Here is a 57,671-nt window from a genome sequence, read left to right on the forward strand (position 1 = left end):
CAAACCAGCTCAAAAAACCAGAAACATCTGGCACAAAAACCCAGCCAGCACCAAACAAAACATCCAGCACCAACCAGAAAACAAAAACATAAAAAACTAGCACACTATTGAGATATCAAACAACACATCTGCATCCGAAGAACTGCCCCGAGGACCGAACTCCGAAGAGACCATGGACTTTCTAGTCTAGCGTCCATATCACCGCTTGCCAACACTCACGTGTTTTGCGCGCAACTATCACCCAAGAGGTTCATCTTTGGATTTCGTCGCACCAGCGGCAACAGATAAATACTTTATGCGATTAGCTATCCAAGGTCAAACTCTGCTGCAGTGTTGCTGGTCACAGCCACTTTTTGGCTATATAGTGCGACTTTTTAGTACACCACAGTAAACCCGCAACAATGCAGCAAAGCCTTACATCCCGAAAACCTACGCCGTTACTTCCGTACCCGAAGCCTCACCTACCGCTGCGTTCCCCGATATGGTGACAACAGCGAGATTCTTGCGCCCCTTGCGCAACAAAACATAGCGATCAGCTAACACATCAGAAGGCTGCAATACCCGTTCTTCGTCCTCAACGACCACATTGTTGATGTAAACCCCGCCAGAAGCAATGGTTCGCCGTGCAGCACCGCGCCCCTTTTCCAAACCAAGAGCCACCAAGACATCCACAACCGGCATACCTAATTCGCCACAAGCCGCCGGTAACTCCGCAATCGCATCGGCCAAGGTTTGCCCATCCAGCTCCCGTGGCTCCGCTTTACCAAACAGTACCTGCGAAGCCTGCTGCACCCGCTGCGCCGCCTGCTCCCCATGAACCCACGTCGTTACGGCTGTCGCCAAAGCTCGCTGCGCCTGACGTGCATGCGGCCGCTCAATGACTTCCTGCTCTAGCTCCTCAATTTCTTCCCGAGAAAGGAATGTAAAGACCTTGAGCATAGAGATAACGTCTTCATCGGCTGTGTTCAGCCAGAACTGGTAGAACTTGTACGGGCTGAGCATCTGGGGATTAAGCCAGACTGCTCCCCCTTCCGTCTTTCCAAATTTCGTTCCATCAGATTTGGTAATCAACGGATTAGTCAAAACACTGACCGAAGCACCCTCAACCTTATGGATCAGATCCATTCCGCCAACAAGATTTCCCCACTGATCATTACCGCCGGTCTCCAAACGACAGTTATACCGACGAAACAGCTCGAGATAATCATTAGCCTGAATAATCTGATAAGAAAACTCGGTAAACGAGATGCCATCTTCGGAGGCGAGTCGCCGCGCCACAATATCCTTCGAAAGCATCGTGCCCATCCGGAAGTGACGACCCAGATCTCGCAGAAGATCAATCGCCGACAGCTCACCCGTCCAGTCCAAATTATTGACGGTACGTGCCGCATTCTCACCCGAAAAATCCAACAATCCCTCAAGCTGCTCGCGAAGCGCCTGCGTCCACTTCGCGACTTGCTCTTTGGGATTCAGGCTACGCTCTCCACTTTCACGCGGATCTCCGATAAGCCCTGTTGCTCCGCCGACTAACACCAAAGGGTGATGCCCTGCCATCTGTAAATGCCGCATAACTTTCACCGCGACCAAATGCCCATGATGGAGGGAAGGACCCGTCGGATCAAAACCGCAATAGAACGTCACTGGACCCGAATCAAGCATCTGACGTAACTGCTCAATATCCGAGTGTTGCGCGATTAGCCCACGCCACCGCAACTCTTCCAGAACATCAACCACGGTAGATCCTTTCAATATCCAACATTCCGTTGAGTAGAACGTTTCACTATGACGTTAACATCAGCCATACAATCGCCGGCATGCCGGCCACTAGATGAAATATAACAGTATCCCGCACGCCACATCCACATCCGCGAAATAGCTACAGCGCAATAGCTCGCCGTGCTGATGGCGTGAAATCCTTACAGGTTACCTCCACTACTGAGCCACAATTCGCGAATCAGTAAACTGGCGCCCCTGCCTACATTTCTCCGCCAAATATGCGCGCTGTGCTGCCACCTGTTGCGGAGCCGTGCCGCCACGGGCGCAACGAGCTCGAACGGATCCCTCCACCGTCAGCACCTCTCGGACACCGGCAGTGAGCCGCGGATCAATGGCAGCAAAATCCTCATCGGATAACTCCCACAGCTCGATACCGCGCTGTTCGCACTGCGCAACACACGCCCCAGAGATCTCATGTGCCTGGCGGAATGGCACTCCCTGACGTACTAGCCACTCGGCAATATCCGTCGCGAGAGAAAAGCCTTGCGGAGCCAGCTCAGCCAAGCGCTCATAGTTGAGCCGCATCGTCGCAATCATGCCGCTAACTGCCGGAAGCAGCACGTCTAAGGTGTCGATCTGATCGAATACTGGCTCTTTATCTTCTTGCAAATCGCGATCATAGGCCAACGGTAAGCCCTTCAACATCGCCAATAGCCCAGTTAAATCCCCAATTAAACGCCCAGCTTTACCTCGCGCTAACTCCGCAACATCCGGGTTCTTTTTCTGCGGCATGATTGACGAACCAGTGGAAAAGGCATCGTCGAGAGTGACAAAAGAAAATTCCTTCGTATTCCAGATAATAATTTCTTCACTCAACCGCGACAGGTCAATCCCAATTTGCGCAAAGACGTAGGCACATTCGGCAACTACATCCCGGGCTGCCGTCGCATCAATAGAATTCCATGCAGCCTGCGCAAAACCTAAATCTGCAGCAATTGCTTCTGGATCCATTCCTAAGGTATTACCTGCTAAAGCACCCGACCCATACGGGCTGACGGCTAATCGCCGATCTGCATCCACTAGCCGCTGGACATCACGGATTAGCGGCCAGGCATGAGCTAGCAAATGATGAGCAACTAATACTGGCTGTGCATGTTGCAAATGGGTTCTCCCCGGCATGATCGCCTCGCCTGCGCTCTGTGCCTGACCGACCAGCGCATCTACTAAATCCAGAACCTTTGCCCCGATAATTCGTAGCTGATCACGCAGGTACATGCGAATGAGCGTGGCAATCTGATCGTTGCGTGAGCGTCCAGCACGCAATTTTCCACCAAGATATGCCCCAGCGCGTTCTATGAGGCCGCGTTCGAGAGCAGTGTGTACATCCTCGTCCTGCGGATCAGGCGCAAACCTTCCACTAGCCACATCCTCATCTAATACTTCAAGCGCGTGCAACATCTGCGCAAGCTCATCTTCGCTTAGCAAACCGGCGCTATGTAAGGCACGCGCATGTGCCCGAGAACCGGCAATATCATAGCGAGCTAAACGCCAGTCAAAATGCGTAGACCGCGACAGCTCCCGCAAAGCCTCTGCTGGCGCTCCAGAAAATCGACCACCCCACAGTGCCAACGGAGCTTCACCCGATACGTTCTCCATCTTCGCCATGACGAGACACCCTTCATCGTCGCTAGTGCACACATAAACAATGGCACATATATCTTCCTGGCTATGATTGTGCCAAAGCTGAAACCCCGCTTCCAAGCTCACGGCAGAAGCCAGAGGGATACATGAGAAAAAGCACGTATCTCGCGACGTCCGCTGGCAGTAAACTTCCTCATTCATGGCACAAGATCATCCCAATACCGCAGATCAGAGGATTACGATAAAGATATGAGTAATCTGTATGGTCGATCTGTCATTAAAGAAGCTGACTTCACTACCGATGAGTGGCTTTCCCTCATTACGCTTGCCCATCAGGTCAAAACAGAGCGAATTCATGGGCGGGAACGGCCTCGTCTCACGGGAAAAGTTATCGCGCTTATTTTTGAAAAGACGTCAACCCGTACTCGAACCGCATTTGAAGTTGCCGCCTTTCACCAAGGCGCTCACGTCACCATGCTTGATCCGAGCAGCTCACAGCTTGGACACAAAGAATCTATTGCTGACACTGCCCAGGTTCTAAGCCGTTTTTATGATGCTATTGAATACCGTGGCGGTGTTCACCGCGAATTAGAAACCCTCGCCGCATACGCCCACGTGCCGGTATATAACGGGCTGACGAATGATTGGCATCCTACGCAAATGCTGGCTGATGCGTTAACGATCCGCGAACATCTCACCTCAGATTTCACCAAGGTTACTCATGCATATATCGGCGACGCACGGTTCAATACTGGCCGTTCCATTCTCGTCTCTAGCGCTATGCTCGGCATGGACGTGCGAATCATTGCCCCTGAGGCATATCAGCCTGATCTGACCGCTCAAAAAATTGCCGCGGATTTCGCCGAACACACCGGCGCTCGAATCACAATAACTGACGATATAAACGCAGTACGCGGCGCTGACGTCATCTCCACCGACGTCTGGTTATCAATGGGTGAATCTCATAGCGCATGGGCAGAACGTATCGAGGCGCTTAGCCCCTATCAGGTCAATGCCAGCCTCATGGCTCGCACCGATAATCCGCGAACCATTTTCATGCACTGTCTACCGGCGTTCCATGACCTCAACACCTCGGTAGGACGCACCATCCACGCCGCCACTGGGCGGAGCGAGCTTGAAGTTACTGACGAGGTATTCTCTTCGCCAGCGTCAGTCGTTTTTGACCAAGCCGAAAACCGCTTGCACACTATCAAAGCAATTCTTATTGCCACGTTATGCGATGACCTAAATATCGACGCTAGCGAGGTTTAAGCCCTATGCCATCCCCGTCTAGTAACCGCAATCCACTGATACGCCTGATTTTGCCGATCTATGCCCCAGCGCTCATTTTCGCTATTGGCAATGGCACAATCATGCCGGTTCTTACCCTGGCTGCCCTCAGCGTCGGCTTCGATAAATCTGGGTCATCAGCCGTAATGGGTCTGCTTGGGTTTGCTGGTATCGCGATGTCTCCCCCAATCGGACGAATCATCGCCCATATCGGGGATCGAGCCGCCCTTATCTGCGGGTCAGTTATCTCGCTGGCCTCACTCAGTGGGTTTTTGTGGAGTCTGCACTACCACAGCCATCCGGCTACTCGAACCGTATTTGTGGTCGCAACGATTCTTCTTGCACTGGGAGCTAATACGTGGTCGCTCGCACGGCAAGCCTATGTTGCCGAAGCTGTGCCGGTGCACTGGCGGGCACGCGGCCTATCAACGTTAGGTGGCATGACCCGTATTGGAGTATTAGTTGGCCCGTTACTTGCCACTGGCTTATTGGCTATATGGGCCCTAGATTCCATTTTTATCGTCAATATCGTGCTCGTCGTCCTGGCTGCCCTCCTCGTTATCGGATATGTGCTCCCCGAGCCGACCGCCACGCTCCACACGCCCAGCGAAAACCACACCGAGGGAGAAATTCACCGCTCCCGATTATCGACAGCTATTCTCGGCGTCGCCCTGAACTGTTTGACGGTTCTGCGGGCAAATCGCACTGTCATAGTGCCGCTATGGGGAACAGCCCAAGGGTATGAACCACATTTTATTACTGGCACATTTGCCGTCACCGCACTGGTAGACACAATCATGTTTGTCGTCTCTGGCGCAGTTATGGACCGACGTGGACGCCACTGGGCGCTCATACCGTCCTTTATCTTCATGCCAATAGGAATCATCGTGATGTTGTGCTGGAACACCCCGATTGGTTTCGTGGTTGGCGCCGCTATCTTAGGATTCGGTAACGGTTTTGGCGCAGGTATCGTCATGACGGTAGGTGCAGATCTATGCCCGCCGGAACATCGCGCTGAATTCCTCGGGCTGTGGCAAGCCATCGTCGCTATCGGGGCAGCCTGTGGTCCCTTTATTATCTCTGGCCTCACACGCCTGTTCACCTTAAGTGTCGGCCTGTGGGCGACGGTAGGGATCGGAATCTTTGGGCTGATCTGGACCATCGTTTTCCTCGAATCTGCCTACCGCCGCCTTGGAGTTAACCTGCGAGGTCAAAGCCTTGACTGATGGCCGCTGCTATCGTGCGATTAGCCTGCAGCGGCGAAGCAATCCTATGCACGACCTGTTGCGTGAAGGGATCAGACGGGCTACCTGAATCTCGCAGATCATAGTAGGTGCGCATGCGTTCGTCATAGTCTGCCAAAGCTGCAACCCAGGACTGCGGCTGACGGTACTCGTCAACCATCATCCGCAAAGAAGCGTCCATTCGCGGCTTGCATTGCGGATCTTGCGCCGGATAGCCGAAAGTCAACCCCACCACTGGGAACGTCAGTTTCGGCATACCCAGCAACCTGACCACAGCCAAAGGATCGTTTTGAACGTTACCGAGGTAATTCGTTCCCAATCCAAGCTCTTCTGCAGCATTGACCACGTTCTGAGCCATCAAGCAGGCATCCGTGAAGCCTTCGACGAACACATCCGCTCGACACGCAGCCTGCGGATCGCCACCACATTCCTGCAAAATGCCGGCACTGCGATGCGCGTCAACAATGAACAAGAAATACTCCGGAGCGCGTGCCACGTATTCTTGCTTACCTATCCGAGCTAGTTCCTGGCGTTTATGCATATCTCGCACTCGGATAATGCCTGCATGTTGCAACCCACGTGAACTAGCTGTTCGCATCGCTACTTTTCCAAGTAGCTCAACAACCTCCTCGGAAACGGGCTGATCCCTAAACTCTCGAATAGTGCGATGCCCGAGTTGATCTTCAATCATCGCTACGACAACTTCAGTTTCGGCATCGCTTCGCCCTTTCCAAAGGTGACGTCGCGAGCAGCGGCGAGTTTCGTCGTCAGTCCGGTTAACTCGATGAAACCTTTCGCGTGAGACTGATCGAAGGAATCGCCAGCGTCATAGGTCGCAAGGTTGAAATCATACAAAGAGGTCTGTGACCGCCGACCCGTCACCGTCGCCCGCCCACCATGCAAAGTCATGCGAATATCTCCGGAAACATACTGCTGGGTATCTCGAATAAAGGCATCTAAGGAACGCTTCAGCGGCGAGAACCACTGCCCCTCATATACCAGCTCCGTCCAACGCAGCCCCACACGCTCCTTAAAGCGCGCCTGCTCCCGATCCAGCGTGACCCGCTCTAGCTCTCGATGCGCAGTCATCAAGGCCATCGCACCCGGGGCTTCATAAATTTCTCGGGATTTAATACCCACCATGCGGTCTTCTACGATGTCGATTCGGCCGATACCTTGTGCTCCAGCCCGACGGTTCATCTCCTGGATTGCCTGCAACGGAGTTACCGTTACGCCATCAATCGCCACCGGAATTCCCTCGTCAAAGGTCACGATAACCTCATCGGGCATCGGGCCATACATGGGATCGTCGGTATAGGTGTAGACATCTTTCGTTGGAGCGTTCCACAAATCCTCAAGGTATCCCGTTTCTACAGCGCGCCCCCAAACGTTCTGATCGATCGAGAACGGATTTGCTTTCGTCGTTTCAATTGGAAGATTGTGCTTATTGGCGTAGTCAATGGCGAATTCACGGGTCAATGCCAGATCACGCACTGGCGATAAACACGTCAGATCCGGGGCAAGCGAGGTGATACCTACCTCGAAACGCACTTGGTCGTTACCTTTTCCGGTGCAGCCGTGTGCAACAACGCTGGCGTCGAATTCGCGTGCTGCCGTCACCAGATGCTTGACGATCAGTGGCCGAGATAGGGCGCTAACCAGCGGGTATGCGTCCATATATAAACCGTTAGCTTGCAGATCCAACATGCAATAATCACGAGCAAATTCTTCACGCGCGTCTGCGACATAGGCTTCAACAGCACCGCAATCGAGGGCCCGCTGGCGAATAACGTCCAGATCTTCTCCCCCTTGGCCGACATCCACCGCAACCGTGACGACCTCTGCGCCCGTTTGCTCCCCAATCCATCCAATCGCTACCGAGGTATCTAATCCTCCGGAATATGCCAGTACTACCCGCTCTTTACTCATTGACGTCCTCCGTCGTTACTCGTTGTGCTTTCTTCTGTGTCGTCATAGTTATTAATTCATTGGTCAGCTCGGTGGCACGTTCTGCGCTATGCACAATGACGAGCACTGTGTCATCCCCAGCAATGCACCCTAATACCCCATCAAATCGAGCATTATCCAGGGCTGAAGCGAGAAGCTGTGCCGCCCCTGGCGGAGTGCGCAAAACGATCTGGTTGGCTGCGCACTGTGCTGAAACAAGCACCTCTCGTGCCCATCGGGAAAATCCCGTTTCGCCGGCGTTTTCTACTGCCATCTCGCCAGCACTGGCCCCGATGCGATAGATCCGTCGGCCAGACGTCGTCACAATCTTTTGGGCATGGAGCTGCTCCAAATCACGTGACAGCGTTGCCTGCGTAACCTCAAATCCGCAATCGCGCAACATCGTGCGCAAAGCATCTTGGGAAGAAACGGCCTGCGAGGCGACGATCTGCCGGATTTTGTCCTGGCGTGCTGCCCGCGTGGCTAATTGCGGCGTCTCTAGCTGCATATATGTGATACCTCCAATAATGTATCCAGGAACGGCATGAGTTCTTCCCTGGTAATAATCAGTGGTGGCGCCAACCGCAACGTGGTGGCATTGGCAGCATTGACGATAAAACCACGCTCCAGTAACGCCCGCTGATAGCTCGGCGCATCTGGCACGTCAATCCCGATCAATAACCCAGCACCACGCACCGGAAAACCACGTAGTGATAGCTCCTGCATTAACCACGTGCCGTTATCCGCAACTCGCCGCAAAAGCGGTCTGATCTCGCTGATAACCGTTTGTGCCACCGCAGCGGCCAACGGGTTTCCTCCGAAGGTTGAGCCATGCATACCCGGCGTTATGAGCTGTGCTGCCCGACCAATTCCAATTGCTGCACCAATCGGGAAACCGCCGCCTAATCCTTTAGCCAGGGTAATAATATCTGCCTGTACGACGTCACTATGAGCGTACCAACGCCCAGTTCGCCCCATCCCTGTTTGCACCTCGTCAACGATCAACAAGGCGTTATGGGCATCGGCAAGCCGACGAGCACAGGTAAGTAGCTGCGGATCAAGCGGGTAAACGCCTGCTTCCCCTTGTATCGGTTCGAGAATGATTGCCGCCGTGGAATCGTCGCACAGTGCCGATAACGCCTCAACTTGCGGCGCAGCAAAACGCACATTACTGAGTAGCGGGGCAAAGGGCTGACGAATCTGGGGTTTGTACGTCACCGATAGGGAACCGAGCGTACGCCCATGAAAGCTGCCTTCCAATGCCACAATATTTCCACCGGCTTTGTGCAGCATGGCCATCTTAAGGGCGGCTTCATTGGCTTCTGTTCCAGAATTACACAGGAAAATCCGTGCCCGTGCCCCGTCGTATCCTTCAGCTGTAAGTGTTTCCTGTAGGGCATGTGCCACCTGAATTTGTGCCGGAGTGGCAAAATAATTCGAGGTGTGCATGAGCCGCTGGGCTTGTTCACTAACTGTTTGCACAATTGCCGAATGCGCATATCCCAGAGCATTGACGGCAATTCCCGCCAACAGATCACAGTATCGACGCCCCTGCTCATCCCACACGAACACCCCTGAGCCGTGCGTCAAGACCCGCTGCGGCGTGCCAAAAGCATCCATAAGCGCATTCCGATACGCGCCCAAACTATCTGCGCTATCACCTGCTTTGTGATTAGGAGACTCATCGAAACAGGGGCTATTTGGCACGGAATACCCCGATGTGTTATCCATTGCGGCTATTCGAGCTTTACCCACATCTGAATGCTCGCGCGCTACCCCGCTCATGCGCGTTTCTCCGGCTGCGCTGAGCTTTCTTCGCTGCCGTCGCTACCGCCAACACCTGCAGTAGCCGCAGCGGTTGCGGGCTGCTTATTATCAGCATGTTCTACCGCGACGTTATGCGTCACTTGGGTACCAATGCCCGCGTCGGTAAAGATCTCCAACAACATGGAATGGGATAAACGACCGTCAATAATATGTGCTTTCGGCACACCGCCATCAACTGCTGCTAAGGCCGCCATCATCTTTGGTTTCATGCCCGCATCCAAATGAGGAATCAATGTGCGAAGCTCATCGGGATGGATCTCTGAGATTAACGTATCCGTATCCGGCCATGACCGATATAGGCCTTCAACGTCTGTCAATATCACCAGTTTATGAGCGCCAAGCGCCACGGCTAAAGCCCCCGCCACGCTGTCAGCATTCACATTGAGAACGTCTTCGGGCGCATCGGCATTCAAAGCAATAGAGGAAATGACGGGAATGCGGCGGACCGCTAATAAGTGCTCAATTGCAGCGGTGTTGACCTGGGCAATATCTCCCACATAACCAATATCTACTGGCTCCCCGGCTATCGTGGCATAGTGTTTATGCGCGGTGAGCAGCCCCGCGTCTTCTCCAGAAATACCGACGGCATGCGAGCCATCGAGATTGAGCAGAGTCACCAATTCGCGCTGTACTTGCCCAGTGAGGACCATGCGCACAATATCCATAGTGGCTCTATCGGTAACGCGCAGACCTCCACGAAATTGCGGTTCAATACCCAGTTGACGCAACATTTCGTTAATGTGCGGGCCACCGCCATGCACGACGATAGGCTGCAGCCCAACATAATGTAAAAACATCACGTCTTTGGCGAAGGCTCTCTTGAGCTCTTCACTCGTCATCGCGTTCCCACCGTATTTAATGACGATTCGAGAACCGGAAAACTCTCGAATCCACGGCAGCGCTTCAATCAGCGTCGCGGCTTTTTCTTGTGCGCCATCTAGGCGTTGGATCAGGGAATTATTCATGAGGAATACGCTGAGTTCTCTTCGACGTAGGCATGGGTGAGATCATTGGTCCACAACTGCCCGCAATGTTCTCCGGCGTGTAAATCAATGACGATTTCGACGTCGCGTTGGGACGCCAGGTCCACCAGATCGCGCGGGGCATGGGCAGCGCCGTTACGGCATACCTGCACGCCGTTAAACCAGACGTCAAGGCGTTGCGGATCAAAGGGAGCAACATCTTCAGGGACGGTTCCCACCTGGGAAATGACCCTCCCCCAATTCGGATCATTACCGAATATAGCGGCTTTGACGAGATTCGATCGGGAAACCGCCCGAGCTACCGCCTGAGCAGCACTGCGGCTAGAAGCGGAATTAACCTGAATGTGAATATCGTGGGAGGCACCTTCAGCATCGGCAATGAGTTGCCGAGCAAGTGACTGGCACACTGCCGTCAGTTCATCAATAAATTCTGCTGCGGATCCAGGGGCTTTTCCGGAGGCACCTGAGGACATCAGGATGACTGTGTCATTTGTTGACATTGCCCCGTCAGAATCAATGCAGTTGAAAGATTGTGCGACTGCGGCAGATAGCGCACGCCGAGCTAACGGCCTATCAATAACCGCATCAGTAGTGATGACGCACAACATGGTGGCCAGTGCCGGGGCCAACATTCCAGCGCCTTTAGCCATGCCACCGATCGTATATGCTCCCGTCACACCTGCTTGTTTTGGGCGGGTATCGGTGGTCATAATTGCGCGGGCTGCCGCCTGACCGCCAGTTGGCGATAGGGAGCACATGGCCTGCTGCACGCCAGATAACACTCGTGGCATGGGAAGATATTCCCCGATCATCCCCGTTGAACACACACCGATCTGAGCTACCGGACACTCTAAAAGATCAGCCACGCACTGTGCCGTACTCTGCGTATCTCGATAGCCTCGCTCCCCAGTTGCCGCATTTGCGCCTCCCGAGTTGAGGACGACAGCACGCAATTCATCATGCGCGCAATCTTTCATCCACTGCACGGGTGCGGCGTACACCCTATTTGAGGTTAATACGCAGGATGAAATACGCTGCGGACCGTCATTGACGATTACCGCCAGATCCAGGGCTCCGGAGGTTTTAATCCCTGCAGCTATGCCGGCAGCTCGAAAACCACGCGCCGCCGTGACCCCAATTCCCATATCAATATGGCGATTCTGCTGTGAAAACACCATTATGGCGCCACCCCTACTGTACTTAGCCCCGTCGTTTCCGCATATCCCAATGCGAGATTCATTGACTGGATTGCTGCCCCGGCAGTGCCTTTAACAAGGTTGTCGATTGCACATATCGCAGTGATACGCCGACCATCGCGATCTAGCTCAGCATGAATATATGCAGTATTTGATCCACGAACCATTGCCGTCGTCGGCCAGGAATCACTCCAATGCCAAAATGGTTCTTCAGCCAAAGCAGCGCGATACACCTGGAGCACCGAAGCTGCCGTCGTCATTTTTGCCAGCGGAATGGAAACAGTGGCAAGAATCCCGCGGGACATCGGGGCCAATATCGGAGTCATAGATAACATTGGGTCTAACGCCCCAGCAATACGGAAATTTTGCTGGATTTCCGGGATATGCCGATGCGCACCAGCGACGGAATACGGCCTGGCACATTCTGCCGCCTCAGCAGCTAATAAGTGCGGTTTTGGAGTTTTCCCCGCGCCGGAGTATCCGACGCACAGTGCCGCAACAACATCATTGCCTACCGCTATACCCGAGGAAATCGCTGGTAGAGCGGCGAGGGTAATAGCCGTTGCATTACAGCCGGGAGCCGCAATCCGGCGAGCTTGCCCCAATAGCTCGCGTTGACTTGGCCCCTCGCTCCGAATCAGCTCTGGCATACCGTAAACCCACGGTTCGGCGGCCGGCCCGTCATAATAGGCAGCCCAATCAGCTGGATCAATGAGACGATGATCTGCGCCGAGATCAATGAGGAGCACATCTGGGTTAATGCGTTCAATATCTCGGGCTAGCTGCGCCGAAGCCCCATGCGGCAACCCCAAAAACACCACATCATGCTGAGCAAGACGCTCAGCATCCAGCGGATATAGCGGCATATCTGCAAGCGGCAAAAGATGCGGTTGATACTCCCCGAGCGTCCCAGTTGATGTGTGTGCACACACTGTAGCAAGACGAACCTGCGGGTGAGATAACAGGAGACGGGCAACTTCACCGCCGGCATAGCCGGTAGCGCCCGCAATAGCAGCCAGGTAAGTCATATGCATAACTATACACTTGGCTGTATTGAATTAATAGAGCGCTACACAGTGAAGACAGCCACGCCTGCCTGGAATCTCCTATCTAGCCTCGTAACTGTGCATCACATTCGCGAGCTACACCCTGAATAATATGCTCACGTATGCGCGTTGTATCAGCCGGAGTCAAAGTCTGCTCACCACGCAACCGCACCGCGAAAGCCAATGACTTCTTACCCGCAGGGATCTGATCGCCGGTGTAGACGTCAAATAGTCGCACCTGCTCAACCACATCGCCTCCAGCCCGCTCAATGGCTTCACGCACCCGAGCTGCAGGTAACGTCTCATCCACCACAAAAGCCATATCTTCTTTCGCTGCCGGACTCGTCCGAACCGGAACAATACGACGAGGCTCACCCGAACGCGCCGCAACCAATGCGTCTGCATCACATTCAAAAGCAATCGAACGCGACGGCAGCTCCCAGGCACTACACACCCGCGGTTCCAGCTCACCGGCATAGCCAACTGCACTATCGCCCACAAACAATTGCGCACACCGCCCAGGGTGGAACGGCGAGTAACTCGCCTGCTTAGCAGAGACCTCCACCCCAATTGTGCGACCGATAGCGACAACAGCCTCAATCGCGTCGCGCCAATCCCAAAGCTGCCTCGGCATTCCCGCTACTGGCTGGCTCACCTCAGGAACAGCTACACCAGCAACATGGTACGGCTGACGTGGCAGAGCACTAGCAATATTCGCCAGTTCATGCGCAGCGGGGCGTGCACCCGCAGACGGAATCTCCGCCTGCACAACATCACCAGGGCGAGTCACCGCACCAGCCTCAAAAATCGCCACCTCAGGATTACCCCGAGCCACATTCATTCGAGCCGTAGCCAGTAACGAATCCAAGATAGAGGTACGCAGATAGGGAGCATCTTCTTGTAATGGATTCGCCAAGCGCATCGCCCGTCGGCGCGGATCATCCTCCGCAATCTGCTGGGCATCAAAGGCTGCAGAGGCGATAAAGGGATAACTCAACACCTCAACCCAGCCAGATTCGGCCAAGGTTCGCCCCATATCCCGCCGATCACGCTGACGCTGTGTTAACCCTGAACCGGCTGGTGCAGGAGGCAAAACCGCGTCAATCTCGTCATACCCCACCAGACGAGCAATCTCCTCTACTAAGTGCGCCCCACCTACCAAATCAGTTCGCCAACTCGGCGGCGTAACGCGCCGTTCAGTATCAGATACCGCCTCAACCTCGCAGCCGATTTCGCTCAGAATCTCGTCAATGCGTTGTGCAGACAGCTCCAAACCAGTCAGCCGCGCCACCTCAGTGATCGCGAAATCCACAGGCTGGGCCGAGGTCACCTCATTAAATTCGAAATTTGCCTCATCAGCAACGCCGCCGCCATATTCAACAAGCAAATCCACAACACGTTGGGCAGCCACCGGAGCGATCATGGGGTCAACCCCGCGCTCAAACCGCTTTGACGCTTCCGACGGCAATTTATGCCGACGTGCCATACGCGCAACCGACACCGCATCAAAGTGCGCTGCCTCCACCAAGATATTAACCGTGCTCTCACTAATCTCGGTTGCCGCCCCGCCCATCGTCCCAGCTAAGCCCACAGCCCGAGCGCCATGCCCACCAAAACTATCGGCAATCACCAGATCCTGCGGATGGAGCTCACGATCAACGCCATCAAGCGTAACCAAACGTTCACCCGACTGCGCCCGCCGCACCACAATCGGCGCAACTACCGTATCGAGATCATAAGCATGTAGCGGCTGGCCAAGATCAAGCATGACGTAATTCGTTGCGTCAACCGCCAAAGAAATCGGACGCATACCCGCCGCGCTCAAACGCTCCTGCATCCAGCGTGGCGAGGCGACATGCGGATCAACCCCACGGACGATCCGAGTGACAAAACGATCACACCCGATATTCCCATGAATCGGCTGCTCATCGCAGACCTCGATCGGAAAACCCGTATTCGTTACCGGCGGCAACGGCATACTCAGAGAATCTGGCAGACCCCGATCAGTGAATTGCGCTCCGGTGGAATGGGCATATTCACGTGCCACGCCCCGCATCGAGAAACAGTAGCCTCGATCTGGGGTGACATTGATTTCCAGAACCTCACCCGTCAACCCGAGATAGCCTAGGACGTCTTCACCAACCGCCGGAATCCCCTCAGCCTGCGCCTCGTCTTCGTCATGTGCCAAGACGATAATCCCAGAATGATCCTCCCCCAGGCCAAGCTCTCGTCGCGAACAGATCATGCCATCAGAGATGTGCCCATAGGTTTTCCGAGAAGCAATCGCAAAGCCACCAGGAAGCACCGCACCCGGCAAAGAAACAACCACATAATCACCCACCACGAAATTATGCGCCCCACAAATAATTCCGCGAGAAGGTAGCTCTGAGGGCTCTTTCCCTTCTCCAGGCGCATCGTTATGAGCACCGACGTCAACGCGGCAATAGTTGATAAGTTTGCCGTTTGATTGTTCTTTTTTGTCTAAAGTCAGCACCCGCCCAACGACAATAGGGCCAGTAACATCGGGCCGGTGAATCGCTTCTTCTTCCAGGCCAACTTTCACCAAATCCGCTGCCAAGGTTTGCGCAGTCAACTCCGGATCAACGGCAACGTGTTCTGCGAGCCAATCAAGTGGAATGCGTGGCATTTAGTTACCCTTTCCCGTCGGACCAAACTGTGTAGAGAAACGAACATCGCCTTCAACGAGATCTCGAATATCGGCAATCTGGTTGCGCAGCATGAGAGTTCGTTCGATTCCCATACCGAAAGCAAAACCTGTGTATTCCTGAGGATCAATACCAGCGTTGCGCAGCACCTCTGGGTTCACCATTCCGCACCCGCCCCATTCGATCCAGCCTGGTCCGTCTTTCTTCTGCGGAAACCACAAATCCAACTCCGCACTCGGTTCGGTAAAGGGGAAGAACGACGGACGCAGCCGAGCCTTAGCTTGCGGGCCAAACATCTGCTTGGCGAAATGATCGAGAGTCCCTTTCAAATGTGCCATCGTTAACCCGCGATCAACAGCTAATCCCTCAATTTGATGGAACACTGGCGTATGCGTGGCATCTAAGGCATCGGTACGAAAAACCTTGCCTGGGCACACAATATAGATGGGCACTCCACGCTCACACATCACTCGAGATTGAACCGGCGAGGTATGCGTGCGCAACACAAGCGATTGGGTGGTGGCAATATCGCGTGGCTCATGTGAACCGACGTGTTCCACTGAACTGACGTAGAAAGTATCTTGCATCTGGCGTGCCGGATGATCTGGCCCGAAGTTCAAAGCATCAAAGTTAAACCACTCATGTTCTAGCTCTGGCCCATCAGCGACTTCCCAGCCCATAGACGTGAAAATATCGCAGATATCTTCCATTAGCACCGGCAAGGGGTGGCGGGCGCCAAGTGGATAACGCCGAGTTGGAGTGGTGACGTCAACCGTTTCTTCCCGCAGTACTCTCGCCTGATCGGCAGCCTCAAGGCGCTCAGTTGCTTCAGCTAAGGCGCTCTGAATTGCCTGGCGCGCTGCCCCCATAAGTTTTCCGGCTGTCGGGCGATCGGCTTTATCTAAGGATTTTATTTGCATATTGGCAGCCGTAATAGGAGCGTTATCCCCGCTGTGGGCTAATCGGGCTGCTTTCAATTCTGCCAATGACCCGGCCGCAGCAAATGCCGCCTGCGCGGCAGCGACGGCCTGAGCAATACCGGCCTCATCAAGTGGACTGAGACTCATGATTCCCTTTCTTCAGGTATTCCGCGCTCTAGTGTAGTCCGATTGCACGCTTTCGGCGATGCTGGACCACTATTCAACCCACTTCGTACACTGGTACACATGTGCGTTCTTATGTGTGGATTAACGACGATTGATATTTCACATTATGGCTCGCGCCCGCCACGGCCAAATGAGAAAGTAGCAGCCCGCTCAAGCGCGGTTGACGTCGGCGGGCCAGCCGCAAATGCGGCTCGTGTTGCCGCGTGTCTTGGCGTTCCCACCCGCCTAGCGACGTGCTTGGGCGATGGAGTATTGGCTGATCTTGCTCGCAATATCCTTACCCAATATCACGTACACGTCCTCGACATACCAGGGGATGATCCGCTGCCAATATCCAGTATTTTTGTTGATGATAGCGGTCAACGAACCGTTTCGTCTGCGAACAATGCTGGTCGCACCATCGCCCCGATTGACGATGAACAACTCGATATGTGGCTAACAGATGTCAGCGCTGTGTGCGTTGACGCTCACCTACTCGATATTCAGGTTCCGCTGGCTCGCCAGGCACAGCGCCGTGGTATCCCCGTCGTTTTTGATGGAGGTTCCGACAAGCCAGGCACCTCGCGCCTGCTACCGTATATCTCCCACGCTATTGTTTCGGCCGATTTCAGCTTCTCTCACCTCAATCCCGCCGATTATGCTCTGGCAGCACAGTCTCACGGCGATGGTCCGATACAGGCATATTATGCAGGGCAGCTCACTGAGATCTCTGTTCCTCGCGTGAGCGTGCGCGATACCTTAGGAGCAGGTGACGTATTGCATGGTGCTTTCACTGCTTTACTTCCCCGCCACGATGCTTTAACAGCGCTGCGCCAGGCAGCCAGTTATGCAAGCGAATCAACGACCCTGCTAGGATTACCCTCCTGGTTACACACGCTCAGAGCGAAGCATAATAAAGATTGACAGCCATGTTCGGCTCTTAGCCGATACAATAGCTATTACACAGACTGCATACAAAAGAAAGGTCTTCCATGACGGATAACACGACACATAACGAGTTCTCCGAGCAACCGGCAGAATCCTCAGGTTTCATTACCAAGCTGGTCGGTGTCGCGAAGAGCGCGCTATCGACCGCCAAGGAGAAGATCACTTCGGAAGAAACTCAAGAGAAGCTGGCGGCTGCAAAAGAAAAGGCTGGCGAGTTCGCGCACGAAGCCTGCCAAAAGGCAGAAGAAGTCGCCCAGACGGTCAAGCATAAGGTCGAAGAGGTTGCCCAGGACGCCAAGCAGCAGATCCAAGGCAAAGGCAAGGTTGAATCCGCTGTTGAGGATGCCGGTCAAGCCATCAAGCAGGGTGCAGAAAAGGGCGAGCTCAAAGCAGAACATGTCGGCGAAGATCTGCGTGAGGGCGCAGAGAAAGTTGGCGAAAAGATCAAGGATGCCCTTGACGGGGAATAGTAACAACTAACCCACTGGAATATTCCGCGCCGTGCGGTCAGTGGTAGGTCTAAATACAGATAGTGGTGGTGTCTCGCTGGTAGCGGGGCACCACCACTACGTTAGGGGCTGTAATATTTGACCACTATATAAGCGAATCCTCACGCCCTGAGATGGTATCGCCGCCAGATGTTAGCTAGGTAGTATCGCCAGGTGTTATGCGTTGAACGCTCAGCACTGCTATTGCTGCCGTCAGGCATGAACTCTTCTGCTGTTCTGCTCTTTGCCTTAAAATCCGAAAATCTGAACTACGACGAGATTTTGCCCTGAAAAATCATGCCGTACTCGACGATAAGCAACACGCATTAAACATATGGCCTTTTAGTTCGCGCGTCAGTACACTCTCTTTCGCACCTGCAAGGCGTGGATGACCTTCCCCGCGAGCTATCAGTTTCACGCAAAATTCCCGGCTCCCACCTTGATTAGTAGGGACGCTTCTCGGGTGTATCTCAGCGTTCAGGCACACCTCGCACATATTGATTCGGCCATTGCATAGGAGTATCAATCTCTCGCGCCCAGTGCCGTGCAATATACGGATCATGCAAAGCTACTCGACCTACATAGACGACATCCGCTTCCTCATCAAGCACAATAACTCGGGCTTGCTGAGCGTTCGCAATAAGCCCAGCAACCCCAACGAGGGCACCCGTCTCTTCACGAATACGACGGGCAAAAGGAACCTGATACCCCGGACCCGTTGGAATCTTCACCGGAACATTACCGCCCGTAGAGATACTCCAAAAATCTACCTCCGGCATAGAGCCAACCAGCTCAATCGAATCCGTTACTCGCCAACCGTACCCGCCCTCGCGATTTTCAAAGAGCTCCGCTAGCCAATCCGTTGCTGATAGCCGGACAATAATCGGCATATCCCCTACCGCGGCACGTACCGCAGAAACAATCTCGCGCAGGATAAGGCTACGCCCCGCCGCATCGCCGCCCCAGCGGTCCGTTCGATGATTAGAAATGGGTGAAAGGAACTGATGAATGAGATACCCATGCGCAGCGTGAATCTCAACCGCCTCGAATCCAGCTTGCTGCGCAAGCCGTGCCGCAGCGGCAAACTGCCCAATAATCTCTAAAATTTCTGCGTCATCCAACACCCTGGGGGTAGGTAACGTCTCGTCAAAGGGTACGTCACTGGGCCCAACAACCGACCAGCCGCCTGCGCTGTGCGGCACATAACCTCCACCTTGCCAAGGCGGAGGAGTTGAGGCTTTACGCCCGGCATGCTGAAGCTGGATTGCCGGAACTGCCCCATGCGCACGAATCGCTTGTGCTAAGCGTGTAAAGGCAGGAAGAGCCTCGGGGCGATCCAGCAAGAGACAGTTTGGCGAGATACGACCCTCCGGGCACACTGCCGTTGCCTCTACCGTCACTACACCAAAGCCCCCGACTGCTCGCGAGGCGTAATGCTGCACATGCCACTCATTCGGTAACCCACGCTGCAATCCGCTGCTTTGCGCCGAATACTGGCACATCGGAGGCAACCATAAGCGGTTACGCACCGTCAGCCCGCGTAGCTCAATAGGATCAAAAAGATCCATCTCCTGCCTCCTTGATTTAGGTTAAGCGATAACCGCGGAACATCGAGCTTTCCGCGGTTATCGCTTAACGTGCATAGAGCATTTTTATCGAGATGCCCCTTAGATTTCTTCCGGAATCATCGAAATCGCACCGCAGGGGCATTCTTCAGCACACACTCCGCATCCCTTGCAGTAATCGTACTTGAACTCATAGACCCCCGAAGCGATCTTCGTTACTGCATTATCTGGGCACACTCCGAAGCAGTTATCGCATCCGAAGCAGTTACCACAGCTCATGCACCGACGGGCTTCAAAGATGGCCGATTCTTCATCCAAACCAATAACCACTTCGTCAAAAGTTGACGATCGACGCGCGCCCTCCAGACGATGCCGAATTTTTGCTGGCGCATCCGAGTAATACCACGTCTCCATTCGATCCAAAGTGGCATCGCCGTGTTTCGCCTCTGGCTCATACGTCCCGCCACGTAACCACGCATCGATATACCGTGCAGCTTTCTTCCCGTGACCGATGGCAACCGTGACGTTCTTTTCTGCTGGAACCATATCGCCACCAGCAAACACACCGGGCCTCCCCGTCATCATCTGCGGGGAAACTTTGACAACGCCCTGTTCAATCTCGATTCCTTCTACGCCTTCGAGCAATGACAAATCAGACTGCTGACCCAATGCCATAATGAGCGAATCAGCAGCGAGCTCCTCAAACTCTCCGGTTGGTTGCGGGAAGCCGTTTTCGTCCAGGCGCATCTTTTCAATCGTGATTTTGCCTTCATCCACATGATCGACGGTGGATAGCCAGCGCATCTTGATTCCTTCTTCTTCAGCCTCTTGGACTTCAGAATCGTGGGCCGGCATCCGATCTCGCGTCCGGCGGTAGAGAATGACGGATTCCGTCGCCCCTAATCGCTTAGCCGTTCGGGCAGCATCCACTGCGGTGTTTCCACCACCGTAAACCACGACGCGCCGCCCCAACATGGGCTGGAATTCCCCTGATTCTGCCGCGCCTTCAGACTCAATATCACGCAGCACATCCACCGCGTCCATAATGTGCGAGGCTGCACCAGCAGGAACATTAATATTCTTCCCGATTTGCGCACCTACTGCCGTGAAAACCGCATCGAATTCTTTGAGGGCTTCCTCAACATTATCGACCCGCGTATTTTGTTCAAAAGTGACGCCCAAATCAGCAATGCGCTGGATCTCTGCATCGAGAATATGCCGAGGCAGACGATAGGACGGGATGCCGTAGCGCATCATGCCACCTGGCTTTTCTCCTAAGTCGCGCACCGTCACGCTGTGCCCCAGGAGCGCCAAGTGATACGCAGCAGAAAGCCCTGAGGGGCCCGAACCGACCACCAAGACTTTCTTTCCGGACGGCTCGGCGTGAATATCGACCTGCCATCCTTCGTCAATTGCCTTATCCCCTAAGAAACGCTCCACTGAGTTAATGCCCACCGCTTCATCAACCTGACCGCGATTACAGGCCGTCTCGCAGGTGTGGTAACACACGCGCCCCATCGTCGCGGGAAGCGGATTATTAACCATAATCTCCCGCCATGCGGCCTCGTAGTCGCCCTCCTCAGTGTGGTACAACCACTTCTGGATATTCTCACCGGCCGGGCACTGTTTATTACATGGAGGCAGGAGGTCAACATAAATCGGACGCTCGGAGCGCCACGAACCCGTGCGGTTCTCCAGCGACGATCCGACATCAAGGGTAATAGCAAAGGGGCGCATTTCCTCAGAACCATGCGTCGTCGTCATTATTTTTCCTCCTGGTATGAGGTGAGATTCGCTGCAGGATCGGCAGAATCAGCCGATACTGCCGGTGAAGCAGATGATTCCGCAAGATCAGGCTTGACGAATTCGTCTAAAGATTCCTCGTCGATCAAGTTATAACGACGGATATTGCGATCAGCGAGCTGTTGAATTCGCTCTATGACGGACGGATCCGCGCCTTTCTTGAACAAGTGCGCGAAGCGTTTTTGCAGCTTGAGGTATTCCTCAACTTTAACCGGACGACGGATCTTGGATACGGACGTGATCTCCCCATGCTCTGCCTCATACACCGGGAATAGGCCGGACTGAGTTGCCAGACGCGCGATCTTAATGGTGATATTCGAGGCCGTTCCCCAGCCGAGCGGGCAGGGAACGAAAACGTGAATATAGCGCGCCCCGTGGAAGGTCATTGCCTTATTGACTTTGTATTCCAAATCGCGCAGGTCTGCGACAGTTGCTGTTGCCACGTAGGGAATCTCATGAGCCATAGCAATACGAGGTAGATCTTTACCTTGCCCCCAATTATTGCCGGGCTCAGGGCCAACTGGCTGCGTTGTTGCCGTGCGGGCTGCCGGAGGGGTTGCCCCAGAACGCTGAACACCTGTGTTCATATACGCTTCGTTGTCGTAGCAGATATAGAGCACATCGTCATTGCGCTCAAACATGCCCGACAATGCGCCGAATCCAATATCTACCGTTCCCCCGTCGCCGCCTTGCGCAACGACGCGAACATCATGCTTGCCTAATGCTTTCAAACCAGCTTGCGCGCCGGTGGCAACTGCCGGGGCATTCCCAAATAGAGAATGCATCCAGGGCAGATTCCATGAGGTCTCTGGGTAGGGAGTGGAAAACACTTCCAAACAGCCGGTGGCGTTGATCGCGATCACTTGGTTATTCGTCGCTGCCATCGCCGCGTCAAGGGCATAGCGTGCGCCCAGGGCTTCACCGCATCCTTGGCAGGCTCGATGCCCTGAGGTCAAGGAATTAAAACGGTTCGTACCTGACTGCACGGACTTATAGCCGTCCTCAACCAGACGATTACCCACCGCGAAAGATCCAACCTGGTAGAACTTCACTGATTCACGCGATGGGATAGCCGTCTGCCGATATTCCGGCATGGGCAAATCTACAGTCGTCATTTTTATCCCTCCACGTTTCCAGCAAGTCGTTCAGCGTAGTCACGCAACATATTCTCGGGAATAGATCCAGAACGCCGGATACTTGCCTCACGATCAAGCTCTCGCTGTACTAGGTCTAGATCAAGGTCAAGGAAGGTGGTATCGGCTACCTCGTCAACCACGGCCTTATCTAGGTATGCATTGAGCGAGGAAATCGTAATATCGCGACCTCCCAGACCAGCAATTAACTCATGGCAGACAAACTGCGTACCGCGTAACGCAGCTCGGCAATGAGATGAGACGATTCCGCCGATACCGACGGAGAATGCCTTTTCCAAAACGATAACGCGCTTGCGCCCGGATAGTATCTCGCGGATCTTTGCCGAGGGGAACGGGCGGAATGCGACCAGAGATAGCACCCCGATCTTTTCTCCTCGTGCCCGACGCAGATCCACGACATCACGCAGCGTTCCCGTGATCGAACCGAGGCAAACAATGATCGTCTCGGCGTCATCGCACTGGTACTCGTGTACTAAACCGCCGGAATCTCGCCCGAAAATCTCTGCAAATTCGCGCTGAACTTGCGGGATAAGCTCAAGAGCGTCAAGCTGCTTGTGATGTGCCAAGTAGCGCACTTCAGTAAAGGCTTCTGGCCCTACCATTGCTCCAATAGAGATCGGCTCAGCAGGATCGAGGACCTGGCGCGGCTCATAGGGCGGCAGGAACGCATCCACGGCCTCTTGATCCGGTACATCCACCTGTTCTACCGCATGCGTCAAAATGAAGCCGTCCATACATACCATCACCGGCAGGGATAGTTCCTCCGCAATACGGAATGCTTGGACATGTAGATCAGCAGCTTCTTGATTATCTTTGGCATATAGCTGCAACCACCCCGAATCGCGCTGGGACATTGCGTCGGTATGGTCATTCCAGATATTAATAGGTGAACCGATAGCACGGTTGGCAACCGTCATCACAATCGGTAATCCCAATCCAGAGGCGTTATATACCGCTTCAACCATATACAGCAGACCCTGTGAAGCCGTAGCCGTATATGAACGGGCACCGACAGCAGATGCGCCAATAACCGCCGACATAGCCGAATACTCAGATTCCACATTGACGTATTCGCAGTTTTTTAAGCTCCCACTTTTGACTAATGCCGACAGGGCCTCAACGATATGGGTTTGTGGAGAGATCGGATATGCAGCGACGACGCCCGGCCGACACGCAGCAACTGCTTGAGCGACCGACTGTGATCCCTCAATTTGTTTCAACATGGAGCGCAGCCCTCTTTTCCTTAACAAGTTCGTATGCTTCTTCGGCGGCAGCCACATTCATCTCGCCTACTCGCCCGGGGAATCTCTGCATAATTGCAGCATTGACTGATTCCATTCGATACAGACCACTGATTGCCGCAGCCGCGCCGAGAAGCACAGCATTGGGGACCGTTCTGCCGGTATGTTTTCGAGCGATATCAGCCGCCGGAATAGTCATGAAATGCCCTACTGGCATATCGGATTGCCGCTGTGCCAATCCCAATTCTGCACTGTGTTTTGCGGAATTAATGAGAACGAAGCCATCAGGTTTCAATCCGGCAAAAACATCAATAATGCTCAGCAAGGTGGGATCTTGAACAATCAGCAGATCTGGCTCAAGAACTGGTTCTCGAGTGCGGATTTCTTCATCACGTACCCGGCAGTAAGAGACAACTGGCGCGCCAGTGCGCTCAGATCCAAATGACGGGAAGGCTTGAGCGTGGCGGCCCTCCGCAAAAGCTGCCATCGCAACTAGGTCTGCAGCCGTGACGACGCCTTGCCCGCCACGACCGTGAATACGTATTTCAACCATAGTTTAAGGGTAGTTCGGAGGTCCTAGAATTGCTCGCCAGAATGCGAAAGACCTGCTTCGCGTAATTCTGCCAAAGGATAGTTTCTCCGTTATCTCACCCTTGCCTGCTGACCACTTCCCCGTATAAAACATCGGATTTCCGGTTTTCCACATCTCATATCTACCCATTAGGCATGTCAATATTAGATGCGCTACGAGCAGTGGACACGACATAAAATCTGCGAACTAGCTACAGATGAGGAACATATCGCCGCGTATTCAGCACCGACGAAACCACACGATTAATTAGTGGAATATCCCCGCTGAGCACATGCGGAGGCATACAGGCATAAACTCGTTGCCACTGCCGCATTAAGAGATTCAGTATGCCCCCACATCGGGATACTCACCACATAATCTGCCCAGCTACGCTGTTCTTGGCTCACCCCATGCGCCTCATTACCCACCAGCCACACAGTCGGACGGCGCAGATCATAGCCGCAGGCATCTGCCATATCGCAATTCACCTCTGCTGGCGCGCTGGCCTGAACCGAGCCGACTCCCGGATCATTACCCGAAGCCACCTGCGCATGAACGATCTGGGGTTGGTACAGGTGATGATCCCCGCGGGCGTCGGCACATAAAATCATCATCCCTGCCTCGCGCGCCGCCTGCACTATTTCCGAGGCAGAGTATCCACTCAGGATTGGCAGATGGAAAACCGATCCTACAGAGGAGCGCACGACTTTCGGATTGAATATATCGACGCTCGTTTTTGCCGTAATCACCGCGTCGGCACCCACCGCGTCGGCAGATCGAATCACCGTTCCCAGATTACCTGGATCTGCTGATTCGAGACATAACACCACCAAGCGCGGTTTCGTGGCAAAAAAATCTGCTACGGGAATCTGATCCGCCTGATTGATTACCGCCAACCAGCCTTGAGTATTGGGGGAAAGTTTCTCCATCACCGTATCCGGCACCAGGTGGACGTAGCGCACCCGCTCATCCGCTAATTTCTCCAGGTGCGGATCAGCATCCAGGGCAGCCTGCGTCACGTAAAGATCACGGATGAGCTCCGGCGCCCACTGCACGGCTTCCCGCACTGCCTGCGGCCCTTCAACAAGCGCTTGACGATAACGTGCCCGCTGAGTATGCCGCGCCAATCCAGCAACCTTTTTCAGTTGGCCGGTCATCGTCGTGATGTAATCCCGACGAGAAAGCACTATCCCTTGCCCTCTAAATCGCTGTTTATTATTGGGCTGCTGCGCGTTGTTCGATGAGCTGCGCGAGGGTTGGGGCGTTAAGATCTTTCTCGGAGATCATGGCACGATTTTCCGTATCAACCGGAATTGGCCAGGCGATATGTAATTCTGGATCTAAGGGAGCAAGTGCGCTACCTGGCATGCCGGGCTTCCATTCCCGATCAAAGAAATACAGGTACTCCGTATCTCCGGGAGCCACCGCTTGGAAACCGTTGCACACACCCTGCGGTACGAGCACCATCACCCCTGGTGTAATATCTACCGTCACAACCGCACCAAAGCTCGGGGAACCCTCGCGAATATCAACATAGGCGCCAAATACGCGACCCGAGACGACCGTCACCAGTTTCGTCATTGCCTCTGCATGCAGACCTCGCAGACCACCTTGATGGGTCAACGTGTTGTTCGCCTGTTCGAAGTTATCGACGATACCGTTTTCCGCTAACCAGGAACGACGGATAAGCTCACGAATCGTCCCGCGTTCATCAGTAACACATTTCGGGGTGATGACGAGCAAACCCTCAATATCGGTGTGAGTAATGGTTGCTTCTCGGATCTCTACCATGAAAACTCCTTCTCTCCGCAGGTCATGCTACACCAATTTAGCCCGATATAGCAGCGCCAAGCGCGCACCGAGCCCAATAAAATCTGCTTTCTCTTTTACAACTGCGACCTATACGTCTGTGGAATAGGTATATAGCGTTCGACCCCCTCTAACGAGAGGGGGTCGACATACGTATGCGCTTCAGGATGATTAGGCAACCGGAGCGTTAACGTCCTCCGGCAGAGCCGCACGAGCAGCGTCAACCAGAGCGGCAAAGGCTGCAGCGTCGTTGACAGCTAATTCCGCAAGCATACGGCGATCAACGTCAATACCCGCAATCTTCAAGCCTTGCATGAAACGGGAATACGACATCCCATTTGCCCGAGCAGCAGCATTAATACGAGTAATCCACAGCTTGCGGAACTCGTTCTTACGCACCTTGCGATCGCGATAGCTGTACACGAATGAGTGCGTGACTTGCTCCTTGGCCTTGCGGTAGAGGCGAGAACGCTGACCGCGGTAGCCCTTGGCGCGCTCAAGCGTAGTACGACGCTTCTTCTTGGAGTTAATTGCATTCTTAACGCGTGCCATTAGGTTTTCTCCTCGCTACTACTTGCCAAGCAAACGCTTGACGGACTTGACATCTGCCTTGGCGATCGGCTGATCGGCGGACAGACGACGGGTACGACGGGTTGACTTATGCTCAAGCAGGTGGCGCTTACCCGCCTGCTCACGCATGAGCTTGCCCGAACCCGTGGTACGGAAACGCTTCTTGGAACCCGAATGGGTCTTCATCTTAGGCATGTGTTCCTCCTGCTGCGCGTGCAGCGACTCTTGCTCCTTAACAGAGCGGTACTAGGTCTATTCGGCGCCTTCTACGCCCTCGCGTGCTGCTTCAGCTTGCGCTTGACGTGCTGCCGCTTCTTCAGCCTTGCGCTGTTCGCGCTGAGCTTCACGACGGCGACGCTGATCTGACTTCGTTTGCGACTTGCGTCGAATAGGCGCGAGCACCATCACCATATTCCGGCCATCAACGCGCGGGGCTGATTCTACTGTCGAGTTTTCTTCAGCATCCCGAGAAATCCGCTCCATCAACCGAACACCAAGTTCCGGACGGAGCTGTTCGCGCCCTTTGAAACGCAACTGGATCTTTACCTTATCCCCCGCATCGAGGAACTTCTTGATCCGGTTGACTTTCGTCTCGTAATCATGCTGTTCAATTTTGAGACTCAAACGGATCTCTTTTAGCTGCGTATTTTGCTGGTTACGACGTGCCTCACGAGCCTTCTGCGCGGCTTCATACTTGTATTTGCCATAATCCATCAATTTAGCGACGGGCGGCTTGGCATTCGGGGCAACTTCTACCAGATCGAGCTTGGCTTCTTGAGCAAGACGCAGGGCATCACTGACGCGCACAACGCCTACTTGCTCACCGCCTGGCCCGACGAGACGCACCTCGGACACGGTGATGCGATCGTTGATTCTTGGCTCGTTGATAACGGCTCCTCTTTCTCCTACGACGTGCAATGCGCACGGAGTCCAGAGGGCATGGCACAACAATGAATAGTGCCTGACCTACTAACCCGAGCCCTTTCGCAGGCCTCTAGGTGGGAAATCTCCGCTTGCATACTGGCATGACGCCAGTTGGTCGGTTAACGACTATACCAGAGGAGGCACTCGACAGCCACGACGCACAGCGCCCAACCCAGCAATATCGTCGGTGATGTTGCCCACCTTCTCCGTTTTTGCGCAGTTCTCGCCGCGCGTAACTACTTTTATCTGCGACTACGCTCCAGCAAAGACCGGACGCATTTCCACAACATCAAGCCGCGCACGAACATACGGATCAGCCATCATTGCTTCACTGACTTTTTCCGCGATACTCACGACCTGCGCCCGATCACATAGCGCAATCACATACAGCATCACTACTGCACTACCGCCCGCCCCTGGCTCAATAGATATTGACTCCAAGCCACGAACATACCCGCCTAATCCCGCCATAATTCGTTCCACAATATGCGGATCGTCCCACGGCGCTTGCCAGACCTCACCCGTCATCAATGCCACAACCGCGCTGCGCCCAATCCAGGTCGCCTCCGGCTCTCCCGGATCCAAAACCAGCACACCATCCGAACGGGTAATCGCCGCCGCTGCAACCTGAGCGATGTCAACGGGAACTGGCCGCGCCGTCGGATATTGCCGAGTCAACGCTGCCGCATGCGAAAACACTGGAATAGCACGGCGCCCTCCGGGGAAATCCACCATTATTAGCGCTTCTGGCGGGCATTCTAACGGGTTTGAAGAGCTGCGGTCATGTGCGGCAACACTGCCATCGGTATTGCGCCCCGGATGTGGATGGGGATCAATCGGAACGAGTACTCGACGTAGGGCCGAGACGATAGCGCTCATCCGCAAATGTTCGGGAGCAGCTAGCGCCTCACCCAGTTCTGCAGGCATCGAGCCGTCGTCACCAGCAAAGGGATTAGGTTGCAGCAACCGATCCAGATCCGGCATCAGTTCTCCTTCCCCACAGAGTATTTATCCAATGTTCGCTAAGCGCAGTCACCTTAACATGCTCCTGACGCGCTTGATGAACAGTCATTATTTAGCTGACGCAGGCTGGCCACCAGCAATCTCAAGAGCGTGAGCCAAGCTAAAGTTACCTGCGTATAACGCTTTACCGATGATTACTCCCTCAAGCCCCTGCGGGGTTAACGCCCGCAAAGTGGCAATATCCGCCAACTGTGAGACGCCGCCGGAGGCCACAACCGGCCGATCTGTTGCCGCGCAGACGTGGCGCAGTAATTCACAATTCGGGCCGGTTAACGTCCCATCGCGATTCACGTCAGTAACGACATAGCGGGCACACCCTTCCTCATTCAGACGGGCCAGCACATCCCACAGATCGCCACCATCACGAGTCCAGCCGCGAGCGGAAAGTCTCTGCCCACGCACATCTAAACCAACCGCAATGCGATCACCGTAGGTTTCAATAGCGTGTTTAGTCCAGCCGGGATCTTCCAAAGCGGCCGTCCCCAGATTGACGCGCGTCGCTCCTGCGTCTAAAGCTCGCGCCAAAGAGGCCTCATCGCGAATACCTCCGGAAAGTTCAATGGCGACATGTGGATATTCGCGTACAATCTGCGCTAAGAGTGGAGCATTAGAGCCACGCCCAAAAGCCGCGTCTAAATCCACAAGGTGAATCCACCGCGCTCCTTGCTCAATAAAACCCGCGACTGCTTCGCGCGGATCACCAAAGACCTCTTCCGTGCCTGCTTGCCCTTGATGCAGACGCACTGCCTGACCATTGACAACATCAACCGCAGGCAGCAACTCTAATGCGGGAAGATCGGCAAGATCACTCATTTTTCCTCCGGTTCTCGCTGCGAAGTTTCATCATTTTCATTCCCGTGCGCAAACATATTCGGGTCGTGGGCGCTATCCGTATCCTCGCCCTGCGGCGTATTGCCTGCCTGCACAATCCCATTGACCTGCTGCAAGGTCAACGTGCGGGTATCAATCCCCTCTGGTTGGGCACTGCCAATGATGAGCTCTTCAATATACGGATCAAGGACGGATAACAGCACCCCGGCCGGCATCTCCTCGTCACTATGCCCAGCGAGATACCGCTGAGCACGCACCATGCCGGACACCCCGGACTCGCCTCCAACATCATCGCCAAGATCAGCGCTGAATAACACCACTCCGTAACGAGAGAGTTGAGAGAGCACACAGGCAGCCTGCTGGGCATGTTCATTGCCATCTAGTTCGCTATTGCCCGCTAAAGCTCGATCGCTGTTTACCGTGCTGCTATCTCCGTGCGATATACCCTGACTATTTGCCTCCGTATCCCCATCCGGGTCGGCACCTGATAGGTGTTGCTGTGCGGGAGCGTTCTGCGTCGAATCCTTCTGATCCGCATGCCCGTCAACGCCATCGCGGTCATACGGCGGAGTATCATCCTTGCCCTGGCTTAAATCTGGCCCCAGCAGCTCCGCAATATCCCAGTCATCAAAATGATCCCGCTCCTGTTCGCCGACGACACACACCCCTGATTGGGTCTGCACCACATGCGCATCAATATGATGAATACGCAAAATACCAGCAACAATATCCGCTTGCTCAAACGGCGTTAGGACGAGGTAACGCAGACGCGAACTCATAGTAAACCTTTCGTCGAAGGTATCCCGCCCACTCGCGGATCTGGCTCAACGGCACCGCGCAAAGCTCGCGCTACCGCCTTGAACTGCGCTTCCACAATATGATGCGGATCGCGCCCGCCAAGCACATCAACATGTAAGCATATCTGCGCATGATACGCCAAAGATTCCCACACATGCCGCGTTAAAGCACCAGTAAAATGCCCACCAATCAGGTGATATTCCTGCCCCTGAGGTTCACCGCGATGTACGACGTAGGGCCGCCCAGAAACGTCAACTACTGCCCGAGCTAAGGCGTCGTCTAAAGGCACAGTCGCATCAGCAAAACGACGGATGCCCCGCTTATCTCCCAACGCTTGTGCAAGTGCTTGCCCGAGGCAAATCGCCGTATCTTCAACGGTATGGTGGGCGTCAATATGCGTATCACCGTCAGCGCGAATATCCATATCAATAAGCGAATGCTTAGCTAATGCCGTCAACATGTGATCGTAGAAAGGCACCCCAGTAACGATATGCGCCTGCCCTGTTCCATCTAGATCAATGCTGAGACGAATCGTTGACTCTGATGTTTGCCGAACGATAGTTGCACTACGACTCATCCGATAACCTCCTCAAGCGCCTGCAGAAAAACATCATTTTCCTGTGGCGTTCCAATGCTAGCGCGCAAATACCCCGTCGGACCGACCTCGCGGATCAGAACCCCGCGCTCAAGAAGCTGCTGCCACACATCATGGCGATCAGCAAAGCTGCCAAACAAAACAAAATTTGCATCCGATTGTGGCACATTCAAACCGAGGGAGCGCATACGCCCCGTCAGGCGATCCCGTTCCCGACGCAAAACGGCGATCTGCTCCATCAACGGATCTCGATGTTCTAGAACAGCACAGGCCGCCGCCTGCGTTAATGCCGACAGATGATAGGGCAAGCGAACCACGCGAATAACGTCAATCACCTCTGGACGCGCTGCCATATATCCCAAACGCAATCCCGCTGCCCCAAAGGCCTTCGACATCGTTCGCGTCACAATCAGATGAGAGCAGGAACTAATCAGTTCCACTGCAGAAGAAACGCCATCTCGCCGAAACTCACCGTAGGCTTCATCAACAACAACCATTGCTGGCGATTCTGGCTCTGGGCCATGCTGCGCCGCAAGAGTAAGAATGGCGTCTAATTCCTCGCGCTGCAGGGCCGTCCCAGTGGGGTTATTGGGTGAGGATATTAAAATGACTGCCGGGCGAGCCTCAACCATCCGTTCCTCAATCGCGGCAAGGTCTAAGGTGTAATCTGCCCGACGCGGGACCTCACACCAAGTGGAATACACATTGCGGGTGTATTCGCGATACATGGAATATGAGGGCGTAAAACTCATCACTGTGCGCCCTGGGCCAGCGAAGGCTGTCAAAATCTGGGACATGATTTCATTCGACCCATTAGCCGCCCAGATCTCGCCGCGATGTAAGGTCACTCCGGTATCCGCAGCAAGATAGTCACTCAAAGCCGAACGTAGCCGACGCGCCTCCCGATCTGGATAGCGGTTGAGCTGCCGTGAGGCTCGCTCACAGGCAGCAGTAATTGCGGCAATAAGGCGCGGGTGAGGCGGAAAAGGATTCTCGTTAACATTTAGTGCCACTGGAACGTTAAGCTGCGGAGCACCATAAGGGCGTTGCCCAGCAAACTCGGGACGCACTGGCAGTTTCATCCTGCGTTCTCCTCACCTGATCTCATACGTATGCGTATTGCTTGGGCATGTGCCGGTAAATCTTCGGCGTATGCCAGAGCGCAAATATCGTGGCTCACGTGCCCGAGCGCAGGTGCCGAATAGTCAATCACCTGAACGGGTTTAAGGTAGGTCATGACGTTGAGCCCGGCAGTAAAACGGGCCGTTCCTCCGGTAGGTAAGACGTGATTTGAACCAGCCAAATAATCCCCTAGCGGAACTGGAGAGTGTTCACCGAGGAAAATCGCTCCGGCATTTCGTATATGGGGCACTACTTCTCTGGGCGATTGAGTATGGATCTCCAGGTGTTCTGCCGCATAGGCATTAGCCACGGCAATTGCCGCCTGAAGATCATCGACAAGAACTATCGCTGATTGTGACCCGTTAAGCGCGCACTCCACCCGCTGGTGATGCTCGGTTTGGGAAAGCTGATGTTCTATATGGGAGATGCATCTGTTCGCGAGCTCTTCACTAGGAGTAATCAATACGCAGGCTGCAGCCGGATCGTGTTCTGCTTGCGAAATAAGATCTGCGGCCACATATTCTGCATTAGCTGAATCGTCAGCGATAATGGCAATCTCCGTCGGACCTGCTTCCGCATCAATCCCGACGCGCCCCTGCACAGCACGTTTTGCTGCTGCAACATAAATATTGCCCGGCCCGGTAATGACATCAACCGGCTCACAGCCTGAATCCGCAACAGCGGCAGCCGAAGGAGCATCTCGAACAGTGCGCGGTGCAGGAGTCAGGTCATACCCGTAGGCAAACATGGCAATAGCTTGCGCCCCACCGACGGCATATACCTCGCGAATATCGAGCAATTTACTGGCTGCCAAGATCGTCGGATGCGGATACCCACCGTATGCTGCCTGAGGTGGCGAGGCTAGAGCGAGAGATTCCACTCCAGCGGTGCGAGCAGCCATAGCGTTGTGGATGACTGACGAGGGATACACAGCCAATCCACCCGGAGCATATAGCCCAACGCGATGAACGGGAATCCATCGCTGACGAATATATCCCCCAGGAACAATCTCGATCTCTCGCTCTGTCGGGCACTGAGCCAGATGCCCGGCAGATAAATGTTCAATTGCGTGTTCCATAGCGTGACGCACCGGCTCAGAAAGGCGATCGAGCGCCGCGTCAATAACCGGCTGAGGGACGCGCAATTGTGGCGGGCGTACCCCGTCAAAACGTTCACACAGATCGCTGATTGCCGCAGCTCCGCCCGTGCGTACCTGATCTATGACGGGAAGAACACTAGCTAAAGCGGCTGCCACATCAACGCGAGCGCGTGGCAAATGCTGTGCGAGCACTGATCGAGTTAACGTCACACCACGAAGATCACACTGCTGCATACCTCAAGTTTACAAAGGATTAGTACCTAAGGATCAGGGCGCCCATCTGGCGGAATATACCTGAAGAGAAAATCCGCCCGTATCCAGCACTTCCGTTTCGCATTTCGCCTCTTCATCGGCAGGTAGGGCAGTATTTGCGCTCTTTTCTCCGGCAAAGGCTCAGATCATGCGGGCTGTGCTCGGTGGCATGTACCGATAAGCTGCGTCGTTACTATTCCATACCGCTGGGAGATCCCATAGCCGCCTCTATTAAGGCAGGTAGCTACTCCTCACCGAGCACCGTATCGCAAGCCGCCCCGAATCTTCGATCCCGATGTCCATATCGGCGCAGACACTCCCATAGGTCATTTCGGGTGAAATCCGGCCAGGGCTGATCGACAAACATGAACTCGGCATAGGAGGATTGCCAGATCAAAAAATTCGAGATTCGCTGTTCGCCGCCCGTGCGAATGAAAAGATCCACATCTGGCAACTGTGGATGATAAAGGTAACTCGCAACAAGATCTTCGGTAATACGCTCTGGTGCGATCTGACCAGCGGCAACATCGTGCGCGATACGGGACATCGCGTCGGCAATCTCTGCACGGCCGCCATAGTTAACGCATAAATTTACTGTTAGACGGGTGTTATCCGCAGTTGCTCGTCGGGCATCAAGTAGCTCATTGACAACTGATCGCCACAATCTCGCGTGGCGCCCAGACCAGATAATCTTGACTCCCATCTCCTTTAATTCTTCTCGCCGACGGTGTATGACATCGCGAGAGTATGCCATTAAAAAAGCAACCTCGCGCGGGGAACGCCGCCAGTTCTCAGTGGAAAAGGCATAGACCGAGAGCACTTCAATACCGGCCTCCACCGCGCCAGCGACCACATCCATAAAGGAGCGCTCTCCTGCCCGATGCCCTTCCGTTCGTGGTAATCCACGGGCATTAGCCCATCGGCCATTACCATCCATGACAATCGCCAGGTGGCGTACTCCGTGATCTTTAGGTGCGTCCATCACTTCTCCTGGGCCATCTGAACGTGTCGTAGTGATTTTACCGTGCTTTCGACATGCCATTGGACGAAAGCTGCCACTATCCCCTGAGCTGCTCGCCGTGCTGACGAGCTGGAACGATCAGCAATTGCCCAATCCCCTTCCTGCAATGCGCCAAGCAACTGCCAGGTTTCAACGGAAGGCAACATCGCACCGGCTGGGCGGCACTGATCACATACTGCACCACCTGAGGGAACATGTAATGCCTGATGCGGACCTGGAAGACCACATCGCGCACATTCAAAAATCGCTAACTGCCAGCCAGAAATCGCCATTGAGCGCAGCATATATGAGTTGAGTGTAATATCTGGCAGATGTGCGCCCACTGCTGCCGCATGAATCGCGCCATGCAACAAATCAAATTGCTCCGGATCGGGATCTTCGCCGGTGAGCCGATCTGCGACGTCAAGCATGGCCGTTGCCGCAGTGAAGCGCTCGTAGTTCGCCACCAGGTAGCGCCCATAGGTGTTGACGGATTCCACTTGGCTGACAATATCGAGCGAACGACCATGATATAGCTGAATATCGATGACACTAAAGGGCTCAACGCGAGCGCCAAAACGCGATTTTGTTTTCCGGACGCCCTTGGCGACAGCTCGGACCTTCCCGTTATCGCGGGTGAGCATCGTGATGATTCGATCTGCTTCTCCCAGATCGAAACTCCGCAGCACAATAGCTCTATCTCGGTAGGTCTTCACATTCCGTATTCTGGCAAAGTCCAGCATATAAACAGGGAATTGGGCGATGGTGTGCCTCACCCATCTATGCCTCCCACTAGCATGGCGTGCCCTTACCCCTCGCTACTATCAATCACGCAGATAGCGATAGACGGGGATAACCATAAATGTACGCGGCTTCAAGATGGACGTATCCGTCTGCCTGTATCAGCGATCTACAGCCCTATCTACTGCTATCGCCCCATTACCCTGCCTGCTTAACGCGGGCAAGAACTCCTACACGCCAGCGCTCCTGCTTTGCCCGTATAGAGGCGCACCGGCGGGTATTGTTTAACGCAAGGCCCGATTGACCGCCGAGATAATTGCTTTGAATGACGCAGTCATCGTGGAAGGGTCAATTCCAACTCCCCATACGACCTGATTAGCCACTTCACATTCAACGTAGGAAACCGCCGTTGCGTCGCCGCCCTCTGCTAAGGCATGTTCCGCATAATCGCGCACATCCACGTCGATGCCAATGGTGCCCAAGGCGCTAGTGAAGGCATCAATCGGACCATTACCTGTGGCGGCAATAGTGCGATCCACAGCAGATCCATCGGCGTTTCGTTCCGTGAGGGTGACCGTCAATACCGTGTGATGCCCCTCATCATGGGTGGTCGCCGTTGTTCCGCGCAAGACATAACGCCCCCAAGGGCTCAATCCAGTTGCTGCAGTGTAGGGCAAGTATTCATCAGCAAAAATACGCCACAGCTCTTCCGCTGTCACTTCCCCACCTTGAGTATCGGTATGGCGTTGCACCAAAGAAGACACCTCAACCTGCAGGCGACGCGGCAACTCCAGATGACGGGTGGATGACAAGAGATAGGCGACGCCTCCCTTACCCGATTGCGAGTTGACCCGCACAATTGCTTCATAGGTACGCCCGACGTCTTTCGGATCAATCGGCAAATACGGGACCTCCCACACTACTGCCGATTCGTCCCCACCGGCGGCGGCCACATTCCGCGCTCGGGCCGTGAATCCCTTTTTAATAGCGTCCTGGTGGGAACCAGAAAAGGAGGTGTAGACCAGATCTCCGCCGTAGGGCCATCGAGCCGGCACCGCCATTCCGGTACATTTCTCCACCGTCGTTCGGATCTCATCCAGATGGCGCAAATCAAGCTGCGGATCAATACCAGAGGAAAACAAATTGAGCGCAACCGTCAATAGATCGACGTTCCCGGTTCGCTCCCCTTGGCCAAATAGGCAGCCTTCCACCCGATCAATACCAGCGAGCATAGCTAACTCTGTGGTGGCCACGCCCGTCCCGCGATCATTGTGATTATGTGCAGAGAGCACAATATATTCGCGCCGAGATAGGTTGCGCGACATCCATTCGATCTGATCGGCATAGACGTTTGGTGTACAACGTTCAACAGTGGTGGGCAGATTCAAAATCATTTCCCGATCCGGCCCTGGCTCCCACACGTCCATTACGGATTCGCACACCTCAAGCGCAAAATCGAGCTCCGTATCAACAAAAACTTCCGGCGAGTATTCAAAACCGACGATTTCCTCGTCAAAGCATTTCTCCATATAGGAGATCACATCTTGAGCGCCGCTGACAGCAAGCTGGCGAATCGTTTCCCGATCTGCCTGAAAGACAACATTTCGAAAGACGGGCGCCGTCGCGTTATACAGATGGACCGTGGCACGCGGCAACCCGCGCAAAGCATCGACCGTGCGATGAATAATATCGGAACGGGATTGCGTAAGCACCGAGATCGTCACATCATCAGGAACCGCATCGTCTGCCACGAGCGAGCGAACGAAATCGTAATCCGCCTTAGAGGCCGCAGGAAATCCGACCTCGATCTCTTTTAATCCCAGCTCAACGAGCAGATCAAACATTGCGCGCTTTTGTGCTGGCTGCATGGGGTCAATAAGCGCCTGATTACCGTCACGCAGATCTGTGGATAGCCACCGTGGCGCACGGGTGATCCGGTTGTTTGGCCAGGTTCGATCCGGGAGCGATACAGGATTGACATCCAAAAAATGCCGGTACTTCGCTATAGGCATTGGGGAGGCGCACTGCCGCGATCCGATTCCTTGTGTTTTCACGTCTTCATCTTCCTATCCACTACGATCCAACGACACATTAGCCGACGCCGACGAAGCGAACCCGCGGGGAGGGTGTCAGCTATGGGCCTCACCGCGGCAGCTAAGGATCTGAAGATAGCGCGTCATAGGTTTTAGGCTAGCTTATCTCTGCGCCGTCATGGGATAGCGTCCACACATCGAACATGGCGAACAGCCCGTTGCGAATCCTGATTTTCTTCTCTTTCTTTCGCACCCGCCGAGCACTGCCCAACGATACTCGGCATCTTATTCTCGCACGTATCCAACCGTGCGCTCTCCTGCCCGCAAACGCGCACAAAGTTTTCGCCTAACACGCAGTACCTATTGACGCGCCTCGCCCCAATAAACATGTAAAGAGGCTATCGGACACGCGCTAGAGGCTCCGAGGCGATTACAGGCCGATATATCTGCCAATATCACCTAGAAGCCTAACCGGCCCAATAGTTTAGGATCGCGCTGCCATTCCTTCGCCACTTTGACGTAAATATCCAGATAAACTGGCTGACCGAGCAACTGTGCAATATTTTTACGAGCGCTACGCCCAACCTGCTTCAGGCGCGATCCGCCCTTACCAATCACAATACCTTTTTGCGAAGATCGCTCCACATACAGCAATGCGCGAACGACCACCCGCCCGTGAGGATATTTCTCGGTTGGCTCTTCATACAGCATTTCGTCAACCACAACGGCGATCGAATGTGGGAGTTCTTCGCGTACCCCGACGAGGGCAGCTTCCCGAATAAGCTCTGCGATTCGTTCTTCGGTGGATTCATCAGTGACGGTATCACGCGGATATAACGGCGGGCTGAGCGGCATATGCGAGATCAACACCTCGACGAGATCGTCAATCTGCACACCACGCACCGCACTGACCGGAACAATATCAGCAAAGGTAGCTAGCTGGGTAAGCTCAATGATTTTATCGCCAATCGCGCTGTGGGCGACTTTATCCGTCTTTGTAATAGCGGCAATTATTGGGGCGCGCGTCTTCGCAATGAGCTCCAGCAAAAAGCGATCACCTGGGCCGATTTTTTCATCTGCCGGAAAGCACATGACAACAGCGTCCACATCGCTGAGGGCTTCACCGACCATATCGTTAAGACGTTCCCCGAGTAAGGTACGCGGGCGATGTAAACCTGGGGTGTCAATAATGACGACCTGCCCGCCAGGGCGCTGAATAACCCCACGGATAGCTCGGCGAGTTGTTTCCGGCTGGTCAGCAGTAATGGCGATCTTCGTTCCCACTGCCGCGTTCGTCAACGTGGATTTTCCCGCGTTAGGCCGACCCACAATCGCCACAAAACCCGCCCGAAAATCCTCAGGAGCAGCAAACGGATCCAGCGTTTCCTCAGCAGTTACCTCATTATTCACGTTCCGTATCGTCCTCTCGTGAATGTCGGCGCACGATAATAGTCGCCAAACGTTTGCGTCGTCCTTCAAAACGTTCCGCTGACATCTCCAAGCCACTCACATCCGTATGTGAGCCGCTAATAGGGATTCGACCTAGCGCCTTTGCAAACAACCCACCCGCAGTATCAACGTCATTATCGTCGATTTCCATATCATATAGATCAGCCAGCTCATCAAGCGGCATTCGCGCAGGGATCCGATAGACCCCCGGTTCAATCTCATCGACTTCCGGAAGCGCCCGATCATGCTCATCTACCATCTCGCCGACCAGTTCTTCCAGCACGTCCTCAATCGTAACTAACCCAGCAATCCCGCCGTACTCATCCACCGCAAAGGCAATGTGGTTGGAATTTGCCTGCATGAACTCTAAAAGGTTGTCGGCCAGCATCGTCTCGGGAACAAACTGTGGCTCACGCATAATATCTGCCACCGTCACGCCCTCAGTATCCGTCCGACGATGAATCCGACGAATAGCGTCCTTGAGATAAACAACGCCAAGCAGATCGTCACTTGATTCACCAATGACGGGAATACGTGAATATCCAGAACGGCTAAATAGCGAAATCGCCTTATCTAGCGGCTGATCAGCAGCAATGCTAATCATATCCGTGCGCGGCACCATCACCTCACGCACAATCGTCTCTGATAACTCAAATACGGACTGCAACATAGAGCGCTCGTCGTCGTCAAGCGCGTCAGATTCCGACACGCGCTCCACCATGACTTTCAATTCGTCCTCATGCAGATTTTCCCGCTCTTCTTCATCATCGGGTTCGCTGTGTTCAACAAATAGCGAGCCAATACGGGTGAGCATCCAGACCATGCGACCCGATAGCCGCAAGGTCCGCACCGGATGTTTGGAACCGATATGAGCTGGCAGAACAAGCGCGATGGTAACGAGAATAGCAATCGTCAGCCCAATAGCCAGTGGCCAAACAAGCCATGCCCGATGGATATAGTCTGAAATCAAGACCAATACTCCAGTACCGAGGATGACGATACACAGCGTTCGCAATACCGAAACTGCTGCATACGCAGCCGCCCGCCGCTCATAAATCCGAGCCAAATAACGCCCCGCCATCCCTAGATCAACGGCATGACGAACCCGTGGCCGCGTAATAGCATTTAATGCCTGCAAAATTAGTGCCGTTATTTCCGTCCCGACGAGGGCCAGTACCGTCACACAAATAACAAGGGCAAGGGGAGCTTCTGATTCAATCATTCATCATCCACCGTTGGAGCAATATCATCGATATCGCCAGAGCCTTCCGGACGCGGTTTACGCGCTAAGAAGGTCAGCAATAATCGGCGCTGTAAGTCAAACATCTGAGTCTTTTCCTCCTCTTCAACGTGGTCATACCCCAGGAGGTGCAAAATCCCGTGCGTAACGAGTAGCAGGATCTCTTCCATCGTGGCATGGCCAGAGCGCACGGCCTGACGGGCAGCCACCGCTGGGCATACCGCAATATCTCCGAGCATACCGGGCTTAGGATCCATCCCAATGGGAGTAGGGCGTAGCTCATCCATTGGGAAAGAGAGCACATCCGTCGGACCAGGCAAATCCATCCACTGCATGTGCAGATCCGCCATTGTTTCCTCGTCAACTAACAAGATGCATAAATCCGCCTGCGGGTGAATCCGCATCTCTGCAAGCACCCAGCTCGCCAGCTCAGAGACTTCGCGAACCTCGACTGCTGGCTCAAAGCCTGATTCGTCGTTGACTTCAATCATGACTACTCCTGTGCCTCGTAGCGCGCGTACGCATCAATAATGTCAGCAACTAAGCGATGCCGAACAACATCAGCCGAACCGAGCTCCACAAAAGAAATATCATCCACATCGCGCAAGATATGCCGAATCAACCGCAAGCCTGACGTGGCAGAACGAGGCAGATCAACCTGTGTTAGATCCCCAGTGACAATCATCTTCGACTGATAGCCCAAACGAGTCAGAAACATTTTTAGCTGCTCAGGCGTCGTATTTTGGGCTTCATCCAAAATAATAAAAGCATTGTTGAGTGTTCGACCCCGCATGTATGCCAAAGGGGCCACCTCAATCGTGCCGGCCGCAAGTAGCTTGAGGATCATATCGGGGTCAACCATGTCGTACAGCGCGTCATACAACGGGCGCATGTACGGATCAACCTTGTCGGTTAACGATCCGGGCAAATATCCGAGAGATTCCCCTGCTTCCACGACCGGACGAGTCAGGATAATCCGGGAAACTTCTTGACGTTGTAACGCGACAACTGCTTTAGCCATCGCCAAATAAGTTTTACCCGTACCAGCCGGACCAATTCCAAAGACAATCGTATTGGTATCGATTGCATCCACATATGCCTTTTGACCGAGCGTTTTCGGGCGAATCGTTTTCCCACGGTTCGTCACAATATCAGCGCTGAGTAAATCCGTCGGGCGGGCCAAACCAGAACGCACAATCGTCAATGCCCGTTCTACCGCATCGACAGTTAAATGCTCCCCCGCACCGGCAACCGCGACGAGTTCGCTGATGAGATCGGCAGCAACATCCAAATCTGCACCCTCACCCGTAAGCGTAATCTCTCGCCCGCGCACGTGAATATCGGTGGGAGCAAGCCCTTTCTCTAAAGCCCGAAGCACCTCATCGCGGTGCCCCAGCAAGTTAATCATCGGAATACGATCAGGAACAGTTAACGTCGTTTGCATCACGCTAAGCCTATCGAACTTGTGCCCGCAACACAGCGCATGCCCACGCGCCAGCCGTTGCCGATCGCAGGACGTGTTCCCCAAGCAAGACGCACTGAGCACCCGAATCCATCAGCAATGCACATTCATCGTCACTGATTCCCCCTTCGGGGCCAATAATGAGAACAATGTGCTCAGCAGCGCGATCTATCACTGACGTTAAATGCTCACAGGCTGACTCGTGGCACACATAGATGGCCGTATCGGAGGATTGCGCACGAATATCGGCAATCCAGCGAGCCAGCTCTTTACTCGTCATCACCGGATCAACATGAGGGAGGTAAGAACGCCTGGACTGTTTCGCTGCTGCTTGCGCAATAGCCTGCCAACGTTCCTGCCCTTTTATCGCTTTGCTCCCCTTCCATTGCACAATGGAGCGCATTGCAGCCCAAGGGCGGAACGCATCAGCGCCAAATTCCGTACACATCTGTACTGCCTGCTCGTCACGCCCACCTTTGGCAAGGGCTTGTACCACAGTGATCTTCGGGCTATGAGCCGTATCCTGCCGGTATTCGAGCACCACTCCGCTCACTTCATGCGGCGCAACCGCGCTTACCTGAAGGGTCAGACGGCCCCCATCCCCATCCACAACGTCAATCTCTTCCCCACTGCGAGTTCTTCGGACGGTTGCCGCATGATGTGCCTCCGCACCCGTGAGCGTGTAGGTATGACCGGGCGAACACACCGGCAGGTTCGGATCGAGATATACCGGGCGGGTCATCGACCAGTGAAGCGGTCCTTCAACCGCGCAAAGACGGACTGCGGCTCGCTGACCAAACCGCCCACATCATCAGTGTGTTCACCGCGCAATTCCGCCAGCTCGTTCAGCAATTCGCGTTGGCGAGCGTCCAGCTTATCCGGCGTACGCACCTGAATATGTACTTGTAGATCACCACGGGTAGAGCGGTGTAGCTTGCCGACTCCGTATCCGCGGATAGTTTCCACAGAACCAGACTGCGTCCCTGCAGCGATATGCAGTTGTGTCGGTCCGTCCAAGGTGTCGATTGTTAAACTCGTGCCCAAAGCCGCCGCACTCATGGGGATCTCACACAAGCAGCGCAGATCATCTCCAACCCGTGTGAATACTGGATCTTTGTGTACGCGAACCTCAGCAAAGAGATCGCCGGCCGGACCACCAGCTAATCCGGCATCACCGCGTCCAGGCAAGCGAATCCGCATACCGTCTTCCACTCCCGCAGGCACCGAGACGCTCAGCGACTGGGTGGCTCGAATACGACCCTCACCCGAACATTCGGAACACGGGGTGACGATGACCGTCCCGTAGCCTTGACACCGCCCACAGGTGCTCTGTGCGAGCACCTCCCCGATAATCGAGTGGGTAACCCGAGAGACGCTACCCGTTCCCCCGCAATCTGTGCAGGGTACGGGCTGGGTGCCAGGCTCCGTCATCTGCCCGTGACAGGTTGGGCATTCCACAATCCCCTCGTGTGTGAGGGTCTTTTTTGCGCCGAATACCACGTCGCGAAGCTCTAATTCCAAGACGACGAGCGCATCCGAACCGCGACGGGTGCGGGAAACTGGACCGCGCGCTGAACTCCCCCCGAAAAAGGTCTGGAAAATATCCTGGTACGAGCCAAATCCTCCGCCTGCAAATCCGCCACCGGCAAAACCGTGCCCGTCTATCGCTTCTTCCCCACCGAGATCGTAGCGTTGCCGTTTTTCCTCATCTGATAGCACCTGGTAGGCGCGATTGACCTCTTTGAAGAGTTCAGCAGACTCGGCACCGGCCTCATCAGGGTGAAGCTCGCGCGCCTTCTTCCGGTAGGCTTTTTTGATTTCCGCTTGCGTCGCATTGCGCGACACCCCAAGAATCTCGTAAAAATCTGCCACGTCGTCCCTATCAGATCAGTTCTTCGTTCTCGTTTTCTTCGTCATCATATTTTGTGCCAGCGCTGTGCATTCCCGCCGCGCAACGCCCACTGTTACAGCTATTGTTCCCCCGTGCTGCGCGGTTATCCGTCAGTTAATGCATGGGATAGGTAGGTTGCCACGGCATATACCGAGGACATTGTTGCCGGATAATCCATGCGCGTCGGGCCAATTATGCCTAACCGAGCAACTGTTTGGTTATCTGCTCCGACGTAATCGGTAGACACAACAGAAGTCTGCGCAAAGACATCCGATTCGTTCTCGTGACCAATGCCCACATGCAATCCCGCATGTTTATGTGCCAACATGCGTAAGAGGATTACGTGTTCTTCGATAGCGTCGAGGATCGGGAAAATCGTATGCTCAAAATCTTCCTTATTTCGCGTGAGGTTCGCCGTGCCAGCCACGATCACGCGATCTTCTGATTCGGCCTGCATCGCCTGCTCTATATGCCATCCGATGATCTGTGCTTCTTCACGTAATGCCGGATTTACCCGAGCATAGGCTCGATCGAGTCCGGCGTGTAGCTCCGTGCCGGAAAGATTCGTTAATTCTTCGTTGAAGGCCTGACGCAATGCGGTAATATCCGCTTCACATAGCCGTGCTGTTGTCGTTACTAACCGCTGTTCGATGCGGCCAGTATCAGTAATGATTGCCACCAAAATTCGCCGTTCATGCAGGTGCACAATCTCGATATGGCGCAAAGCCGCTCGTTGCAAAGCTGGGTATTGCACTACCGCCATTTGATCGGTGATTGAGGCCAACAGCCGAACTGCCCGCGCGATGACGTCATCGAGGTCAACAGCTTGGGATAACATTCGCTCAATGGCAGCGCGTTCGGCTCGGGATAAGGGTTTGATCTCCGATAGCGAATCCACAAAATGCCGGTATCCCGCGTCGGTCGGCACTCGCCCAGCCGATGTGTGAGGCTGAACGATCAGGCCTTCTTCTTCCAAGGCCGCCATATCGTTGCGGATTGTTGCTGGTGAAACGCCCACGTTATAGTGTTCCACTACCCGACGAGAGCCAACTGGTTCGCCAGTTTTCACATAATCTTCGACAATCGCGTTGAGCACTAATTGCCGGCGTTCGTTCGACATGCGTGCTCCTTTCGCTTTGTGCCGACGGTATATCTCCTGCTGGGTATGCCAGTTATGCTCGCGATTTTCGCGCTCGCTTGCCATGCAGCTCACTATCAACCACAACGCGCCGCTGACATATCGAGCCACCTGTATTACCAGCGTTATCTCAGCTTGCACCACAGCGGTCACTGTTTATCTGCGATAGCACTCGCCCTACCCGAGTGCCAATTCTACGCGGCGTCCCCCAATAATCCCAATATCACAGTTACGCTATTGGCTATGCCTCATACCTCGTCTTATTCTGATCGCTACGGCAATGACGTTTTAGCCCGCGATTCTGGCCAGCCGCTTTCCACGCATCTTCCGGCAGAAGTCGGCATGGTTGTCGAAGATGCGACGACGGGTTACGTCGGCGAGGTGATGGCCGTGCGCAAAGTGAGTGGTCAGTGGCTTGTCGAATTGGAAGATCGCACATTGCGCCGAAAATCATTCCCTCTCGGTGCGGGTTTCCTCATTGAAGGCCATCCCGTCATCCTTGATCCTCCGCCTACACAGCCTGTTTCTGCCCCAGCGCGCATGGTCACTGCCTCAGGATCTTTTCACGTCGAATTCGATGCCCGCGTAGCGCAACCCTCTCGAATCTGGGTAGAGGGAAAACATGACGCAGATCTGGTCAGTTACATTTGGGGAACAGATTTAGCCTATGAGGGAATCATGATTGAGGAACTCTTTGGCGCAGATAATCTCCCCGCTATTATGGACGTCTTTCAGCCCAGTTGGAATCGCAGGGCCGGCATCATGCTTGACCACATGGTAACTGGCTCCAAAGAGGATCGTATCGCCCGGCAGGTCAGCAATCGTCCTGGCGTTCTCGTCCTGGGGCATCCATACGTCGATATTTGGCATGCGATTAAACCGCAACGCCTAGGGCTACAGGCCTGGCCTGATGTTCCTCGCACCGAAGATTTTAAGCTCGGAACATTACGGCGTATCGGCTGGCCCTGTAAGGATGCAGAAGATGTTGGTATGGCTTGGGCCAGGATGAAGGAAGCTGTACGAGATTACCGCGATCTCGAACCGGCCTTTCTTGGGCGGATGGAAGAACTCATTGATTTCGTAACGGATCCGTCACTAGGTCACGGCGCAGCTTCGTAGCTGGAGAAGCCTCACCACGAACCGTCACTACCTTTTCTTTTTCTCCTCTCCCTCGCGTTCTTTTCCCTCCCTCGCAGAAAGCGCGTGAATCCGTTATCTGGCGTGTAATGACGCCTCGGCAGTTATGTATCCGCATTGGGCGAGCCCACTTACTACCATTTAGCATCAGTTCTGACGCACAATCACGACAGCGCAGAGCTATTTTCCTTTGAGGTGCAAGCCGTTTCCCTTTTGGTGAGTATTGGTTTTCGATACCGACGAAATTCTCGTGCTGATCCCCCATGCACGGCAGCATGCGCACACAAGAAACTCGACAGCCACCCAGATATGTGTCGGGTATTGAGCTATGTCAAGAAAACTGTGGGCACGTAAAACCGGAATGTTCTGCCCTTATATGGCACCGGCACATCAGATACCGACCGGCATACCGCAGCTCAGGCACACTTGAGTACGTGCCGCGGCACTGCCCTCAGAGGCGCAACTGCCATCGCCTTCCACTGCACACCTTGTTAGCCCGCATGCCTGCCAGACCACGCAGATAACGCCCCCGCAATTGAGGCGGAATACGCCCACGAGAAACCTCAGCACCGCAGAACCGGATAAGATATGACCATGCCCGCCAGGGCGATCAACGTCGATCTTCAAGGAGCGCGAAATATGTCATCGCTATTCGATATTGCTGGTAAAACAGCATTCGTTACAGGTTCTTCCCGCGGTTTAGGCCGTGCCTTAGCCATCGGGTTAGCACAACACGGAGCGAATCTCATTGTGCATGGTCGCGATCGCGAAGCCCTATCTGAGGTGAAACAGGAAATCGAGGCATACGGCGTCAAAGCTGAGATCGTCAGTTTCGATGTGACAGATAAAGATGCTGTGCGTGCTGGCGTGGCAGAGCTCATTTCCTCTTACGGAGTGCCCGATATTTTAGTAAATAATGCGGGCGTCCAGCGGCGTGCACCATTTAATGAATTCGATCCCCACGATTGGGATGACGTTATTGCCACCAATTTGACCTCCGTGTTCTACGTTTCTCAACAAATTTCCCGAGCGATGGCTGAGCGCGGCTCGGGAAAAATCATCAATATCGGGTCGGTACAATCCATGTTGGCCCGTCAGACCATCGCCCCATACTCCGCTTCAAAAGGCGGTATTGCCATGTTGACCCGAGGAATGGCCGCAGACCTTGCGCGATTCAATATCCAGGTCAACTGCATCTCCCCCGGATATTTCGCCACAGAAATGAACCGCAACCTCTGGGAAGATCCCGATTTTAATGCGTGGTGCGTCAACCGCACCCCCGCCCAGCGGTGGGGCAAGTTTGACGAACTCGTCGGCACATTAATCTACCTTGCCTCAGATGCCTCAAGCTTTGTTTCTGGTCAAAATATCTTCGTCGATGGCGGCATGACCTCCGTCGTCTAACGCGCAATTTCTTTTAGGAAAGGACTCTCATGCGAGCATTTGTCATTCAGGGCGCGCAAGACGCTCAGGTTACCGATGTCCCCACCCCCACTCCCGCCGAGGGCAAGGTTCTTGTGCGGGTAGCTTATGTGGGAATTTGTGGTTCAGATCTGCATTACTACTTCGAGGGCGCAAATGGCGATTTTACTGTGCGCGAGCCATTTATCCCTGGTCACGAATTGTCAGGCACTATCGCTGCCGATCCCTCTGGGCGCTATCCGGTAGGCACTCCGGTTACCGTTCATCCAGCCCGCTTCGGCACCGAAGATCCCCGCTACGGACGCCACCTGTGGAATAACGGCTCATACCTTGGTTCGGCGTCAACATGGCCACATACCCAGGGTGCAATGAGCGATTACCTGCTCGTGGAGGATTTCATGATTCGCGAGCTGCCTGCAGATACATCTCTGCGCACTGCAGCTCTTGCCGAACCCTTAGCCGTAGGATTGCATGGCATTGCCATTGCCGGTGGGGTTGATGGCAAGAAAGCCCTCGTCTCTGGATCAGGGCCCATCGGGCTGTTAGCAGTTGCCGGTGCCAAAGAAAGTGGTGCCGGTGAGGTATGGGCGACGGATCTGCGTTCTGGCCCGTTACAGCGAGCGGAACGCCTGGGTGCGGATCGCACTGTTAATGTCGCGCAGGAAGAGCTCCCTGCTGATTATTTCGATGTCATCTTAGAATGTACTGGCATTCCGTCAGCCCTCAACAGTTGTATTCCTGCCCTACGCAAGGCTGGTGTCATCGGTCAAATTGGCATGTTCTCTGCCGGAGATAAGCCAATTAATATGTCGGCAATGCTCTCCAAAGAGGCACAAATCCGCGGCGCGTTTCGATTTGATGACGAGATTGATCGAGCTATTGAGATTCTTGCTGGCCCGGCCGGCGATCACATTCGTGACGCTGTCGTCACCCACACTATTGACATCGCCGACGCAGTCAGCGCCTTCCATATCGCCAAAGATTCCGAACAGTCCGGTAAAGTCCTCGTTGATCTGACGGGAGCAACCGAACAGTAAACAGTGCTGCACTTACCGTTGCTGTAGCGAGCATACGGGCACATTAACTACATACCCGCTATGAGGGGGTCTGCTAGCAGACCCCCTCATCTCATATCGCTACGGCATGCCAGCCGTGCCGATTTCAATTAGGAACGTCGGACTTCTTCTCGTCCGTCCTGTGCCCACAGCGTATGGAATACTCCGGAATCATCCACACGCCGGTACGTATGAGCCCCGAAGAAGTCACGCTGCCCTTGAATTAAGGAGGTAGATAAGGTGGGCGTGCGCAAGGCCTGCAAATAATGCCAGGTTGAGGATAACACCGGCATAGGCACGGCGACGTCCACAGCATGTGTTAATACCCGCTGCCAGGATTCCATCCCCTGCGTCAGTGCTCGCGTAAAATGCGGAGCAACGACAAGCGTATATAACTGGGGATTATCCCGATATGCCTGCGCCACATCATCAAGGAACGCAGCTCGGATAATACATCCGGCTCGCCAGATCTCGGCAACACGCGCAATATCAATATGCCATCCGTAGGTTTGCGCTGCTGCACGAATAACATCAATGCCTTGCGCATACGCCACAATCTTGGCCGCCAACATAGCCCGACGTACATCGTCAACGAGCGCCTGGTGATCCGTTACTGGCTGATCTGATGGCTGCCCCAGAGCATTTTGGACGGCCTGACGGTGATCGATATTCCCAGAAATCATCCGCGCAAAGGTCGCATCGCAAATACCTGTTGCCGGCACTCCCAGCTCGATAGCCTGCTGTGAGGTCCACGCCCCCGTTCCCTTTTGCCCCGCCTGATCGCAGACAATATCCACAAAAGCTTTGCCGGTGCGCTCATCTGTGTGCTGGAGGATCTGGGCGGTAATATCCACCAGATATGACGACAACTCCCCGTCATTCCACTGCTCAAAGACCTGACCAATCTGCGCCGGTTCCATACCCGCGCTGCGCAGCAAGGCGTAGGATTCCGCAATAATCTGCATATCGGCATATTCGATTCCGTTGTGGACCATCTTGACGAAATGCCCGGCCCCATCAGAACCAACATGTGCGCAACACGGAGAACCATCGGGGGCTTGTGCTGCGATAGCCGTCAGCATTGGTTCAAGGCGACGATAGGCTTCCTCCGAGCCGCCAACCATTAACGACGGACCATGTAGCGCGCCCTCTTCACCCCCGGAGGTGCCGCACCCGACGAAATGCATACCGATTTCTCGCAACCGCGCTTCACGTCGGCGCGTATCGGCAAAGAACGAATTGCCGTGGTCGATGATAATATCGCCTCGGTCAAAGACGCTGGATAACTGGTCAATTACCAGATCCGTAACCGCTCCTGCGGTCACCATCAAAGCCGCGACTCGTGGGGTCTTAAGCACAGCAGCTAGTTCGTTTTCGGAGAACGTCGGAACAAAGTGCCCCTCATCGCAGTACTTTTCCATAAAGGCCTGCGTCACGTCGTGTTCAACGTTATATACGGCAACCGTCAGCCCATGACGCGCAAAGTTACGAGCTAGGGAGGTCCCCATCACTCCTAACCCGTAGACAGCAATATCGGCTACTGGTTCAATATCACGCGCCGGCTCACGCGTCGGCTCCTCCTCATCGCCTAAGGGCAAGGTATTCATGATCTCGGTGGCAATCTCCGATGGAGTCGGACCAATATCAATGACATAGCCGTCTTCATTATCTGCCAGCGGTTCTAAGGTGGCTAGCTGTGAATCTAGCAAAGCTGGCGGCATAAAGTGATCGGTTCGCGCTGCCATTCGCTGAGCTAGTAGTTCACGCGGTCCGTCAAGATGTACGAACATCACATGGGCGTGAGCTTGACGCAAAATATCGCGGTAGGAACGCTTGAGCGCGGAACAGGTGATGATAGCCGGTTCGCCGGCTGCTGCTCGTTCATTCATCCATTCGCGCAGACATTCCAGCCAGGGCCAGCGGTCTTCATCAGTCAGGGGTGTACCTGAGGCCATCTTTTCGACATTTGCTTGCGGGTGAAAGTCATCCGCTTCAGCGATCTGCCATCCGAGCCGGTCCGATAGAATACCGGCCACTGTCGTCTTTCCCGAGCCACATACACCCATCAGCACGATGTGCTGAACCGAGGTATCCATGTTTCGTCCTTTCATCTGGCCTTATCAGGCCGCAAATACGTCAAAAGTGTCGGCGTGTAACGGGGCGTGTGCGCCCTAGATGTGCCCCAGATGCGCCGACGTTATGACGTCGGCGCATCCAGTGGCGTGATTGAGCCGAGATAATCCTCCCACTCTGGCTCGGTCACGCCACTGGGCCTACTCGGGGTGCGGCGCGCCAATTATCGCCGCACCCCGAGAGTGCGTTACGCGAAGATGTAGACAATAGAAACGAGCGCGAAACCGAGCAGTGATTCGATCGCTTGCTGTGAGGTCCACACCTTCAGCGTGGTCTTGACGTCCATGCCCATCAAGCGCCCCACGAGCCAGAAGCCTGAATCGTTGACGTGGGAGGCAAAGACTGAGCCAGCGGAGGCTGCCAAAACGATACAGACCACCCCTAAGGTGGACATATTGGCTGCCGCTACCGCATCTGCCATAAGAGCTGTTGAGGTTAGCAGGGCAACCGTGGCTGAGCCTTGGGCCAATCGCAGTGCAACGGAGACGAGATAGGTTGCCAGCAGCAGTGGGATACCAAGGTGTTTCATCGTCTCTGACAGCGCGTCGCCGATACCCGAGGTGCGCAGTACACCACCGAACATGCCACCAGCGCCGGTAATCAAGATAACTGAGCACACTGGCCCAAGTGCTGAATCCATGACGGCTTCGATCTTGCCGCGGTCGCGGGCAACGAATGAGCCGAGGGTCAAAATGGCGACGAGTACGGACAGGAGCAGCGCGATTGGGGTCTGGCCGATTTGCAGTAGTCCTCGAACGATAGAGGAGTTCGCTTCCATCGTGTGCTTCACAGGATCAACCTCATGACCAGCAATAACACCGGATTGCACCATCATGTTCAGGCCCGTGTTAAAGAATACGAGCAGTGCCGGCAGGACGAGCATGGCGATGACGAGCCCGACGCTTGGCAGACGCGATGGGAGCTCTTTATCAGACATCGTTCCAAAGAGCTTAGGCATTTCAACATTGCATCGTTTGGCGATGTAGCGCCCCCACAACACGCCGGAGACGTAGAAGGTCGGGATGGCCACGATCAGGCCGACGAGCATAATCAGACCCATATTTGCGCCGATGAGGGCGCCAGCACCAACTGGACCGGGGTGCGGTGGAACGAAAATATGCATGACGGAGAAGGCTGCTGCTGCCGGGATGGCGTACACCAAGATATTTCCCTTCAGGCGCTGACCAACAGCGAAGATCACTGGCAGCATGACGATGAGGCCGGCATCGAAGAAGATGGGGAAGCCCATCAAGAGCGAGGCAATTCCCAAGGCGATCGGGGCACGATGTTCACCGAAGGCTCGCACCATAGCGTCAGCAAGAACTTTTGCTCCTCCGGAGGCTTCGACGAGTTTTCCGAGCATGGCACCTAAACCGACGAGGAGCGCAACCGATCCAAGAGTTGAGGAGAATCCGCTAGTTAGCGTCGGAAGTAAGTCATTCGCGGGAATACCGGCCGCAATCGCCGTCACGAGGCTAACCACGATAAGAGTCAAGAACGCGTGCAGTTTTAGCACAATAACCGCAAGCAGGATAACAGCAATTGCGACAGCCGCAATACCGAGGAGCGGTCCCGCCCCTAAGGTCTGCTCCCACTTATCTTTTTCCATGAAAATAGTAGGCATCTCTGATCTCCATTGACAGAAATTTGTGTATCGTTCCGCCGCCACTCAGCTTTGAGCCCGTCGGGTTGCACTCACTCTACTTAATGGTATGACGATTTGCAAGCATTAAAATGCAGATTAAACATGTTAAGTCTGCACCGTCTTTCTTATTAATGCTCCCAAATACGATTTACGTGACGCACGTTACTTAATCTGAGTGCGTCAGGAGAATATACTCCCTCGTCATCACGGCCTTTTCTCATTTCCTTTCCCGAAACGCAGGGCCTCTTAAACAACTCCCCATCACACACCGCAACATGCGCTCAACATGCAAGAAGTCCGATGACCACAGCCATCGGACTTCTTACCTATGCCTCTACCAGCACCCCTTATTCCAGGAGCAGGTAGGTAGCAGACATTAACCGCCGCTATACAGAGACGGCATGAAACACAATTCAGCGCTTACGATTGCGCAACACCAGCAACGCCACGCCACCTGCTACCAGAACTATTGCAGCAACGACGATAGCTCCCACCTGAGCACCCGTATGCGGCATCGCACTCGGCGGAGTCGGCTTAACCTCAGTAGCCGGAACACTCGGTTTACTCGGCGTACTTGGCGGATTTACCGGCTGCGGATTTGGCGCCGGTGTCGGCTCCGGCTTCGGAGATGGCTCAGGATTCGGCTTCTCCGCCGGCACATATCCAACACCAAAAGCATAAGCCGCTAAGGCACCATCCGCCTTGGGCACATCCACCGGCAGCTTGCCTAACGGGGCAACCTTGCCAGTAATAACATCGAAAATACCCTCATGATTTGGCACTTGATTGCCGTAGCTCGCCAACACCGCGGTATTCGCACACGAGACATAAGCCACGTCATAAGGCGTATTCGTTGCCACAAAGATCATGCGCACGCCCGTCTGCTGCAAAGCTGCAATCTCTTTCTTCTGAGCCGCAGAAGCACTCGCTTTCCAGCCGGTATAGACGATAACGTCCGCATCCTTTGCCGCCTGCACATGCGCGGCGATCTCCGCATCCGTCGGATCCTTATCAGCGATCTGCATGAAATTCGTCTTGCTATATCCGCCGTCTTTCAGGAGCTTGTCCAAGAACTCAGGATTAGCCCAGCTCGAACCCACAACCAAAATACGATCGCTCTGCTTTACCGGCACAACCGCCTGGGTATTATCCGCACCATTACACACCTGGGTGATCGAGCCATCAGAAATACTGCGCGCAACAGCCAAAGAATCAGCGGTGCGAACCGTACCAGGAATCTTCGCTAAATCTGCCGGAGCATACGAATCGAGCAGACCGCGCTTTTCCTTCCAGGTCAAGATATGACGAACCGCGTCATCCAACCGCGACATCGGCAACGACCCATCTTCCACGGCCGCTTTCATCGCCTTAATTACTGCTGGGACGTCGTAAGTGTTGAGAATAATGTCAGATCCAGCATTCATTGCCGTTACCGCAACACGACCAGAAATCTCATGATTCTTCGCATGATACTTATCCATCAACGTGGGATCTTGATCGGCAGCCGGCTTCTTCGCCTCTTCCTTCATCTTCGCCCACTCAGCCTGCTCTTCCGGCGTCATAACCGCCAACCAAGCGCCCTCCATGTCGATCGCGTCCGTCGTGACAACGCCCTTGAAGCCCATCTCACCTCGCAGTAGATCAGTGAGAACCTTCTTCGACAACGTACCTGGCATATTAGGATCAATGGCATCAACAATGACGTGCGCCGTCATCACCATATCCACGCCAGCATCAATGGACGCCTGGAACGGCTTTAAGTGCTTATTCAAAGTCGCCCGATCGTAGGTCACCTTCGGCAACCCGAGATGTGAATCCGTGACGGTATCCCCATGACCAGGGAAATGCTTCACAGTAGCAGAAACCCCCTGCGACTGCATACCCGTCACCTGGGCAACCCCCAAACGAGCCACCACATCGGGATCAGAGCTCATCGAACGAATCCCAATCACCGGATTCGCAGGATTCGTATTCACATCAACATCCGGCGCGAAATCAACATTCACCCCGACTGCCTTGAGCTCCTTGCCGAGGATCTCCCCCTGCTTATAGGCCAGCTCCTCTGAACGAGTCGCACCGAGAGCCATATTGCCCGCAAAATCTGTACCCGAATAGCGCATACGAGCGACGATGCCGCCCTCTTGATCAATCGTGATACCTAACGGGATCTTCTTTGCAGTGCGCAGCGATGCGGCCTGCAGATCATTCGATAACGTCGCCAGCTTCGATAGATCTGCCGGACTTCCAATATTGCGCGACCAGTTGAAATACAAGATTCCACCTAAGGAATACTTCTCCACTGCTTGCGCACCCGTCTTCACATCAGGACCAAAAACTCCCTGATTTGCCTCGATATCCTTAGGATCTGTGGTATTTGCGCTATCGCCGTAAACATGGGTCCAGATCGTTTGCCCGATCTTTTCGTCTAAAGTCATAGACGCCAGCAATGCCTCAACCCGAGCACTTGCCACGCCGGTTGGAGCTGCACCCGCCGTATCATCAGCAAAAGCCGGACCACTCAGCGCCGCACCCCCTAAGGCCAATACCGCAGTTGTGACCATGGCAAAACCACGGCGCATCGTTGATCGTTTCATACAGTCCTCCTCGCTGAGATGTATGAGATTATTATTGGTAAATACGCCCACATTCAGGGCTTTTGCCAGTGAGCCAGCATATTTATCATACCAAGAATGACGTCGAGGCAGGGGCATATCTGCCGTCCAATTAGCACAGCACCTACGACCCTGCTGAGATACGCACAAACCAGGTACACTGAACAGATATGAGCAGTCCTGATTCTCGTTACATTGCCATCACGCACGTCATCGGCCCGCGGATCGTACACGGCGAGCTAGCCGACGGTGACGCCATAACATTGGCCGATATCGAACAAGAATTTAGCTGCTCTCGCACGGTAGCCCGCGAAGTCCAACGTCACCTAGAAGCCTGCGGTCTGGTCAGCGCACAACGCCGCGTCGGATTAACTGTTCGCCCTCGAGACGAATGGAACGTCTTTCATCCTGACGTTATCCATTGGCGCCTCCACGGGCCAGATCGCAACCGGCAGCTCGAATCCCTCACAGACCTTCGGCTCGCCATCGAACCACGAGCTGCATTCCTCGCCGCCCGCTTTGCCACCCGAGAACAACGCACTGAGATCCTGCGCGCCGGTATGCGAGTAGTGGAACTCGGCGCCGTCAGTTCCGGAGCAGAATTCATGGAAGCTGACGTCTATTTTCACCAGCTCATTTTGAAATACTCCGGCAACGAGATGTTTAGCGTCCTATCGCCCGTTATCGAATCCATCCTCACCTGGCGAACACAACTTGGTTATATGCCGCCGCAGCCTAAGCCGCGAGCAATGGAAGATCACCGAACTGCCGCATTAGCTATTTACCGTGGAAAACCCCGAGAAGCCGCCGCCGCTATGCACGATTTGGTTGATGAGGTTCAAGAAGCCTTTGAGCACCTCATCACCGAACCCGATCTCAACCACGACGCTCCATATCTGCCAGACACGTCTTCGCAAGCAGTAGATACCGAGGAGTAACACCACAACTGCCTAGGAATTCACCGCCTAGAGCCGGTGCCACCACCGAGGCAATATTCCCACTGGGATTCCTCCTTGCGAAATGGCGTATCCATTAGGACGTACCCGTATCACGTAACCGCCCCTACCGAATACGTATTCCCGTTAGCTTGCACGTATTACATAGCACGCGAGCCACGTTACTGGCAGTTTGTTTAGGTAACGCCGCGCTAGCGCCACATATCCGACGGGAGTACCGCCACGATTTCAGCCAACTGTTCAGTTAACGCCGCAATGCTATCTGCCGAATCTTTGCGCGCACCTCGGATGAAATACGTTATCCGTGCGCCATCCAAATGCACTGCCATCAGCTCGTCAATCCGAGCAAAAAAGGCCAACATATCCGACGTAATCTCTGCGCGCGTATCGCCAGCCTCACTCACCGTCTCTACGCCTCCGTCCGCGGCAAAGCGAAGCAACGTCTGCGGATATTCCAGCTCTGCCCCGTCAGAACGCTGTGAAACGCTGACGCTCACCAAAGTAAAGGTGCCTAACGGCGGGGCAATAATCGTCGCGCAGCGCCACGGAACTGCGGCACGACGTGCACTCGTCACCGCATTAATTGCCGGCAAATCCACTGGAATTGGCCATATCGTCGGCGCAGACTGAGTATTAGTGACGAACTGTGCAGCGTTATCAACTGTTGCTCGCACATTCCAGCCATTGCGCCGCATCTGCGCTCTTTCCCGCGAGGATTCATCCCACTGCCCCTTCGTATTCTTAGAGAACAACGCCGTACCGATGTAACACACCGGAATAGCTATAAGCAGCAGCAAAATGGCATATACCAGCAGATCTCGGTTCATCCTAATCCTCCCACAGAGCCGCTATCACTCTATCAGCTAGCAATCGGCCACGACGGGTAAGGCAAATACGCCCCTCGCGAGCCATCTTTGCCTCAATGAGTCCGTCAGTTATTAAATCCGCCAGCACATTATCGGGCACATGCTGCGGGCGGCCAATCCCCTCCCGCAGGCGAATTCCTAACATGATAGCTTCTTCTTCCCGTTCTCGCTGTGACAGCACTTCCCAATCCGCGATCGGAAAATTACTCGCCGCGAGCGCACGGCTATACGCCACCGGATGTTTGATATTCCAGGCGCGCACCCCAGAAATATGTGAATGTGCCCCTGGCCCGAATCCCCACCAATTCGCATTCGTCCAATAGGCGCGATTATGTTGCGATTCTTTACCAGGCAATGCCCAATTTGATACCTCATACCAGCGATACCCGGCCGCATTGAGTATCTCATCTGCGAGTTCATATTTATCCGCTAAGACATCAGGATCTGGTGCGCTGATCTGCCCACGACGTAACTGGGCACCCATTGCCGTTCCCGGCTCAATCGTCAGCCCATACGCCGAGATGTGCCCGGGCTGATAGCTTATAGCTGTTTCCAGCGAGATACGCCAATCCTCACGCGACTCCCCTGACGTCCCATAAATTAAATCGAGAGAATAATCCAAACCCGCCTGGCGCGCCCATCGCGTCACCTCAGCTACTTTCCCCGGTGTATGTTTACGATCCAATCGGGTCAAAACATGCTGACGAGCCGATTGCATGCCAAAGGATATTCGAGTAAAGCCACCTGCCGCCAAGGTATCAATATCTTCTTGGGTTACCGTCTCCGGATTTGCCTCTGTTGTCACCTCACCGCGAACCCCGCCAAAGCGTTCACACAGCGCCTGATATATGGCGACTAAGGTCGTTGCCGGCAAAATCGTCGGGGTCCCGCCTCCGAAAAACACTGTTGAAAGAGGCTGATCTAATCTCAGGTGTTGTGCCAGGAGATCCATTTCCGCCACAAGCCGTTGATCGAATACCGCAGCACTGGCGCCTGCCCCAAAATGAAGATTCGTATAGGTATTAAAGTCGCAGTACCCGCAACGGGCAGCACAAAATGGGATGTGAATATAGGCGGAAAGATTAGCTACCGGCGTCGCCGGCAGCTCAAGGCGATCCCACGATATACCCTGGGAGGTCTCAGCGGCAGGCACGGTTGATTCCTCGATTCACCGATGCGCGATATATGTGAGCGGCGCTACCCAGCCATATTACAAAGACGCCGTGCCTCATTCGCCGTCACTCACATGTTGCGCCACCACATGAATATCAAAAATTCGGCGCCCCGCTTCTAAACCGCGCTGCTCAAACCTCGTCATTACTCGCCCATCCCACCGCGGCGCAAAACCCCCGCGATAACGACCCTCATCTGCCGGATCGGGATTTTGGCCAGCATAGGGATTAACGAAGCCCGGAGCTTCTTCCACAACATCTCGCATATGCCAGGCGTAGTTAGAC

At 54.4% G+C, this 57,671-nt stretch carries 51 protein-coding genes (1 of these 51 running past the window's edge); 8 read left to right on the plus strand and 43 right to left on the minus strand.

Features of this window, described 5'->3' with window-relative positions; translation table 11 throughout:
- Positions 1–429: 429 nt before the first annotated feature.
- Together tyrS and argH are read right to left on the minus strand one after the other, a co-directional pair.
- A complete protein-coding gene (tyrS, locus tag ACLHIJ_RS03730) occupies positions 430–1,734 on the minus strand; it encodes a tyrosine--tRNA ligase (protein ID WP_411298499.1) in 1,305 nt (434 codons plus the stop codon).
- Positions 1,735–1,932: 198 nt separating this feature from the next.
- Positions 1,933–3,381, minus strand: a complete 1,449-nt coding sequence (gene argH, locus ACLHIJ_RS03735) for an argininosuccinate lyase (protein ID WP_411297088.1) — start codon at positions 3,379–3,381, stop codon at positions 1,933–1,935.
- Between the two features lie 225 nt (positions 3,382–3,606).
- On the opposite strand from argH, the gene argF reads away from it, so the two are divergent.
- Positions 3,607–4,629, plus strand: a complete 1,023-nt coding sequence (gene argF / locus ACLHIJ_RS03740; RefSeq protein WP_411297087.1) for an ornithine carbamoyltransferase — start codon at positions 3,607–3,609, stop codon at positions 4,627–4,629.
- 5 nt (positions 4,630–4,634) lie between these two features.
- The gene (locus tag ACLHIJ_RS03745; protein WP_411297086.1) at positions 4,635–5,873 is read left to right on the plus strand and encodes an MFS transporter; all 1,239 of its coding nucleotides are present in this window, start codon (positions 4,635–4,637) and stop codon (positions 5,871–5,873) included.
- Here the strand turns inward: ACLHIJ_RS03745 and ACLHIJ_RS03750 are convergent.
- The 9 genes from ACLHIJ_RS03750 to pheS all read right to left on the minus strand — a co-directional run bounded on the left by ACLHIJ_RS03750 (position 5,845) and on the right by pheS (position 16,623).
- On the minus strand, positions 5,845–6,582 hold the full coding sequence (locus tag ACLHIJ_RS03750) for a nitroreductase family protein (protein WP_411298500.1): 738 nt from the start codon (positions 6,580–6,582) through the stop codon (positions 5,845–5,847). The two genes, ACLHIJ_RS03745 and ACLHIJ_RS03750, sit on opposite strands and share 29 nt — an antisense overlap.
- A 2-nt stretch (positions 6,583–6,584) precedes the next feature.
- Entirely contained in the window at positions 6,585–7,820 is a 1,236-nt protein-coding gene (locus ACLHIJ_RS03755) for an argininosuccinate synthase (protein WP_411297084.1), read from the minus strand.
- Complete coding sequence (locus ACLHIJ_RS03760; protein ID WP_411297083.1) at positions 7,813–8,346, minus strand: arginine repressor; 534 nt, start codon at positions 8,344–8,346, stop codon at positions 7,813–7,815. The genes ACLHIJ_RS03755 and ACLHIJ_RS03760 overlap by 8 nt, the downstream gene beginning before the upstream one ends.
- Complete coding sequence (locus ACLHIJ_RS03765) at positions 8,337–9,623, minus strand: acetylornithine transaminase (RefSeq protein WP_411298501.1); 1,287 nt, start codon at positions 9,621–9,623, stop codon at positions 8,337–8,339. The genes ACLHIJ_RS03760 and ACLHIJ_RS03765 overlap by 10 nt, the downstream gene beginning before the upstream one ends.
- Positions 9,620–10,630: an acetylglutamate kinase gene (gene argB, locus ACLHIJ_RS03770; protein WP_411298502.1), complete on the minus strand. Its 1,011-nt coding sequence runs from the start codon at positions 10,628–10,630 to the stop codon at positions 9,620–9,622. The genes ACLHIJ_RS03765 and argB overlap by 4 nt, the downstream gene beginning before the upstream one ends.
- Positions 10,627–11,787: a bifunctional glutamate N-acetyltransferase/amino-acid acetyltransferase ArgJ gene (argJ, locus tag ACLHIJ_RS03775; RefSeq protein ID WP_411297091.1), complete on the minus strand. Its 1,161-nt coding sequence runs from the start codon at positions 11,785–11,787 to the stop codon at positions 10,627–10,629. The genes argB and argJ overlap by 4 nt, the downstream gene beginning before the upstream one ends.
- A gap of 38 nt (positions 11,788–11,825) precedes the next feature.
- Positions 11,826–12,872: an N-acetyl-gamma-glutamyl-phosphate reductase gene (gene argC, locus ACLHIJ_RS03780; protein ID WP_411298503.1), complete on the minus strand. Its 1,047-nt coding sequence runs from the start codon at positions 12,870–12,872 to the stop codon at positions 11,826–11,828.
- Between the two features lie 82 nt (positions 12,873–12,954).
- Positions 12,955–15,537, minus strand: coding sequence for a phenylalanine--tRNA ligase subunit beta (gene pheT / locus ACLHIJ_RS03785; RefSeq protein ID WP_411298504.1), 2,583 nt, complete (start codon positions 15,535–15,537; stop codon positions 12,955–12,957).
- The gene (pheS, locus tag ACLHIJ_RS03790; protein WP_411297078.1) at positions 15,538–16,623 is read right to left on the minus strand and encodes a phenylalanine--tRNA ligase subunit alpha; all 1,086 of its coding nucleotides are present in this window, start codon (positions 16,621–16,623) and stop codon (positions 15,538–15,540) included. It abuts the gene before it with no gap.
- A 99-nt stretch (positions 16,624–16,722) separates the two neighbouring features.
- Here pheS and ACLHIJ_RS03795 point away from each other — a divergent pair, with 99 nt between their 5' ends.
- The gene (locus tag ACLHIJ_RS03795) at positions 16,723–17,565 is read left to right on the plus strand and encodes a PfkB family carbohydrate kinase (protein WP_411298505.1); all 843 of its coding nucleotides are present in this window, start codon (positions 16,723–16,725) and stop codon (positions 17,563–17,565) included.
- A 68-nt stretch (positions 17,566–17,633) separates the two neighbouring features.
- The gene (locus tag ACLHIJ_RS03800) at positions 17,634–18,059 is read left to right on the plus strand and encodes a hypothetical protein (RefSeq protein ID WP_411297076.1); all 426 of its coding nucleotides are present in this window, start codon (positions 17,634–17,636) and stop codon (positions 18,057–18,059) included.
- Positions 18,060–18,547: 488 nt separating this feature from the next.
- Here the strand turns inward: ACLHIJ_RS03800 and ACLHIJ_RS03805 are convergent, their stop codons facing one another.
- The 26 genes from ACLHIJ_RS03805 to hrcA form a co-directional block, all read right to left on the minus strand.
- Positions 18,548–19,645, minus strand: a complete 1,098-nt coding sequence (locus tag ACLHIJ_RS03805) for an NADH:flavin oxidoreductase/NADH oxidase (RefSeq protein ID WP_411297075.1) — start codon at positions 19,643–19,645, stop codon at positions 18,548–18,550.
- Positions 19,646–19,744: 99 nt separating this feature from the next.
- Complete coding sequence (locus ACLHIJ_RS03810; protein WP_411297074.1) at positions 19,745–21,406, minus strand: NAD(P)-binding protein; 1,662 nt, start codon at positions 21,404–21,406, stop codon at positions 19,745–19,747.
- On the minus strand, positions 21,406–22,560 hold the full coding sequence (locus ACLHIJ_RS03815; protein ID WP_411297073.1) for a thiamine pyrophosphate-dependent enzyme: 1,155 nt from the start codon (positions 22,558–22,560) through the stop codon (positions 21,406–21,408). Before ACLHIJ_RS03815 ends, ACLHIJ_RS03810 begins: the two co-directional genes overlap by 1 nt.
- A 2-nt stretch (positions 22,561–22,562) precedes the next feature.
- Complete coding sequence (gene porA, locus ACLHIJ_RS03820) at positions 22,563–23,822, minus strand: pyruvate ferredoxin oxidoreductase (protein ID WP_411297072.1); 1,260 nt, start codon at positions 23,820–23,822, stop codon at positions 22,563–22,565.
- Positions 23,806–24,393, minus strand: coding sequence for a 2-oxoacid:acceptor oxidoreductase family protein (locus ACLHIJ_RS03825; RefSeq protein WP_411297071.1), 588 nt, complete (start codon positions 24,391–24,393; stop codon positions 23,806–23,808). Before ACLHIJ_RS03825 ends, porA begins: the two co-directional genes overlap by 17 nt.
- A gap of 281 nt (positions 24,394–24,674) precedes the next feature.
- A complete protein-coding gene (locus ACLHIJ_RS03830; protein WP_411298506.1) occupies positions 24,675–25,598 on the minus strand; it encodes a TrmH family RNA methyltransferase in 924 nt (307 codons plus the stop codon).
- Positions 25,599–25,626: 28 nt separating this feature from the next.
- Positions 25,627–26,202, minus strand: coding sequence for a dTDP-4-dehydrorhamnose 3,5-epimerase family protein (locus tag ACLHIJ_RS03835; RefSeq protein WP_411298507.1), 576 nt, complete (start codon positions 26,200–26,202; stop codon positions 25,627–25,629).
- Positions 26,203–26,391: 189 nt separating this feature from the next.
- A complete protein-coding gene (gene rplT, locus ACLHIJ_RS03840; RefSeq protein ID WP_411297068.1) occupies positions 26,392–26,772 on the minus strand; it encodes a 50S ribosomal protein L20 in 381 nt (126 codons plus the stop codon).
- An 18-nt stretch (positions 26,773–26,790) separates the two neighbouring features.
- A complete protein-coding gene (gene rpmI / locus ACLHIJ_RS03845; RefSeq protein ID WP_411297067.1) occupies positions 26,791–26,985 on the minus strand; it encodes a 50S ribosomal protein L35 in 195 nt (64 codons plus the stop codon).
- Positions 26,986–27,042: 57 nt separating this feature from the next.
- Positions 27,043–27,741 carry a translation initiation factor IF-3 gene (gene infC / locus ACLHIJ_RS03850; protein ID WP_411298508.1) on the minus strand — a complete coding sequence of 233 codons (699 nt, stop codon included), beginning with the start codon at positions 27,739–27,741 and terminating at the stop codon, positions 27,043–27,045.
- A gap of 225 nt (positions 27,742–27,966) precedes the next feature.
- On the minus strand, positions 27,967–28,698 hold the full coding sequence (locus tag ACLHIJ_RS03855) for an SseB family protein (protein ID WP_411298509.1): 732 nt from the start codon (positions 28,696–28,698) through the stop codon (positions 27,967–27,969).
- Positions 28,699–28,785: 87 nt separating this feature from the next.
- Positions 28,786–29,550 carry a bifunctional 1-(5-phosphoribosyl)-5-((5-phosphoribosylamino)methylideneamino)imidazole-4-carboxamide isomerase/phosphoribosylanthranilate isomerase PriA gene (gene priA / locus ACLHIJ_RS03860; protein WP_411297064.1) on the minus strand — a complete coding sequence of 255 codons (765 nt, stop codon included), beginning with the start codon at positions 29,548–29,550 and terminating at the stop codon, positions 28,786–28,788.
- The gene (locus tag ACLHIJ_RS03865; RefSeq protein ID WP_411297063.1) at positions 29,547–30,347 is read right to left on the minus strand and encodes a hypothetical protein; all 801 of its coding nucleotides are present in this window, start codon (positions 30,345–30,347) and stop codon (positions 29,547–29,549) included. The genes priA and ACLHIJ_RS03865 overlap by 4 nt, the downstream gene beginning before the upstream one ends.
- Positions 30,344–30,943, minus strand: a complete 600-nt coding sequence (gene hisB, locus ACLHIJ_RS03870; protein ID WP_411297062.1) for an imidazoleglycerol-phosphate dehydratase HisB — start codon at positions 30,941–30,943, stop codon at positions 30,344–30,346. Before hisB ends, ACLHIJ_RS03865 begins: the two co-directional genes overlap by 4 nt.
- Positions 30,940–32,043 (minus strand): histidinol-phosphate transaminase, encoded by a 1,104-nt coding sequence (locus ACLHIJ_RS03875; protein WP_411297061.1) that lies wholly within the window; start codon positions 32,041–32,043, stop codon positions 30,940–30,942. Before ACLHIJ_RS03875 ends, hisB begins: the two co-directional genes overlap by 4 nt.
- Complete coding sequence (gene hisD, locus ACLHIJ_RS03880; protein ID WP_411298510.1) at positions 32,040–33,416, minus strand: histidinol dehydrogenase; 1,377 nt, start codon at positions 33,414–33,416, stop codon at positions 32,040–32,042. The genes ACLHIJ_RS03875 and hisD overlap by 4 nt, the downstream gene beginning before the upstream one ends.
- 262 nt (positions 33,417–33,678) lie before the next feature.
- Positions 33,679–34,416 (minus strand): polyprenyl diphosphate synthase, encoded by a 738-nt coding sequence (gene uppS, locus ACLHIJ_RS03885; protein ID WP_411297059.1) that lies wholly within the window; start codon positions 34,414–34,416, stop codon positions 33,679–33,681.
- A complete protein-coding gene (gene recO, locus ACLHIJ_RS03890) occupies positions 34,416–35,150 on the minus strand; it encodes a DNA repair protein RecO (RefSeq protein WP_411297058.1) in 735 nt (244 codons plus the stop codon). Before recO ends, uppS begins: the two co-directional genes overlap by 1 nt.
- Positions 35,151–35,459: 309 nt before the next feature.
- Positions 35,460–37,187, minus strand: coding sequence for a 2-isopropylmalate synthase (leuA, locus tag ACLHIJ_RS03895; RefSeq protein WP_411297090.1), 1,728 nt, complete (start codon positions 37,185–37,187; stop codon positions 35,460–35,462).
- 480 nt (positions 37,188–37,667) lie between these two features.
- A complete protein-coding gene (gene era / locus ACLHIJ_RS03900; protein ID WP_411298511.1) occupies positions 37,668–38,618 on the minus strand; it encodes a GTPase Era in 951 nt (316 codons plus the stop codon).
- A complete protein-coding gene (locus ACLHIJ_RS03905) occupies positions 38,611–39,879 on the minus strand; it encodes a hemolysin family protein (protein ID WP_411298512.1) in 1,269 nt (422 codons plus the stop codon). Before ACLHIJ_RS03905 ends, era begins: the two co-directional genes overlap by 8 nt.
- On the minus strand, positions 39,876–40,388 hold the full coding sequence (gene ybeY, locus ACLHIJ_RS03910; protein WP_411297054.1) for an rRNA maturation RNase YbeY: 513 nt from the start codon (positions 40,386–40,388) through the stop codon (positions 39,876–39,878). Before ybeY ends, ACLHIJ_RS03905 begins: the two co-directional genes overlap by 4 nt.
- A 2-nt stretch (positions 40,389–40,390) precedes the next feature.
- A complete protein-coding gene (locus ACLHIJ_RS03915; RefSeq protein ID WP_411297053.1) occupies positions 40,391–41,341 on the minus strand; it encodes a PhoH family protein in 951 nt (316 codons plus the stop codon).
- A gap of 10 nt (positions 41,342–41,351) precedes the next feature.
- Positions 41,352–42,101 (minus strand): 16S rRNA (uracil(1498)-N(3))-methyltransferase, encoded by a 750-nt coding sequence (locus ACLHIJ_RS03920; RefSeq protein ID WP_411298513.1) that lies wholly within the window; start codon positions 42,099–42,101, stop codon positions 41,352–41,354.
- Positions 42,098–43,231 (minus strand): molecular chaperone DnaJ, encoded by a 1,134-nt coding sequence (gene dnaJ / locus ACLHIJ_RS03925; RefSeq protein ID WP_411297051.1) that lies wholly within the window; start codon positions 43,229–43,231, stop codon positions 42,098–42,100. Before dnaJ ends, ACLHIJ_RS03920 begins: the two co-directional genes overlap by 4 nt.
- A 122-nt stretch (positions 43,232–43,353) precedes the next feature.
- Positions 43,354–44,370 (minus strand): heat-inducible transcriptional repressor HrcA, encoded by a 1,017-nt coding sequence (gene hrcA / locus ACLHIJ_RS03930; RefSeq protein ID WP_411297050.1) that lies wholly within the window; start codon positions 44,368–44,370, stop codon positions 43,354–43,356.
- Positions 44,371–44,415: 45 nt separating this feature from the next.
- Between hrcA and ACLHIJ_RS03935 the strand changes: the two genes are divergently transcribed.
- The 3 genes from ACLHIJ_RS03935 (at position 44,416) to ACLHIJ_RS03945 (ending at position 47,984) form a co-directional block, all read left to right on the plus strand.
- Complete coding sequence (locus ACLHIJ_RS03935; protein WP_411298514.1) at positions 44,416–45,507, plus strand: DUF3097 family protein; 1,092 nt, start codon at positions 44,416–44,418, stop codon at positions 45,505–45,507.
- A 657-nt stretch (positions 45,508–46,164) separates the two neighbouring features.
- Positions 46,165–46,929, plus strand: coding sequence for a glucose 1-dehydrogenase (locus ACLHIJ_RS03940; RefSeq protein WP_411297048.1), 765 nt, complete (start codon positions 46,165–46,167; stop codon positions 46,927–46,929).
- A 29-nt stretch (positions 46,930–46,958) separates the two neighbouring features.
- Complete coding sequence (locus tag ACLHIJ_RS03945; protein ID WP_411298515.1) at positions 46,959–47,984, plus strand: L-idonate 5-dehydrogenase; 1,026 nt, start codon at positions 46,959–46,961, stop codon at positions 47,982–47,984.
- Positions 47,985–48,112: 128 nt separating this feature from the next.
- Here the strand turns inward: ACLHIJ_RS03945 and gndA are convergent, their stop codons facing one another.
- The 3 genes from gndA to ACLHIJ_RS03960 all read right to left on the minus strand — a co-directional run bounded on the left by gndA (position 48,113) and on the right by ACLHIJ_RS03960 (position 54,374).
- Positions 48,113–50,098, minus strand: a complete 1,986-nt coding sequence (gene gndA / locus ACLHIJ_RS03950) for an NADP-dependent phosphogluconate dehydrogenase (RefSeq protein ID WP_411298516.1) — start codon at positions 50,096–50,098, stop codon at positions 48,113–48,115.
- A 224-nt stretch (positions 50,099–50,322) separates the two neighbouring features.
- A complete protein-coding gene (locus tag ACLHIJ_RS03955; RefSeq protein ID WP_411297045.1) occupies positions 50,323–51,759 on the minus strand; it encodes a GntP family permease in 1,437 nt (478 codons plus the stop codon).
- 434 nt (positions 51,760–52,193) lie between these two features.
- Positions 52,194–54,374: a glycoside hydrolase family 3 N-terminal domain-containing protein gene (locus ACLHIJ_RS03960; RefSeq protein ID WP_411297044.1), complete on the minus strand. Its 2,181-nt coding sequence runs from the start codon at positions 54,372–54,374 to the stop codon at positions 52,194–52,196.
- A 188-nt stretch (positions 54,375–54,562) separates the two neighbouring features.
- Here ACLHIJ_RS03960 and ACLHIJ_RS03965 point away from each other — a divergent pair, with 188 nt between their 5' ends.
- Complete coding sequence (locus tag ACLHIJ_RS03965) at positions 54,563–55,330, plus strand: FadR/GntR family transcriptional regulator (protein ID WP_411297043.1); 768 nt, start codon at positions 54,563–54,565, stop codon at positions 55,328–55,330.
- 209 nt (positions 55,331–55,539) lie between these two features.
- Here ACLHIJ_RS03965 and ACLHIJ_RS03970 read toward each other — a convergent pair whose 3' ends face one another.
- The 3 genes from ACLHIJ_RS03970 to trmB all read right to left on the minus strand — a co-directional run.
- Positions 55,540–56,175: a hypothetical protein gene (locus tag ACLHIJ_RS03970; protein WP_411297042.1), complete on the minus strand. Its 636-nt coding sequence runs from the start codon at positions 56,173–56,175 to the stop codon at positions 55,540–55,542.
- A 1-nt stretch (position 56,176) separates the two neighbouring features.
- Positions 56,177–57,367: a radical SAM family heme chaperone HemW gene (gene hemW / locus ACLHIJ_RS03975; RefSeq protein WP_411297041.1), complete on the minus strand. Its 1,191-nt coding sequence runs from the start codon at positions 57,365–57,367 to the stop codon at positions 56,177–56,179.
- Between the two features lie 75 nt (positions 57,368–57,442).
- A protein-coding gene (trmB, locus tag ACLHIJ_RS03980; RefSeq protein WP_411298517.1) for a tRNA (guanosine(46)-N7)-methyltransferase TrmB crosses the window boundary here: on the minus strand, positions 57,443–57,671 show its 3' portion. It continues 761 nt past the right edge of the window; the window shows 229 of its 990 coding nt (coding positions 762–990); its start codon lies off the right edge, out of view; its stop codon occupies positions 57,443–57,445.

This window comes from Trueperella sp. LYQ141 (assembly GCF_046599555.1).
Taxonomy (GTDB): Bacteria; Actinomycetota; Actinomycetes; order Actinomycetales; family Actinomycetaceae; genus Trueperella.

Coding starts and splice junctions, on each gene's coding strand:
- argH (WP_411297088.1), bottom strand. CDS start 3,381: ATGGCGAAGATGGAGAACGTATCGGGTGAAGCTCCGTTGGCACTGTGG.
- argF (WP_411297087.1), top strand. CDS start 3,607: ATGAGTAATCTGTATGGTCGATCTGTCATTAAAGAAGCTGACTTCACT.
- ACLHIJ_RS03745 (WP_411297086.1), top strand. CDS start 4,635: ATGCCATCCCCGTCTAGTAACCGCAATCCACTGATACGCCTGATTTTG.
- ACLHIJ_RS03750 (WP_411298500.1), bottom strand. CDS start 6,582: ATGATTGAAGATCAACTCGGGCATCGCACTATTCGAGAGTTTAGGGAT.
- ACLHIJ_RS03755 (WP_411297084.1), bottom strand. CDS start 7,820: ATGAGTAAAGAGCGGGTAGTACTGGCATATTCCGGAGGATTAGATACC.
- ACLHIJ_RS03760 (WP_411297083.1), bottom strand. CDS start 8,346: ATGCAGCTAGAGACGCCGCAATTAGCCACGCGGGCAGCACGCCAGGAC.
- ACLHIJ_RS03765 (WP_411298501.1), bottom strand. CDS start 9,623: ATGAGCGGGGTAGCGCGCGAGCATTCAGATGTGGGTAAAGCTCGAATA.
- argB (WP_411298502.1), bottom strand. CDS start 10,630: ATGAATAATTCCCTGATCCAACGCCTAGATGGCGCACAAGAAAAAGCC.
- argC (WP_411298503.1), bottom strand. CDS start 12,872: ATGACTTACCTGGCTGCTATTGCGGGCGCTACCGGCTATGCCGGCGGT.
- pheT (WP_411298504.1), bottom strand. CDS start 15,537: ATGCCACGCATTCCACTTGATTGGCTCGCAGAACACGTTGCCGTTGAT.
- pheS (WP_411297078.1), bottom strand. CDS start 16,623: ATGAGTCTCAGTCCACTTGATGAGGCCGGTATTGCTCAGGCCGTCGCT.
- ACLHIJ_RS03795 (WP_411298505.1), top strand. CDS start 16,723: ATGTGCGTTCTTATGTGTGGATTAACGACGATTGATATTTCACATTAT.
- ACLHIJ_RS03800 (WP_411297076.1), top strand. CDS start 17,634: ATGACGGATAACACGACACATAACGAGTTCTCCGAGCAACCGGCAGAA.
- ACLHIJ_RS03805 (WP_411297075.1), bottom strand. CDS start 19,645: ATGGATCTTTTTGATCCTATTGAGCTACGCGGGCTGACGGTGCGTAAC.
- ACLHIJ_RS03810 (WP_411297074.1), bottom strand. CDS start 21,406: ATGACGACGACGCATGGTTCTGAGGAAATGCGCCCCTTTGCTATTACC.
- ACLHIJ_RS03815 (WP_411297073.1), bottom strand. CDS start 22,560: ATGACGACTGTAGATTTGCCCATGCCGGAATATCGGCAGACGGCTATC.
- porA (WP_411297072.1), bottom strand. CDS start 23,822: ATGTTGAAACAAATTGAGGGATCACAGTCGGTCGCTCAAGCAGTTGCT.
- ACLHIJ_RS03825 (WP_411297071.1), bottom strand. CDS start 24,393: ATGGTTGAAATACGTATTCACGGTCGTGGCGGGCAAGGCGTCGTCACG.
- ACLHIJ_RS03835 (WP_411298507.1), bottom strand. CDS start 26,202: ATGGTAGAGATCCGAGAAGCAACCATTACTCACACCGATATTGAGGGT.
- rplT (WP_411297068.1), bottom strand. CDS start 26,772: ATGGCACGCGTTAAGAATGCAATTAACTCCAAGAAGAAGCGTCGTACT.
- rpmI (WP_411297067.1), bottom strand. CDS start 26,985: ATGCCTAAGATGAAGACCCATTCGGGTTCCAAGAAGCGTTTCCGTACC.
- ACLHIJ_RS03855 (WP_411298509.1), bottom strand. CDS start 28,698: ATGCCGGATCTGGATCGGTTGCTGCAACCTAATCCCTTTGCTGGTGAC.
- priA (WP_411297064.1), bottom strand. CDS start 29,550: ATGAGTGATCTTGCCGATCTTCCCGCATTAGAGTTGCTGCCTGCGGTT.
- ACLHIJ_RS03865 (WP_411297063.1), bottom strand. CDS start 30,347: ATGAGTTCGCGTCTGCGTTACCTCGTCCTAACGCCGTTTGAGCAAGCG.
- hisB (WP_411297062.1), bottom strand. CDS start 30,943: ATGAGTCGTAGTGCAACTATCGTTCGGCAAACATCAGAGTCAACGATT.
- ACLHIJ_RS03875 (WP_411297061.1), bottom strand. CDS start 32,043: ATGAAACTGCCAGTGCGTCCCGAGTTTGCTGGGCAACGCCCTTATGGT.
- hisD (WP_411298510.1), bottom strand. CDS start 33,416: ATGCAGCAGTGTGATCTTCGTGGTGTGACGTTAACTCGATCAGTGCTC.
- uppS (WP_411297059.1), bottom strand. CDS start 34,416: ATGGACGCACCTAAAGATCACGGAGTACGCCACCTGGCGATTGTCATG.
- leuA (WP_411297090.1), bottom strand. CDS start 37,187: ATGCCTATAGCGAAGTACCGGCATTTTTTGGATGTCAATCCTGTATCG.
- ACLHIJ_RS03905 (WP_411298512.1), bottom strand. CDS start 39,879: ATGATTGAATCAGAAGCTCCCCTTGCCCTTGTTATTTGTGTGACGGTA.
- ybeY (WP_411297054.1), bottom strand. CDS start 40,388: ATGATTGAAGTCAACGACGAATCAGGCTTTGAGCCAGCAGTCGAGGTT.
- ACLHIJ_RS03915 (WP_411297053.1), bottom strand. CDS start 41,341: ATGCAAACGACGTTAACTGTTCCTGATCGTATTCCGATGATTAACTTG.
- ACLHIJ_RS03920 (WP_411298513.1), bottom strand. CDS start 42,101: ATGACCCGCCCGGTATATCTCGATCCGAACCTGCCGGTGTGTTCGCCC.
- hrcA (WP_411297050.1), bottom strand. CDS start 44,370: ATGTCGAACGAACGCCGGCAATTAGTGCTCAACGCGATTGTCGAAGAT.
- ACLHIJ_RS03935 (WP_411298514.1), top strand. CDS start 44,416: ATGCCAGTTATGCTCGCGATTTTCGCGCTCGCTTGCCATGCAGCTCAC.
- ACLHIJ_RS03940 (WP_411297048.1), top strand. CDS start 46,165: ATGTCATCGCTATTCGATATTGCTGGTAAAACAGCATTCGTTACAGGT.
- ACLHIJ_RS03945 (WP_411298515.1), top strand. CDS start 46,959: ATGCGAGCATTTGTCATTCAGGGCGCGCAAGACGCTCAGGTTACCGAT.
- gndA (WP_411298516.1), bottom strand. CDS start 50,098: ATGGATACCTCGGTTCAGCACATCGTGCTGATGGGTGTATGTGGCTCG.
- ACLHIJ_RS03955 (WP_411297045.1), bottom strand. CDS start 51,759: ATGCCTACTATTTTCATGGAAAAAGATAAGTGGGAGCAGACCTTAGGG.
- ACLHIJ_RS03960 (WP_411297044.1), bottom strand. CDS start 54,374: ATGAAACGATCAACGATGCGCCGTGGTTTTGCCATGGTCACAACTGCG.
- ACLHIJ_RS03965 (WP_411297043.1), top strand. CDS start 54,563: ATGAGCAGTCCTGATTCTCGTTACATTGCCATCACGCACGTCATCGGC.
- ACLHIJ_RS03970 (WP_411297042.1), bottom strand. CDS start 56,175: ATGAACCGAGATCTGCTGGTATATGCCATTTTGCTGCTGCTTATAGCT.